General features: G+C 58.3%; 45 protein-coding genes and 3 pseudogenes. 21 read left to right on the top strand and 27 right to left on the bottom strand.

The window, feature by feature from the left end; all coding sequences use genetic code 11:
• Positions 1 to 520 precede the first annotated feature (520 nt).
• From XI03_RS10575 to XI03_RS10555, 5 genes and pseudogenes are all read right to left on the bottom strand, one after another.
• Positions 521 to 2,734 carry a hypothetical protein gene (locus XI03_RS10575; RefSeq protein ID WP_271592107.1) on the bottom strand — a complete coding sequence of 738 codons (2,214 nt, stop codon included), beginning with the start codon at positions 2,732 to 2,734 and terminating at the stop codon, positions 521 to 523.
• Positions 2,735 to 3,349: 615 nt separating this feature from the next.
• Positions 3,350 to 3,619 carry a hypothetical protein gene (locus tag XI03_RS10570; RefSeq protein WP_271592106.1) on the bottom strand — a complete coding sequence of 90 codons (270 nt, stop codon included), beginning with the start codon at positions 3,617 to 3,619 and terminating at the stop codon, positions 3,350 to 3,352.
• A 299-nt stretch (positions 3,620 to 3,918) separates the two neighbouring features.
• Positions 3,919 to 5,159, bottom strand: a pseudogene (locus XI03_RS10565) (cytochrome P450).
• 317 nt (positions 5,160 to 5,476) lie between these two features.
• Entirely contained in the window at positions 5,477 to 6,448 is a 972-nt protein-coding gene (locus XI03_RS10560; protein ID WP_271592105.1) for a pantoate--beta-alanine ligase, read from the bottom strand.
• 85 nt (positions 6,449 to 6,533) lie between these two features.
• Positions 6,534 to 8,015, bottom strand: coding sequence for a pentapeptide repeat-containing protein (locus tag XI03_RS10555; protein WP_271592104.1), 1,482 nt, complete (start codon positions 8,013 to 8,015; stop codon positions 6,534 to 6,536).
• Between the two features lie 1,461 nt (positions 8,016 to 9,476).
• On the opposite strand from XI03_RS10555, the gene XI03_RS10550 reads away from it, so the two are divergent.
• Entirely contained in the window at positions 9,477 to 9,908 is a 432-nt protein-coding gene (locus XI03_RS10550; RefSeq protein ID WP_271592103.1) for a hypothetical protein, read from the top strand.
• Between the two features lie 691 nt (positions 9,909 to 10,599).
• Here the strand turns inward: XI03_RS10550 and XI03_RS10545 are convergent.
• A pseudogene (locus tag XI03_RS10545) lies at positions 10,600 to 12,078 on the bottom strand (S10 family peptidase).
• A 947-nt stretch (positions 12,079 to 13,025) separates the two neighbouring features.
• A complete protein-coding gene (locus XI03_RS10540; RefSeq protein WP_271592102.1) occupies positions 13,026 to 13,466 on the bottom strand; it encodes a VirK family protein in 441 nt (146 codons plus the stop codon).
• Between the two features lie 546 nt (positions 13,467 to 14,012).
• Between XI03_RS10540 and XI03_RS10535 the strand changes: the two genes are divergently transcribed.
• From XI03_RS10535 to XI03_RS10515, 5 genes are all read left to right on the top strand, one after another.
• Complete coding sequence (locus tag XI03_RS10535; RefSeq protein ID WP_271592101.1) at positions 14,013 to 14,933, top strand: hypothetical protein; 921 nt, start codon at positions 14,013 to 14,015, stop codon at positions 14,931 to 14,933.
• 1,537 nt (positions 14,934 to 16,470) lie between these two features.
• A complete protein-coding gene (locus tag XI03_RS10530; protein ID WP_271592100.1) occupies positions 16,471 to 17,160 on the top strand; it encodes a response regulator in 690 nt (229 codons plus the stop codon).
• 27 nt (positions 17,161 to 17,187) lie between these two features.
• Positions 17,188 to 18,648, top strand: coding sequence for a type II and III secretion system protein family protein (locus tag XI03_RS10525; protein WP_271592099.1), 1,461 nt, complete (start codon positions 17,188 to 17,190; stop codon positions 18,646 to 18,648).
• Between the two features lie 10 nt (positions 18,649 to 18,658).
• Positions 18,659 to 19,321 (top strand): CpaD family pilus assembly lipoprotein, encoded by a 663-nt coding sequence (locus XI03_RS10520; RefSeq protein ID WP_271592098.1) that lies wholly within the window; start codon positions 18,659 to 18,661, stop codon positions 19,319 to 19,321.
• 166 nt (positions 19,322 to 19,487) lie between these two features.
• Positions 19,488 to 20,201, top strand: coding sequence for a hypothetical protein (locus XI03_RS10515; RefSeq protein WP_271592097.1), 714 nt, complete (start codon positions 19,488 to 19,490; stop codon positions 20,199 to 20,201).
• A gap of 11 nt (positions 20,202 to 20,212) precedes the next feature.
• Here XI03_RS10515 and XI03_RS10510 read toward each other — a convergent pair whose 3' ends face one another.
• Genes XI03_RS10510 through XI03_RS10460 form a run of 11 tightly spaced genes read right to left on the bottom strand, consistent with a single transcriptional unit; the run spans position 20,213 to position 28,619 of the window.
• Positions 20,213 to 21,250: an EscU/YscU/HrcU family type III secretion system export apparatus switch protein gene (locus XI03_RS10510; RefSeq protein ID WP_271592096.1), complete on the bottom strand. Its 1,038-nt coding sequence runs from the start codon at positions 21,248 to 21,250 to the stop codon at positions 20,213 to 20,215.
• Positions 21,247 to 22,068, bottom strand: coding sequence for a type III secretion system export apparatus subunit SctT (gene sctT / locus XI03_RS10505; protein WP_271592095.1), 822 nt, complete (start codon positions 22,066 to 22,068; stop codon positions 21,247 to 21,249). The genes XI03_RS10510 and sctT overlap by 4 nt, the downstream gene beginning before the upstream one ends.
• A 10-nt stretch (positions 22,069 to 22,078) precedes the next feature.
• Entirely contained in the window at positions 22,079 to 22,354 is a 276-nt protein-coding gene (locus XI03_RS10500; RefSeq protein ID WP_271592094.1) for an EscS/YscS/HrcS family type III secretion system export apparatus protein, read from the bottom strand.
• Between the two features lie 2 nt (positions 22,355 to 22,356).
• Complete coding sequence (gene sctR / locus XI03_RS10495) at positions 22,357 to 23,022, bottom strand: type III secretion system export apparatus subunit SctR (RefSeq protein ID WP_271592093.1); 666 nt, start codon at positions 23,020 to 23,022, stop codon at positions 22,357 to 22,359.
• A complete protein-coding gene (gene sctQ / locus XI03_RS10490) occupies positions 23,015 to 24,133 on the bottom strand; it encodes a type III secretion system cytoplasmic ring protein SctQ (RefSeq protein ID WP_271592092.1) in 1,119 nt (372 codons plus the stop codon). Before sctQ ends, sctR begins: the two co-directional genes overlap by 8 nt.
• Positions 24,130 to 24,660, bottom strand: a complete 531-nt coding sequence (locus XI03_RS10485; protein ID WP_271592091.1) for a hypothetical protein — start codon at positions 24,658 to 24,660, stop codon at positions 24,130 to 24,132. Before XI03_RS10485 ends, sctQ begins: the two co-directional genes overlap by 4 nt.
• A complete protein-coding gene (gene sctN / locus XI03_RS10480) occupies positions 24,636 to 25,991 on the bottom strand; it encodes a type III secretion system ATPase SctN (RefSeq protein WP_271592090.1) in 1,356 nt (451 codons plus the stop codon). The genes XI03_RS10485 and sctN overlap by 25 nt, the downstream gene beginning before the upstream one ends.
• Positions 25,988 to 26,611: a type III secretion system stator protein SctL gene (sctL, locus tag XI03_RS10475; protein ID WP_271592089.1), complete on the bottom strand. Its 624-nt coding sequence runs from the start codon at positions 26,609 to 26,611 to the stop codon at positions 25,988 to 25,990. The genes sctN and sctL overlap by 4 nt, the downstream gene beginning before the upstream one ends.
• Positions 26,608 to 27,240 (bottom strand): nodulation protein NolU, encoded by a 633-nt coding sequence (locus tag XI03_RS10470; RefSeq protein ID WP_271592088.1) that lies wholly within the window; start codon positions 27,238 to 27,240, stop codon positions 26,608 to 26,610. The genes sctL and XI03_RS10470 overlap by 4 nt, the downstream gene beginning before the upstream one ends.
• A gap of 11 nt (positions 27,241 to 27,251) precedes the next feature.
• On the bottom strand, positions 27,252 to 28,118 hold the full coding sequence (gene sctJ / locus XI03_RS10465) for a type III secretion system inner membrane ring lipoprotein SctJ (protein WP_271592087.1): 867 nt from the start codon (positions 28,116 to 28,118) through the stop codon (positions 27,252 to 27,254).
• A 9-nt stretch (positions 28,119 to 28,127) separates the two neighbouring features.
• The gene (locus XI03_RS10460; RefSeq protein ID WP_271592120.1) at positions 28,128 to 28,619 is read right to left on the bottom strand and encodes a nodulation protein NolB; all 492 of its coding nucleotides are present in this window, start codon (positions 28,617 to 28,619) and stop codon (positions 28,128 to 28,130) included.
• 272 nt (positions 28,620 to 28,891) lie between these two features.
• Here XI03_RS10460 and XI03_RS10455 point away from each other — a divergent pair, with 272 nt between their 5' ends.
• Positions 28,892 to 29,521, top strand: coding sequence for a secretin N-terminal domain-containing protein (locus tag XI03_RS10455; RefSeq protein ID WP_442869708.1), 630 nt, complete (start codon positions 28,892 to 28,894; stop codon positions 29,519 to 29,521).
• Between the two features lie 1,787 nt (positions 29,522 to 31,308).
• On the opposite strand, the gene XI03_RS10450 is transcribed toward XI03_RS10455, so the two are convergent.
• Positions 31,309 to 32,799 carry a DUF1521 domain-containing protein gene (locus tag XI03_RS10450; RefSeq protein WP_271592085.1) on the bottom strand — a complete coding sequence of 497 codons (1,491 nt, stop codon included), beginning with the start codon at positions 32,797 to 32,799 and terminating at the stop codon, positions 31,309 to 31,311.
• Positions 32,800 to 33,078: 279 nt separating this feature from the next.
• On the opposite strand from XI03_RS10450, the gene XI03_RS10445 reads away from it, so the two are divergent.
• The 10 genes from XI03_RS10445 (at position 33,079) to XI03_RS10400 (ending at position 41,079) form a co-directional block, all read left to right on the top strand.
• Positions 33,079 to 33,378: a hypothetical protein gene (locus tag XI03_RS10445; RefSeq protein WP_271592084.1), complete on the top strand. Its 300-nt coding sequence runs from the start codon at positions 33,079 to 33,081 to the stop codon at positions 33,376 to 33,378.
• A gap of 162 nt (positions 33,379 to 33,540) precedes the next feature.
• Positions 33,541 to 33,849 (top strand): hypothetical protein, encoded by a 309-nt coding sequence (locus XI03_RS10440; RefSeq protein ID WP_271592083.1) that lies wholly within the window; start codon positions 33,541 to 33,543, stop codon positions 33,847 to 33,849.
• Positions 33,850 to 33,893: 44 nt separating this feature from the next.
• Complete coding sequence (locus XI03_RS10435) at positions 33,894 to 34,085, top strand: hypothetical protein (RefSeq protein WP_271592082.1); 192 nt, start codon at positions 33,894 to 33,896, stop codon at positions 34,083 to 34,085.
• Positions 34,086 to 34,202: 117 nt separating this feature from the next.
• Positions 34,203 to 35,096 carry a SctD/MshK family protein gene (locus XI03_RS10430; protein ID WP_271592081.1) on the top strand — a complete coding sequence of 298 codons (894 nt, stop codon included), beginning with the start codon at positions 34,203 to 34,205 and terminating at the stop codon, positions 35,094 to 35,096.
• Between the two features lie 90 nt (positions 35,097 to 35,186).
• A complete protein-coding gene (locus tag XI03_RS10425; protein ID WP_271592080.1) occupies positions 35,187 to 35,660 on the top strand; it encodes a hypothetical protein in 474 nt (157 codons plus the stop codon).
• A 3-nt stretch (positions 35,661 to 35,663) separates the two neighbouring features.
• Positions 35,664 to 36,092 carry a tetratricopeptide repeat protein gene (locus tag XI03_RS10420; protein WP_271592079.1) on the top strand — a complete coding sequence of 143 codons (429 nt, stop codon included), beginning with the start codon at positions 35,664 to 35,666 and terminating at the stop codon, positions 36,090 to 36,092.
• Positions 36,093 to 36,101: 9 nt separating this feature from the next.
• Positions 36,102 to 38,207, top strand: coding sequence for a type III secretion system export apparatus subunit SctV (gene sctV / locus XI03_RS10415; RefSeq protein WP_271592078.1), 2,106 nt, complete (start codon positions 36,102 to 36,104; stop codon positions 38,205 to 38,207).
• A gap of 64 nt (positions 38,208 to 38,271) precedes the next feature.
• The gene (locus XI03_RS10410) at positions 38,272 to 38,829 is read left to right on the top strand and encodes a tetratricopeptide repeat protein (RefSeq protein ID WP_271592077.1); all 558 of its coding nucleotides are present in this window, start codon (positions 38,272 to 38,274) and stop codon (positions 38,827 to 38,829) included.
• 722 nt (positions 38,830 to 39,551) lie between these two features.
• Positions 39,552 to 40,301, top strand: a complete 750-nt coding sequence (locus XI03_RS10405; protein ID WP_271592076.1) for a hypothetical protein — start codon at positions 39,552 to 39,554, stop codon at positions 40,299 to 40,301.
• Positions 40,302 to 40,359: 58 nt separating this feature from the next.
• Entirely contained in the window at positions 40,360 to 41,079 is a 720-nt protein-coding gene (locus XI03_RS10400; protein WP_271592075.1) for a hypothetical protein, read from the top strand.
• 380 nt (positions 41,080 to 41,459) lie between these two features.
• Here XI03_RS10400 and XI03_RS10395 read toward each other — a convergent pair.
• Positions 41,460 to 41,943 (bottom strand): annotated as a pseudogene (locus XI03_RS10395) (NEL-type E3 ubiquitin ligase domain-containing protein).
• Between the two features lie 1,057 nt (positions 41,944 to 43,000).
• On the opposite strand from XI03_RS10395, the gene XI03_RS10390 reads away from it, so the two are divergent.
• The 4 genes from XI03_RS10390 (at position 43,001) to XI03_RS10375 (ending at position 48,177) form a co-directional block, all read left to right on the top strand.
• Positions 43,001 to 43,300 carry a hypothetical protein gene (locus XI03_RS10390; protein WP_271592074.1) on the top strand — a complete coding sequence of 100 codons (300 nt, stop codon included), beginning with the start codon at positions 43,001 to 43,003 and terminating at the stop codon, positions 43,298 to 43,300.
• Positions 43,301 to 45,635: 2,335 nt separating this feature from the next.
• Entirely contained in the window at positions 45,636 to 46,784 is a 1,149-nt protein-coding gene (gene modC / locus XI03_RS10385; RefSeq protein WP_271592073.1) for a molybdenum ABC transporter ATP-binding protein, read from the top strand.
• Between the two features lie 283 nt (positions 46,785 to 47,067).
• Positions 47,068 to 47,622: a peroxiredoxin gene (locus XI03_RS10380; RefSeq protein WP_271592072.1), complete on the top strand. Its 555-nt coding sequence runs from the start codon at positions 47,068 to 47,070 to the stop codon at positions 47,620 to 47,622.
• A gap of 6 nt (positions 47,623 to 47,628) precedes the next feature.
• Positions 47,629 to 48,177, top strand: a complete 549-nt coding sequence (locus XI03_RS10375) for a carboxymuconolactone decarboxylase family protein (protein WP_271592071.1) — start codon at positions 47,629 to 47,631, stop codon at positions 48,175 to 48,177.
• A 210-nt stretch (positions 48,178 to 48,387) separates the two neighbouring features.
• On the opposite strand, the gene XI03_RS10370 is transcribed toward XI03_RS10375, so the two are convergent.
• The 7 genes from XI03_RS10370 to nifH form a co-directional block, all read right to left on the bottom strand.
• Positions 48,388 to 48,684 carry a ferredoxin family protein gene (locus tag XI03_RS10370; RefSeq protein WP_271592070.1) on the bottom strand — a complete coding sequence of 99 codons (297 nt, stop codon included), beginning with the start codon at positions 48,682 to 48,684 and terminating at the stop codon, positions 48,388 to 48,390.
• A gap of 38 nt (positions 48,685 to 48,722) precedes the next feature.
• Positions 48,723 to 50,030 (bottom strand): FAD-dependent oxidoreductase, encoded by a 1,308-nt coding sequence (locus XI03_RS10365; RefSeq protein ID WP_271592119.1) that lies wholly within the window; start codon positions 50,028 to 50,030, stop codon positions 48,723 to 48,725.
• Between the two features lie 11 nt (positions 50,031 to 50,041).
• Positions 50,042 to 51,151: an electron transfer flavoprotein subunit alpha/FixB family protein gene (locus XI03_RS10360; RefSeq protein WP_271592069.1), complete on the bottom strand. Its 1,110-nt coding sequence runs from the start codon at positions 51,149 to 51,151 to the stop codon at positions 50,042 to 50,044.
• Positions 51,152 to 52,119: 968 nt separating this feature from the next.
• Positions 52,120 to 52,461, bottom strand: coding sequence for a nitrogenase stabilizing/protective protein NifW (nifW, locus tag XI03_RS10355; protein ID WP_128956174.1), 342 nt, complete (start codon positions 52,459 to 52,461; stop codon positions 52,120 to 52,122).
• Positions 52,462 to 52,686: 225 nt separating this feature from the next.
• The gene (gene nifV, locus XI03_RS10350; protein ID WP_271592068.1) at positions 52,687 to 53,877 is read right to left on the bottom strand and encodes a homocitrate synthase; all 1,191 of its coding nucleotides are present in this window, start codon (positions 53,875 to 53,877) and stop codon (positions 52,687 to 52,689) included.
• A gap of 324 nt (positions 53,878 to 54,201) precedes the next feature.
• Entirely contained in the window at positions 54,202 to 54,948 is a 747-nt protein-coding gene (locus XI03_RS10345) for a nitrogen fixation protein NifQ (protein ID WP_442869706.1), read from the bottom strand.
• Between the two features lie 148 nt (positions 54,949 to 55,096).
• On the bottom strand, positions 55,097 to 55,981 hold the full coding sequence (nifH, locus tag XI03_RS10340; protein ID WP_271592067.1) for a nitrogenase iron protein: 885 nt from the start codon (positions 55,979 to 55,981) through the stop codon (positions 55,097 to 55,099).
• Between the last annotated feature and the right edge of the window lie 1,690 nt (positions 55,982 to 57,671).

The following is a 57,671-nucleotide window of genomic DNA, read 5'->3' as shown; positions in this document are numbered from 1 at the left end:
CATCTTTTGGGGCCAAAGTGGCGTGATGCTGGGCCCGTCGTAGCCTCATGCAAGAGTAGCAAACAGGCCCCGTTGTTTCGCACCGCCCGGTTTGATTCGTCAAAGCGGCCGGGGCGCTCAGCTCCCGTACATCCGGACCATCCGCGATCCGTTGGAGCTCGCCCGAAGAGTTTGCGCGCCAGTTCGCTGCCGGCAGGCAGTTGAAAGCACTGTGACATCCGGGCGTATCGCCCCCGACATCAGGTATATCTTTCCCGCCTGCAATAGTCAGCGGCCCAGCTTCTCGCCCTGAGCGCCGATGTTCGCCACAGCAGGGAATGGCAGCTTGCTTGCGCGACGACCGACAATCCTCCGGATCGCCAGCAGATAACCCTGCCGTAACCAGTGTTCTCTCCCAGGCTCCATAGTTGTGTAAGCTGGATCGGGACGAGGCTCGGCGCAGCTTAGGCAATCCGCCGAGCCGGTCCGGAGGCATGAACTCTGCCGCCGAACGGCTCACCGCCGCAAGACAGCCAGCTCACTAGATCCCCAGTCGAGCCATCTGAGCTGAAGCGTGCTCCGGGCCGGGCAGGGGCTGCCACGGCTGGCCAGCGGCAGTGCTCAACAAGGACCTACAGAACGCAGGAGTGAGCTTTCCGCGATGGATCACGACGTTCTCGTGCCCCTCGGCGGCTCGAGCGTTCTGCCAGTGTTGATTGTAGCCGCGCTGTTCGTCAGACTTCACGTGGCAAGCGGCGAATTCGCGATCACCCAGCATTGCCAATTGCCAGGCATGTACCGGCCGCTTGGTATGGATGTGCACCCACATCGGCCTTGGCGTCGCACCACTGCTCAGCGCCCTGGGCTGCAGCTTGATTTCGAACAGCGTCCCTGGCTCTCCCTTCAAGGCGCGAGGTGGATCCACCGACGCCAGTTCCCCCGCTGCCCGTAACTGTACAAGGTATTTTTGCGATGGAAACGCATAGGTCTTCATGCAATCGCTCGTGATTGCTGCCTTTCGCGCGTTCAATGAGTTTGCCTGCCCCTGAACCTCGGACCGACTCTTTTGGAGCCGGACTATCTTTTCGTGCACTTCGGGCACCTGCGCAGCCGCGAGCATGCCGCGTCGGCGAGGCTCCTTCAGCGCGGCTACACAGGCCTTAATCTCGGAGGACTGCGTCTGCAAGCGCTCGATCACGCGATCCAGGACATGTTCGGCGTCCTCGGGCTTCATCTGGCGCGCTTGCGAGACGGCGCTTTGCTGAGCCCGCAGATCGAATTGCAGCAGCTCGTCCAATCGCTCAAGTAATCCCGGCAGTGCTTTTCTGGAGGGCGGAGCCTGCCACATGTGGAGGTGATCGGTCGCAGAGGTTGACGCGGCTGCCTCCTCCGCCGTGGCGAGTTTCTTTGTACCGAGATCCGAGAGCACGATGACCTTGCCCGTGGGGGCCGTGGCGGCATCGGGCCTGGCGAATTGCGGCGCGTGGGGGCTGGCCGTCGAACTTCCCTCGCCTGCGGCTTCTGCGCGCCTTGCTTTGCCCTTTCTGCGTACTGGAGTGCCTTCACCCACCAGAGCAGTGTTTTCTGGCAGCGTAGCCCAAGCCGGCGGTTCAATCGTCACTTCCGTCTTTGGTTGCAAGGCCAGCAGCCGCGTGACGTCATTCGCCGTCACCCACGCGCCGTCCACGATCTCGCCAAGCAACTGCAAAGGAAGGTCAGCTTCCGTTCCAGCCCCCCGCAGGGGGTCAAGCATGCCCCTCAGTTGGGATGCAAATTCCGAAAGCCGTTCCATGACTCCTTCCAGAACGGCGCGGTGCTCGGCGTCGAGCACCACTCCTCCCAGAACGGCGTCGCCCGTCGAAACAAATGCCGGAAAAACATCTCCAATAAAGGTCTTGAGCAGACGCACCCTCCCGCTCTCGTCCATGAGGGCGGCTCGCACGTCTGGTGCTAACGTGCTCGCTTGCGACTCAATCAAGACCTGCGCGAGAGCGATCCGCGATTGCAGATACATACACTTGGTATTGAGCGCCCAGCCAGCATTGAGCCTAAGTTGGGCCGCTTCGGCCTTGCGCATCTCGGGCGTGCTGCTTGGCAAGTCAGCAGTAGCCGCACAGACTAACTGCATCCGCTCGAAGCGCAGCGCCTTCTTTCCCCACCACTCCATGCAGGCAGCGTACTGGTTCGCGACGCCCGCAACGACGCGGCTCAGCTGGTCGGGGGGAGCGCTGTCTTTGACATTCTTGAGCAGGGCTCCTGCTTGCTTTCTCCTGTTCTCAAGTGGGTAAAGAATCTGGGTGGCCAATTCGTTACATTGCTTGCCCGCATCCAGCGTGTCGTCGCGGAGCCGGCGAGCCTGATCGTCGGGCAGGATACGACGCGCCAAATTGGTAGGCAGATTCGCGTAATACTCCAGAACTGTTGAGCCTGCTTCGACCACTCGATCGATCCGTTCTTGCGCCTGTTGCAAGTTGCAGGGTTGCGTGGCCGCTCGACGGCAAGTTTCAAACTTCTCAAGCAGGCTGTCCACATTTCGCTTTGCTGCCTTGATCTCGTCGCGCGTTGGCGCCGCCACATCTGAAGCCGCGGTTCTGTCTGGAGGTCCAGAGCGCATCCGCTCCATGACGGCATCGAACGATTGACCGCGTTCCCCAGGGAAGAGACCAGGCTCCTGGCTCGAACGGCTCAATTCCCCGGTGCTGTCGGCTCCCGCCGCCTCTACCTGTGATGGATCAGCTCGGCCAATACCTGTCATACTTCATCTCCGAATAGTCGAGAGTGCGCAGCCTGTCTGGATAGAGCGCCTAGCTGACGACTAGCTGACCAAGAGCATCCATCCGGATGCACAAGAAAGAAGATGTCACCTTGAGTTCCACTTCCATCGCAGCTTCTCGTGTTGCTGAACTAGCCGCATCAGTGCCGATGTGACCAGCTGAGACGTGGCCAGGGCCCGACTACCTGCCGGCGAAGTAATCCCGCTCCAATGCCGTGCCTCAGTGCACGCGAACCGGGTCAAGTCATCCCAAACGCTAGAGACCAGCCAGAGAGCGCTCGCCTCCTGAACGGCGATTTTGGCGAAGCAGAAATGGCTAGCGTATGTCGATCGGCGAACCCCCGCTCGCAACACGCGTCCCGCTATCCAGTAAGCAGACTTCGACCAAGAGCTTACCAAGTCACCAGCCATACACGGTTAGTGCGAGACGCCGGAAGGCATCAGCAACAACATTTTCTGCGTCCGAACTGAGCAGAATCGACGTTACACAGCCTTCACACTACGTCTCGCCAAAGCCGGGCCGCGCCCAGGCCGGTTAAATCACCCTCGTGGAGATATGGCGGCGAGCGTACCAATTCGCACCGAACATCAACCCTATCAGCGAACCGGCTGTCGGCACGACTCTAAACGGGTCAGTGTCGGTTCAACTACCAGAATAGCTCCGACTGATATCGCGACAATGATCCAGATATTCTTCAGATGCATGTAGCCCAGCGCGTATCCGAAAACGAGGAGCATGCCACCGAAGGATATCAGGAGAAGCATCGGCAAAAGCATTGCCAGATCATCGCCGGCCTTGCCAAACTGCCGTGAGGCAACCAACTGGGCGAATATCGAAAGCGCTTCTCCAAGGAAAATCGCTGCCACAGCTACAATCTTCCATATCAAGTTCATTGGCCTTTACGGTTCCGGCTATCCAAGGCAGGTGCGGAGACTGGGCACCGGAGTTAATGCGCCGGTTGCCTTTTCGGCGTCAGGCGCCTGAAAGCCGTGCGCGCGCTACACTATCGCTCTTCGCGGGCGCCTCAAGCATCAGCCCAATCCATGACTGGACCCGACATGCAGGAATTGTTTCACGTCGATCAGACCATTTTCATTGCTTGCAGAAGCGAAGATGGTTGACGATGGGGCCAGCCAGCCGGTTGCCACACCGGAGCGATCAGGGACTAGGCTGCAATCCGCACCGGGAGAGTGGAATAGGCATGCACGAAGTTGGACGCAATTCGCTCCGGTTCGCCGATAACTTCGACCTCCAGTCTCGCAGTCAAAATCTCTTCCCAGAGGACTCTCAACTGCAATTCCGCGAGATGTCGACCAAGACAACGATGGATCGCGAATCCGAACGAGAGGTGCTGCCGCACATTCTTGCGGTCAATGACGAAACTGTTGGCGTTCTCAATGATTTCTTCGTCCCGATTGCCGGAGATGTACCACATGATGACCTTGTCGCCCTTCCTGATCTGCTTCCCGCCTACGATGCTATCGGTCGCGGCGGTGCGGCGCATATGCGCGATTGGCGTCTGGTATCGAATAATCCGGACACGGCGCTCGAGACCAGCTTGGGATTCTCGGTTAGTTTTCGCAATTCGGAGGGGTACTGACCCGTGAACAGGAGCCCCCCGGTAATCGAGTTACGCGTGGTATCATTGCCCCCAACGACCAGCAGAATCAAATTCCCGAGAAACTCACTCGCTTCATGTGGCGTGTGGCGCTCCAGTGCGCCATCAAGGAAATCAGGTCGAGACGCGGCTCGGCATTTACGCGCTCGTTCCAAAGTCGGGTGCAATAGTCCAGGCACTCCGACAAGATTGTGCTTCGCTTGTCCCAGCTGTCGATTACATGGCCCGCCTTCGCAGCTGCAACAGCTACGTCGACCAATAGGTCAGGAGCTGCCGATCCTAAAATGGAAAGTCGAACAGCGCGGCGAGCGTTTGCGTCGTCAGCTCTATGGAGACCATGTCCACCCAATTGAAGGCATCATTGCGCGGCAAGCCTTCTAGGATCGCCTTGACCCGAGAGCGGATCAGCCTTTCGAGCCTCGTCAGGCTTTCCGGTTCGACTATCGGACTCACGGTATTGCGCTGCTCGGCGTGTTGGGGAGGCCCCATTTTGATAAAACTCTGGGTCCAGCGCTTGTCAGGGACGTCGACAATAGTGACACCCTGCTCTGACGAGAATGCTTTGTGGTTCGTGTCTACCGCGACAATATCCCGGTATTTCGTGACGGACCAATATGGGCCATAACGGCTATCTTGACAGTAGTGAACGGGATCTTCCCTTCGCAACCGCTCCAAGCAACCCCATATGCTGTCGTCTTGAAAGCATTTGCCCTCGCTTTACATCCAGATTGCTTAGCGGGATAATATACGCATCGTCATCTCTATACTCTTTCAATCGCCTTTTTCATGATCGTCTCCGCAGACCTTGCTTTCGAGAGCTTACGGATCCAAAGGTGGCGATTCACCGTTTCGAGCTGCCGGGGCGTTTGGCTGCGACGGCCGCTCGAGCAGACTATCTCAAAGAGCGGCTAGCCGACCCTACCATATCGAGCAGTAGAGATCGATCTACTCAGTGGATCGTGAGAGCTATCACTGCTGGTTGGACGACGGCTGTGCCCTGGAGGCAGCGTAGCGCCGAATGCTCAGTCATAAGGTAGCCCCTGCGTTCGGGCACGGACGGCGTGGCTATGTTTGTCGAAAATCGCGCTATGTATAATCGACCTGGCTAGGACTTTTCAGGTAGATCAATCCAGACATCCGGAGGACCATTCAGGAGTGTATCCTGATCCGGAACGTAGATACTATCGAAGATCCTGAGGCCATGAGCCATTGCCGCTCCAACAATTATGAAAGGGAGCTTGACCTGCTCCAGGTCTTCGAAACTATCAGCGCCAACGATTCGGACAAAATCGAGTTTGAACTGCCGGAACGCTATTTGGGATGTAGCCGCCGCTACCAGATCCTTGACGCTCGACGCTCCTTGGGCGATCTCCTTCCTCGAATGGTCCAATGCCGTGAAGAGACACGACAACTCATTAAGCTCGGAGCGGCTAAATCGTCGCAAGCGCGACGAAATGGGCACGCCGTTCCTGTATCTCACGGTCGGCACAAATCGTATCTCACAATCAAGAAGCAAGTCTGCGACGGCGCGCTTCACCAAGATCGCCTGACCCACATCTTTCAGGCCGAAATAGCTGCGAGTTGGTCGTGCAAAGCAGATCCAGCGGATTGCTCCGGTAACAGCTTCCTTCAAATGCTCCTGAGGCCCATCCAAACGCAGATGATAATCGTCTTGCGATATTAACGTCCGATAGCCCGGCGGGAACATCTCGGCGTCGTTAGACGAAAGTACGGCAGTGGCGCCTGCACGTAGCGCAAGCCGAATATCGTCGTCCAAATTGAACTCGTAACTAACACCTGGCTCAAATTGGCTTTTATTCGGGTAGACTGTGACAATTGCGACGTCATTCTCGATTGCGGCCCTTCTAATTAATTCTGCATGCCCAAGATGCAGGGCGCCTAGGGTGTGTACCGTCCCAATAGTCTGCCCTGTTCTCGCCACCTCCCGGATGAACGCTTTGCCTGCGGAAAGACATCCCAGATGCATTTTCTTACTCCAGTTTTTTTGGACGCCGAAAGAGTGGTCTGATGATCGGATCGCAGTAGGTCGGCCCAGGGTGTCGTATTGGCTGCGCATGCCAACGAGCCCCAAAGAGCTTTAACGCCCGCTCACAGCTCGGACGACCGCACCAACCTGCTCTAAGCTCACCGACATTGTAGAGTCAGGTTGACCCTTCTCGACCACTTCTGATCAATGATGAGAATTCGGCCAGATAGCTTGAAGGCTCGTGCGGCTGATTACCCTTCAAAGCGGCCTGCAGTCCCGGACATCGGTCGGCAAAAAAAGGTGGCTCGAATGTGGTTATCTTAGCGCCCGAAAAGTCGACTTTTACGAAGCTGGCCTGGAACGGCGATATCCCACTCAGGTTCGCCTCGCGCAACGACGATTGGTTCATGCGAACGTATGCGACGCGCGTTGCCTCCAGGTTGCTGGAGGTCATTCCTGCGGCCAGATATGCCTGAACGAGATTGGATCCTTCGAGATTTGCGTGATCCAATGCCATTGATTGCGGGGGATCACCGGTAATCATCGACCTGTAGAGGTAAGCCTGAGATAAGTTAGCATGTTTAAGATCGCAGTCGCGCACAAAGGCGCAGCGGCCACGAAAGCCCGTGAATTTGGCGGCTCGCATTGTGCTCTCTGTTATCGAAATGCTTTCGCCTGATGCCTGGGACAGGTCCGCTCCATCGAGCTGACAGGAATGAATAGATGCACCGTTCAACACAGCACCGACGAGGTTCGCGTCGGCCAAGTTGACGGTCAGAAGCCGCGCCTCGGTCAAGTCTGCCTGCTCAAGCTTCGCACTTGAAAGATTTGACAGGTGAACATCTGCGAACGGAGCGCTCAGCGCTCTCGCCGCAATGCGGCCGCTCACCTTTGAGAGTCTCAGATACGGAAGATGAGCACCTTCCAGGACAAGACCGTCGACCGAGGTGGGACGCACGATCGATAGACAGTCCCCCTTTGACTGGAGGAACGAGCACGCCGCCAGATGCGCCTTCGTGATCGTGACTTGGCTCAGCTTGGCAAAGCGGAAGGAAGCGGAAGGAAGGAAGCATTCATTGATGATTGAACCCTGTAATTCCGCGCCATCAAAAACGGCTTCGCTCGCGTCGCACTGGTAAAAGAGGAGCCCGCTTAGCATAGCGTCGTCAAAGCGTGTCCTTTTCATGCTGCAACCGTGAAACAAACTGCCGGTTGCATCGATTACACCGCGTAGACTGGCATCATCAAAATTGCAGACCTGCGCTGCAATTGCGTGCATATACGCAAAATCGAGCTTGGCCCCGCGGAAACTTGCCCTCTCTAGCCCCGGACAGATAAGGTTCGCCTCCGAGAGATCTGCCCGATCCAACTTTGCTCCGTAGAGCTGCGCACGATTGAGGGTGCAGCGTCGCATCGGGAAGTCTGACAGGTCGTGACCGCTAAAGTTTTCGGAGGATAGCTGCAACCCAATTCCAGTCCTTCTGATCGCCTCCTCGGTTCGCGTGCCGACAGCGGCCACCGCGCGCAGCCGATCGGCAGCTCGGCTCCAGTACCGAACAAAGTCGCCATCCGATAACGAGTTGTTTGCCGACTCTGGCCAGTGCGCTGCTCCCGCATTCGCGGTGCACTCGCTGTCAGCGCCGATCGTTTGCGACATGTCGAGTATTCCGTATTGCCCGGCTTCCGAGGGGCCTTAGCTCAGCATCTGTGGCGAACTCGTCGGCGAAATGGCGACGCGATGCCTCGATGAGGCACCATTGTGTCGGTTGCCTCCGTAGCCGGCACGCTTGAGCACGTCACCCAAATATTAATCATGCGCCCACACTGCCGCTCGCTGCGATCGCTCATCAAGCACGGTAACGCTGCCAGCGCAACGGTCGTTTGACAGTGCCGAAAAGTTCAGAAGGTGCGATTCGTCTCCTCGATCCCCATCGGCAACTCCACATCGCTCTCCATACCGAAGACGATAAATCCAACGTCTTGCTTCTTCTTCAGAATGTACCCACAACGTTCGGACGGAAATGTGATCTTTCATCTAGGGCTGAACCTCACTCATTACTCGGCGGCACCTCGTTTTCCGATAGCAATGACCGTGCCAGCCGCATCAGTCGAAATTGCGGGCGGAATAGGCGTCATGAAATCGAAATTGACGCCGAATGTTTTGAACCTGACAAACACGGTCTCTTTGTCAGCGACCGCACGCAATCGCAAGGATATCGTGAAAACGACGATCCCGAGCTCATTTGCAGGAGAGCAAGAGCATAGTCTGCTTGCGCACATGCAATAGACGGCTTGCAATTCAACACGCGCGGATCGTCGACATCACGGTCAGCCAGTGTTTGAACTCGACTAGCCCTGCTCCGCGCGCCCGCCGCTCCACTTAGTGGGACGCCTGTGATCCACAGACCGTCCTGGCTGAGCGATGAGCGGCGCACAATTGTGACTGAACTGGCGAGCAAGGGCGGATGCCCCGCGATCGGAGATCGACGTTTCTACGTCAAGGCGAAACGCGTCGTTGTTAGCAACGAAGCTCGCCGGAATGAATAGCAGCTGCCCAGAGATCCGCTGGCAGGCTCCACATCCAGAAGCTCCGACACGTCCTCGCCATCAGAACTTTCTGCTTCTCGGCATGCTCAGCCCAACGCATCCGTCCTGAGGACGACTTATCCGCTCCAGATAGGACGCAAAGCCTTGCGTCGGCGAAGTGCGCGGGTGCCATACGTAGGCCGGCGTCATCGCGCGCAGTCAAAGCCCCCGACGCTCGCGTGGCCGCGCGTCAGCGTGCGATCGCGAGCGGTCAGTCAGACCTCTTGTTCTCGGGCAGCCGCCCTTGTCCTGGACTCCGGCGTCCAGACTGGCGAAGCGGTCCCGCGTCTCATTCTGCGCCTTACCTTGAGCCGGTATGTCGAGCTGATCGGTGCGATGCAGTATTCTGGATTGTAGACGGCGCGCATTTTCTCTCCGTGCGCCTCTCGTTCCTGCGACCGCGGCGGTGGAATGTTTGCTGTTCCACTCCTCAAATATCTCGGGTGGCTTCTCACCTCTTGGCTGATCTGTCAGACTGTCGCGCTCTACTTGCGCTGCGACGGCCTCCGCCCGCATATTAGCCACAGGCTGCATGATCGGCATCCTTTTCTACGTCTGCGCCGGTCTTACGCACCTCGCGCCCTGGATCATGGGAGACACAGGCGAAGCCGTTGATGCCATAGGCTCTGTCTGGCAGGTCCGAGATATCCGAGAATCCACCGTCGCGATCCTGCTGCTGAGCATGGTCTTCACCGCATTGCTAGCAGGGCTGCGCCTCTTCCACCCCGACCGCGTTCAACCCGCCGATCCCGCTGCAATATCGGCTGCCTTGCTCACCGACACCGTGATCTACAGGCGGCCGCTGCGACCCGACATGTGGGCTAAATCACTTTTCGATCCCGCGAACAATATCGGGCAACCGATGATTTTCGTGCGCGCAACCGGACTGGCCGATAGCGGGCGTCACCGGCAGCTTTACTCCAGCGCGACGCCGCGCCCGACAAGAACTTGCTGCCTTTGGTGACGCTCGACCTGAAGCTGCTGAGCTCCACGGTCAACGCGCTCCCCAAGATCGAAGGCTGCACGGGTTGGTTGCTGCCCTTGACACCGGTAGCACCGATGCGAGGGTCCTACACAGTTTTCACGGCGACACGCGTTAAGCTGGTTGGATCCGATGACCCTGTGCGGAGAGCCAGTATTTTTAAGCGAGGCATGCCTTCAGCGAAGAAGTACGCTCTGCTTGGGCCAGCATCCGGACAGCTCATCCTGGATAATTCTCAGCTCCGCACAGCGTTTGACCTGCGAAATCATGCGCTAGACCACCAAAGAGATCTGGCGGTCCAGCTCGGCCTGCCCACCCGCAGCACCGGTGCAACTGGAGTTGATAAGCGTCTTAGCGGGCAGGCTTCAGAACTTGTCCGCCAAAATAGACGAGTACAGTTAATTTGATCTGGTAATGTGAGAGTCTTAACTCGTGGCTCTGCTGATCAACGCCTGGAAGCCTCCACACAGCGAGGCGGGCGTCACTTTAAACCACGCCTTGTTCGGTTTAATTTATGTCCCATCGTCGAATATTCCAGCATGTGGTCGTTCGACCATTCGGTGCGATCCAATTGAATGCCATAAATATCCGCACCCCCATACTTGAAGACCTCCGACCGAGAATGGAGTGGGAGCAGCTCCGGCGGCCACGGTACGGCTGAAGGGTGACCCAGTTACTTCGTCATCGCTTCGACCTCTGCACGAAAGGCTTGGCGCGAGGCGTCTCGTGAATAGAACATGTGACCGCCCGGAAAGGTTTCAAGCTTGACGCGTGGTGCCGAGGCAAATGGGGGCAGTTGATCGAGCACAATCTGTGATCCGAAATAGGGCGTGACGAGGTCAAACAGGCCGTGCCCGACGAGCAATTTCATATTCCGGTCCGTTGCCAGAATCTGGCGCAGCTCCGAAACGGACTCCGGCAAGCTGCGGCCGAAATCCCAAGCCTGCCTAACTGTTTCGTTGAGCAGCTCATAGGACCCGTCCGGCCGCCAATTTAGCTTGCGCGTAAGCAGATCGACAGTGGCACTGGTCAGAGGCGCCAACAGCGTATCGCCCGAGGGATCGCCGGAAGGGTGGAAATCCGACTCAGGATATGGATTGAGGCCACGCACCGAGGCGTCATAACTACCGATTGACTTCCCGTTCTTACGCTCGAATTCGCGGCGGAACTCGGCAGGTCCGAAGCGGCCAGCGAGCCTGCGACTCACCGCCTGGTCGATGCCCGTCAGCGCCGCGGCGTTGTCGGCCAGACGCGTGGTCGCCTCCTTGTCCGCGTGGCCTTTGATGAGATCGACCAGAAACTCGCTCCGTGCATAAGCTTCAACGTCCGCGAGATCAGCTCGCTTTACCGGACCCTCGGCTTCACGTACCGTCGCAACATAGCTTGGCAGCCTTGCGACGTATTGCAGCAGGCTCGTGCGGGCAAACTGGCCGTAGTCGAACAAGGGCGAGACCATGATCAGGCCGTTGACGCCTATACCCTGGCGCATCTGCAACTCCTGGACAAGTTTTGGCCCGCGAATGCCGCCATAGCTTTCACCCGCAATATATTTCGGCGACAATAGCCGGTCGTGCTTTTCGAGCCAGCGGCGGACCACCAGCGCCAGCGCGTTGACGTCGCCATCAACGGAATAAAGCCGCTTGCGCGAATCATCGCCGGTCCCCACGAAGCGGCTATAGCCGGTGCCTACGGGGTCGAGAAACACCAGGTCAGTGAAATCGAGCCAAGTTTCTGCGTTTGGCCTCACCTCCGGAAATGTCGATGGCGTGACCTTGTCCGCATTGATTGGCAGCCGCCATGGTCCGGCATTGCCGAGCTGCAGCCAGGCCGATGATGAGCCCGGTCCGCCGTTAAAGAAGAATGTGACGGGGCGCGTCCCGCGATCGGTGCCGTCAAGCTGATAGGAGGTATAGGCGATGTCCGCCTGCGCCTCGCCCTTGTCGTCGAACAGACGGATGGAGCCGGCGGTCGCGACGAAAGAGAGCGTCCGCCCAGGGAGCTCAAGCGTATGCCTGGTGCTGGAGTCCGGCGGCAGGCGATGCTGCTCGGCTGGCGATGGCATGCTCGGCGTTTACCCGGCGCCACCCTTCTGGCCGGCTGGCGTCGTGACCTGGGCAGGTGGCTGCGGATCGCCGGCTCGCGCGCTTCCCATCACCCCGCAGGCAACCAGAATCAGCGCAAGAGAGGTGCGGGGTAGCGAGGTCGAATGCATGAAGTTTTCCCTTTCCGGGCGCGCACTTTGCTGCACGACACCGATCTAGCAAAAGCGGCTCTAACTTAGTCATGAACCACTAGCCGATGCGGGGGAGCAACAAATCTACTCGATCTAGTAGCCATCGCCATGGCTGAATGCGCTATCAAGGTCGATCAAATCTGGCTGGATGCTTTGCCCCGCTTCAGCAGATGCGCCTGCAGGCGCGATGCTCGAGGGCTGCTTCTCCCGCCTGAAGCCCGGATACAGTCATTCCTGGCTTGCCACGATGTTGAGGATGTGGAGCCATTAGGTCGCGAACCGATCGTGAAGGACGGTGGCCCGCTGCTCCCTGAGGTGAGCCCTTACTCCCGATAAAGCCGGTAGATCCGGTTGGTCGAGGATGGTTGCCTCTCCGCTGCAGCATGAAAATCGTCATCGAGTCGGTGCCACCTTGTCCGCCCGATTTCCGCAATTCGCGGGTCGCGCAACAGATCCACAACAAGGCACAGGTAACCGATGCGTCATATCCTGAATGCGAAGAGGACCATTGAACGGTGTCTGCGATCTTATTGGAAGAACAAGTCCTCACAGCAGACACAAATCACAATGTGAAGACACCTTCCCGACGCTATGTACGCTGTGATTGACTGTGGGGACCTGGATCCTGGCCGTACGAGCAAAGCCGGGACGATCTTCTGATCAATACGATCCGATGAGCATGGCCGGCCCTCAACCATGCAACGAGCGATCTGACGCAAATTCGTGTAACGTGGCCATCCCCGACGAAAAGGCGGCCAGAAACGATCTGGCCGCCGTCACTATCCTGGGCTATCGTGTAATGGCTTGCGATGCCCTCCACACCGCCAAGGATCAAGACCAACGCGAATTCCCGCAGTGCTTTTCGTCTACCAGATGAATGTTGCCCCATCAGGCAGTTCGCAGATGAATTCGCCCTGGTTCACGAGCTCGGTGGTCCCGACAACAAGCTTGGAAGCCCGCACGGTAAGCTTGCCTTCGCGGCTGAGGCTGTGGCGAATGTATTCGGTCACAGCATGTCCAGAGCTATCAACCGTATGGTGCGCATTAGCGAAGCTGATGCCGTTCTGGGCCGTCACCCTGAAGGCATTGATGACCAAACCGGCCTGCGTCGCAGGCCCGGGTTTGCCACCCTCGGCGGTAGTACAGCGGTTCATATCCAGTATGAGTTTCATGCTCTTGCCCGTCTGCAGGGCCTTGAGCACCTCGGCGTATTTCGGCGAGATCTCATCGGCCCTGGTCGCCGTGCTCACGGCTGTCGCAAAAAGCACGGACAACAGGATCAACAAGGCTCTGCCAGTTAAATTCATATGCTCTTCTCCCTCCATAGGAACTACAGGTCGCGTAAGCGCAGCATCACAAGACGCATTCGTCGCAGGGCGAGTGGCGGATCACAAACATTGAGCGCCGTCGCACTTCGAACAAAGACAATCAGTCTCCATTAGACGCAAGTGGCCGTGGCGGTTATTCCGACATCACAACATCGTAGGTCAGGTTTGCTGAAGTGGCCTCCTGGCAAGAGCCATCGTGCAAAATGATTCGTCGAGTAGAGCCATTGGATACCATTAACGCCTCAGGTATCTGCCGCCTGAACAACAGGTCCGGACTTAGGCTGGCACGTTGCGCCGTGGTAACGAGTCCGTTCAGTTCAAGGCACCCGAGTTTAACCGCGCGAACTACACGCTTGGACGGCGCAATGCAGCGCCAACTCGCGGCTTTCGTTCCGGCTGAGCTCGCCTCAGTATTCCGCCTATCCTCATTTAGGACAAACAGCGTTATTTTCGCGCCCGTCAGCTTCTCGAAAGCTGTCTTTGCAAAGAATTGGACATCAAACACTACTTTGCGAGGGGAAACGGATGAACATCGATCCACCGAATGCCGCAGGGCCCACGGCCGACGGTCACGATGCCGTGCGGCAGCCGCACGAGGCAGGGCAAGTGAGCTCACCGGTGCGGCTGTCGGCCGACCAAGCAGAGTTTGAAGACCAGCTACATGGCTTGCATCCGGTTGGCCATGCACCGGATCCTGCTGCTGTATCATCGACTGCATCAAATCAGGCGGGGCCGCGAACCGCTCACTATCCAGCCGCATCATTTGTCAGCGCGCGTGCCCAGCTTGCCGCAACGCTAACAGGCGCTACCCTTGAAGCGCTCAAGAGCGAGATAGCCCTGGCCGACCAGCAATCAGCACGATGGGCGCCAGCGGGGGACCACAGTGTCAACGGGAACCGCATTTTCGACAATGTGGCGGCGTCGGCATATCTCAAACTGCATCGTTTCCAGAACCAGGACAGCGATTGCAAACCGCGCACGGAAGCCAGCACATGTGCAATATCACATGTCCGAAACACGGCACGGGATCATTCTTCCATTGGAGATCCTCTGGAGCGATATCCAATGGACCGGGCGCGCCAGGCTGGATGGCATATGCGTGGTAAGACATCTTCTCCATTCGTCTCGTTGGTCGAAGATCCTATAAAACTGACCGTTTCGAGTGACCACTGGGCGAGAGCGATCGCCCACAATGCGAACACGCTGTACACCTACGCCGTACCGAAGTCCGCCGTCTGGACGCCCGACGACGTACTGAGCAGTGTTGGCCTTGGAATGAATGTGGAGGATCAGGACAATATCAATGCGGATGTGGATCTGATGTGCTCGCTGGGCAGAACGCCAACCCGTGAGACCGAGCGCTTGTTCCTGGGCGGCGATTTGGAGAAGTACCGAATCGCCAGCGAAGACAATCCATACAAGCGGGCACCGGAGACTAACGATTAGACAGCCGGCGAACGCGCCTTGTCGCAGGCTCCTTGCAACGGTGGTCTGGCGGTGCCGCTGATAATGGCTTCGCAAACGTTGTTCAGATCAGTTCATCCCTTCACCTCCCTCTCTTCGCCAGCTGCGACCTGCCATCGACCGCGCAATCAATCAAGAGAGCTCGGGTGCAATCGCATCAAGTATCAGCTCAATAGAGACTCGCTCAGCGGCACCCCGGGCCGTCGCACAATGGCCTATTCGCCACCTGGATGCGTTCCATCAAAACAATCGATTTTGCCAAGCTTGCCTAGAAGCTCCATACTCGATCGTGATCTATGGAGGCAGCATTCAAGAATGTCGTTTGGCAAACGATTTCCTTTTCAGTCCCTTGCCGGTCAAGTCGGCCTGGGCGCTCGGGCGTCTTCGTTTCAGAAGTTAGCTCCCGCGCGTCACATAGAAGCATCACGAGGCTCGCCACGGTCTGCCTGCCAAATTGCCAAGTATGAGGTCGAACGCACGAGCGCGACTTCATGTTGTAAGGCCTAGCGAAGACGACTGTCTTCAAACAATGCCATAGGCTTTGGCTGAAGCTACGCCTTAATTTGACCGATGAAATGCTCATGACATTGGCGCCCGTGTGCAGATCGAAAGACGAAGCGCCGATCCTGTCGCAACTGAATCAAGATGCGGCGCGCGAGCAGAACGCTGGCGATCGCTATTTTGGGCACACACCAATTCCAAGCTCGAGATCCGATCATTCTGGCGCCGTGAACCACGTGAGACGAAATAGTGCTGGTGTAGCCACCGGGACCTATGCGCGAGTTCAACACTGTGGAGCTCGATTCGGCCAGCGTTCGCAGCTTTCGCTGGGTTGCGGCGGACGAGGGGACCTCGAGCCCGACGAAACTTCGGCATGGTTGACACTCTTGCCTGCGAACAATCTCCCAGCGAGAGGGTGTTCTTCGAGCCGATCGGACATTGATCGTTCGTCGTGCATCTTGGCCTGTGAAGCTATTGGCCAGATGCGTCCCGTGATGTGTCTTCGAATCCGGAAAGACTTGCATTGTCGTGACTTCACGACACGACAGGCTCAACGGCCCAGCAAGACGACCGCAGACCACGACCAATTCGGAGGGTTCCAAATGTCGGTTTCGCTCATCTGTTCAGCCACAACTCCGATCCTCTCCCGCGCCATGGTTTCGATTGCGCGGCTTGGCGCTATTCGCACCGCAGGCGTCGGCTCAGGGTCTGGAAGAACGGCTCTGATTGGCCCACAGAGGCGTCAGCGCGCCACCGCGGCCATCAGCCTTTTAGACAATATCAGATGTCTTGCTGGGCTGAGGGGCATGTTGAGCAGCGCCTACGCCGTAAGCAGTGCGCAGCGGTCCGTGGCCCATACGATGACAATGGACCCGCAGATGTTGATCACCTATCAACATATTCCGCCCTCTCGTTTCGGGCTGTTCAAATTCACCCCAAACCAACCGCCTCTCAGTTCCATCGAGCCCCATAGTCGATTGTGTCGCGCTCAGGTCTTGGTGTGAATGGACGAGAGGCGATGCGAATTCTCCTGGTTGATCATCATGCGGACTTTGCCCGCGACGTGAAGGAAGCGCTCTTAAATCGCGGCTTCGCCGTCGACGTAACACGCTCGCTGGATGAGGCGGCGGCCGCGCTCGATTGCGCGAACTACCACCTGGTCCTGCTCGAATTGGCTTTGCCCGATGGAGACGGGTTGGATTGGGTGAAGCAGTTGCGGCGCGAGGGACAGTCAATGCCGGCTATGATGATGAGCAGTCTCAACGATCTGGACCGGCGGATTGCGATCTTCAATGCGGGCGCGGATGATTTTCTGCCCAAGCCCGTGTCTATGGACGAACTCATCGCTCGCATGCGAGCTATTTTGCGACGGTCAACGCAAATGACGGCGCCGCTGGTGACATTCGGAAATCTGCATTTCGATCCGATCGCGAGACAAGTCTCCGTCGGCGGTCGAATCCTCAGAATTGCGCGCCGCGAAGTGTGCATTCTTGAACATCTGCTCAATCGGGCCGGCCGTACCGTGCCGCGCGCCTCGCTCGAGGATAGCTTGTATGCATTTGACGACGAGGTCTCGACCAATGCGCTGGAAGTCGGGATCTATCGCTTACGCACGCATTTGAGCCAGGCCGGTGCAACGCTCAGGATCAAGACCGCGCGCGGTGTCGGTTACACCCTTGAACTCATTGGCGCAGCATCGGCTGCCTAGCCGATCGAACTTGAAAGCAACACTTCCTTGAACGTCGTTAACAATGCCGCCGGCGCTGATGAGCCGTCGATGGTCGCCAGCGGCCCGCATCCGCATACAGCCGCTTTTTCCCGCCTCTGCTACGTCCTGTGCGCAGTCGCTCTGCTATTTCCGCTTGCTGCCACAGCTCAGACAAAGCGGGATGGCAAAGGAGAACCGCCACGTGCGACGCCTGGCAGCACCACTGGCACGCTCAATATTACCTCGTCACAGGGCAAGACAGTTCATCTGACCGGACCGGCTGCGAGCATCTTTATTGCCGACCCCTCGATTGCGGATTATCAGGCGCCGTCGAACACCACGATTTTCGTGTTTGGCAAAAAGTCCGGACGGACAAGCCTGTTCGCCCTTAACGACAAGGGAGAGGCTCTCGCTGAGCTACGTGTCGTCGTTACCCAACCGATCGAGGATCTGCGGGCCGCGCTGAAGGCGGAGGTCGGCGACTATCCGATCCACGTCAGCTATACCCCGCGCGGCGCGATCCTTAACGGTACGGCACCCAATGCCGATGTCGCCGAGGCGGCCCGGAAGGTCACTGAGCAGTTTCTTGGGGCGGGCGCGCTGGTTGTGAACAAGATCCAGGTCGCCGGCTCATTGCAGGTGAATCTCAGCGTGCGGGTGGCGGAAGTCTCCCGCAGCGCCGTCAAGGATCTCAATATCAACTTCACAGCCTCCGGCCCAAACGGCGCTTTCCTTATTTCTGGCAAAGGAGGCGGGTCTGGCGCGGCGGGTGGCGGCGGCACGATCGGGATCGGGTTTAATGCCGGCAATGCCAACCTGAGCGCTGTTCTCGACGCTCTCGCGAGCGAGCACCTCGCCTCGATCCTGGCTGAGCCGAATCTGACGGCGATGTCCGGTGAAGCCGCAAGCTTCCTCGCCGGCGGGGAATTTCCGATCCCTGTCATGCAGGAGAATCGACAGGTTTCGGTTCAATTCCGACAGTTCGGCGTAAGCCTGGAATTCGTCCCGACCGTGCTCAGCAACAATCAGATCAATGTCCGTGTGAAGCCCGAAGTCAGCGAACTGACCAGCGAAGGCGAAGTCAAAATCAATGGCATGGCGGTCCCTGCCCTCTCGACGCGGCGGGCAAACACCGTGGTCGAGCTCGCCAGCGGTCAGAGCTTTGCAATCGGTGGGCTCATCAGACGCAACTTCAACACTGACATCAGCGAGTTCCCCTGGCTCGGCGATGTGCCCATCCTCGGTGCGCTTTTTCGCTCCTCATCGTTTCAAAAACGTGAAACCGAGCTGGTCATTATTGTCACGCCCTACATCGTGCGGCCCGCATCGAACCCGGACAAGATGAGTGCGCCGGCCGACCGCATCTCACCGCCCTCAGACGCGGGGCGCATTTTGACGAACACGGTGGCCCGGCCGCCGCGAGATCGCGATGCTCCTCGCACCAGCGCACCAGGATTGACCGGCAGTGCCGGCTTTATCATCGAATGAGGATCGTCAAGTGACCTTGCGACCTTTGTGTCACTTAATCGTTATTGGGGCAACATTGGGCGGATGCGCAAATAGTGCCTCGCTCCATCTCGGGCCAGCTGAACAAGCAATACAGGTCGAGCAGAAGAAACGTATCTTGTTCCTGCAGAGCCTACGTGGCTCCGAAAAGCGTCAGCTGCGGAGCTTTATCGCGAACGCCAGTGGCGGCCGGCGGGATGCACTCCATGTGGATGTCACCGGCTCACCCAGGCTCATTGCCCAAGTGGCGCACGAGGCCCGAGCCATGGGCGTCGCACCTTATAACATCGGCCTGTCCGCTTCCCCCGTCGATTTACCGGCCCGTTCCGGCGTGAGGATCGAGGCGATCACCTTTGATGCCCATCCTCCGATCTGTCCGTCGCTTTTGATCGTCGGACCAGCCGTGAACGACAATTCGTTCGAACCCACGCTTGGTTGCTCGACCAAAAACAATCTGGCTGTTATGGTAAACGATCCGCTCGACTTGCTGGATAATCGGTCTGTCATCACAAGTACTGGCGGTCGCGCCGCCATTCCTTTGGCCAACTACGGTACCTTCGCCCCGCGTAACAAGAGCAACGGAGAAGATGGAGCAGGTACGGCAGCCCCGAACGCGGCGGGAACGACAGCACCGAATGTGCAGCCGCTCCGATAGCGGTTTTTGGCGAATGTCCCGAATCACAATCGCTGCCTCCATGTGGCCAGCAAGGAGAGGCGACTCGATCGTGACACACAAAGCCGCGCTATGTTTCGGGAGTGGTGACGATCAAACGCAACGTGCCGCACAGGATTTGGCTCTCATCGAGAACGGATGACGGATCTTGTTCACCCGCACCAGGTTTTGGAAAGCTAACGTGAGTAGCGCAATACCGAAACAGCGATGCAGCGGACTGACCATGGACCGATTCAACACGATCAACCCAGCCGATAGAGAGTCCACTGCTTCAGATGCCGGCGTGGAACAGCCGCAACAGCCGCATGTTGCGTTTGAGCAGCACCTGGAAGGCGCGCAAGACGCCGGCCCCGTATATCCTCACGCAGCGCTTTATGATGTCCTGACATCGTCCCGCGCGGCTCTCGATCGAGCGCAACCGAAGGGTGAGAAAACGTTCGAAATTTATGATCGTCGGCTTCCCAACTTGGCCGACGTCCTGAAGAAGTCTGGGAAATCAACTTCTGGGCTGGATGACGATACGTTGGCCGATTACGCTAAGAAGCTGCTGCCAAGCGATAAGGTCATCGCCCCCGCTTTGTCAATGGTCAGTCGGTACCGCAAGCCTGACGCCGACGCTGGCCCCATCTCAACACATTATCGTCCGTCCAGGGAAGATGAGAGGCTCATCAGGAAGGCCGCCAACGCGGGTTTTGGTCGACGGATCGGCAAGAGAACGGCCGAGAGCTATGCGAGCCATCTGCGGAAATTGGCGGTAGCGCTTCGACCCTTGTCCGTGGCCGAGCTCAGTGATGATAGACTGCTTGGCCACGCGGATAGGTTGTTTCCAAAGGACAAGACGCTCAGCCGATCGCAGCGTTAGGACAGGATGATCTAGACCAGACCAGCGGCATAGAGTGCTTTTGCGACCGACTCGAAATATTGCGAGGGAACCGGCTTGCCGAGCTTTGCTCTGCCGAGCAGCTGACGCGCCAGGACATCGTCATCCACAATGTTGAGGCGCAGTGCGCGCGCCTCACCAAGCAGCTGTGAAGCAGCTTCGCCCTCGCCACGGCAGACCAAGACCGGCACGCCGGTCTCACCGCGAACATAGCGCAGCCCAATCAACGTTGCCGACCCTCGCAATATAAAGGTGGCCCGACTAATGCCGAGCGGACCCTCGTTGGCCGACTCCTGCCGCAGACGGCGGTGCTCGCGCTTGACCTGCGGATTGCCTTGCTGTTCCTTGTTCTCCCGCTTGGCCTCCGTTTCCGTCATGCGCATGTCCTGCATAAACAACCAGCGCTGGATTAGAAGGTCAGCCAATCCCCCGACCAGAAAAGCTGCAGCAGCAATCCCGGTCAGCAGTTTAATCTCGGTGAAGACGAAGCCAAGACAGCCCATGCCGCAGACCGGGAGGTACACGAGCGCTTTCCAGCTCGCGGTCACGGCGAGAAAGAAAGTCGCACCAAGCAAGACCACTTTAGCTAGCGTCTTACCAAGCTCGATGGCCGAGCGTTTCGAGGCGATGCGTTTCAAGCCTTTGATGGGGTCCAGTTTCTCAAGCTTCGGCTTGAGCGGCTCCGAAGCAAACAAGAAGCCGCCATTGGCGAGAACATTCGCCAGAAGAGCTGCTGTCACGGCAACGGCGAGAAACGGGGCGACAGTTGCAATCGAAAGTTCCAGCAAGCCGCTGAGCGCTTGTGGCACCGCGCTTGTGAACGGCTGCTCCTGCAGTTTATCGACCAATCGGACCGTTTCCTGCCACTTGTCTTCGATCGCGCCCGCTCGCCACCACAGGCAGCCGAAACCGGCACAGGCGCTGACGCCGCTCACCAGATCGGAGCTGCGCGCGCTCTGCCCCTTCTTGCGCGCATCGCGCAGCTTTTTGGGCGTCGGAGGACGCTTTTTCTCCTCACTCGTACCACTCATTTCAACAGCTTCTTCAGATACTCAAGCATGTTGCTCGAGTTCAAGGTCTCAGCTTCCGCGTATTCCAGCAGATAGACGGTGTAGCTGACCATGATGACGCCGAAAGCGACATTCTTGATCATCGGAGAGAGATCGTTCATTTTGAACTGAGATGCGAAACGGCCGAGCATCATGACCGAGATATCGACCAGCAGCAGCAGGGCCAGCACCGGCGCGGCGACCAGCAGCGTCGTCAGCATGATATGATCGAGAAGGGCCAGACATTCCATCGCCCCTTGCGACGTCACCACAGGCAAGAACTGAAAAACGGGCCAGACCAGATAACTGTCATACAGACCTTTCACCATCGTCTGGAGGCCGCCGACCAGAACGAAGATCGTAACCGCGGTTATGCCGAGAAAAAGCCCCGTTCCGGACGCTTGGCTGTGCGTGGCGGGATCCTCGCCCGCAACCTGGCTTGAAATTCCTCGCTGGGTATCGATGATGTCGCCGACTGCCTGGATACTCCATAGCGGAATACTGAGCAGGAGGCCGAGCACAAGACCGACAAATACCTCCTTAAGCCCAAGCATGGTGACGCTGACCAGACGGGTGCCCGGGTCCAGTGCTGACAGGCCGAGCTTGACCTGTGCGAGGCATGGCAGGCCGATCGCAATCGTCAGGCTTCCCCGAATCAGGCCGCTGATGCGCGGTCGGGTAAAGACGGGAAGCACTAGCATGATGCCCAGGGCGCGGGCCGCGCTCAGACCGGCTGCGGCTACGAGCTCGATCGCGCCCTGGACGACAGCTTGCGCATCGGTGGGGGACAGGCCAGCCATTCAAGCTCTGCTAATATCTTGCGGTGAGTGCAGGAAACTCGCTGAAGATGCGCTCGGCTTGTTCGATGAGTGGCGCGCTGAGCACGGGAGAAAACCCGGCGAGCACGGCCACGACGACCAGAAGCTTGACTGTCAGAGGCAAGGTTTGATCCTGGAGCTGGGTTGCCGCTTGGATGAGGCCAATGATCAATCCTGAGATGAGAGCTGCGAGCAGCGGCGGCAGAACCCACATCATGAAAAGGACAAGCGATTGGCTTAAGTGCGTGAGGATGCTGGCTTCGTTCATCGTCAACCTCCCGCCGTCGCGTAGCTTAACACCAGCCCGTGCATGAGACGTGACCAGCCGTCGATAGTGACGAACAGAAAAAGCTTGAACGGGACGGAGATCACCGTGGGGGAGACCATCGACATGCCCATGGCCATCAAAATCGTCGTGACGATCAGATCGATGGTGATAAAGGGAAGATAGAGAAGAAAGCCGATTTCGAAGCCACGCTTGAGCTCGGAAATCAGGAACGACGGCACTAGAATCACAAAATCATCTGCCGTGGCGCTGCCGCGCATCTCCTCCGACCAGACATGTTCGGTGGACGACAGGAAGAAGCGGCGCTGCTCTTCATTGGTGAACCTCTTAAGATGGGCGCGCAACGGTTCCTGCCCCTCCTTCGCGGCCGCCATCCAGTCGTCGAAGGTTTGATAGCGAAGTTGGGGGTCGGTAAGGCGATTGTAGGTCTGCTCAAAGACCGGAGCGCTGATGAAGACGGTCAGTATCAGTGCCGCTCCGTAAAGGACGATGTTCGGCGGTATCGATTGCGTCCCCAGCGCATTACGCACGAGGAAGAGAACAACCGAGACCTTGATGAAGGCGGTAGTTGTGACGACCGCAAAGGCCAGCAGGCCAAGGCCGACGGTTATCGCAAGAAGCGCAAGGATGCTGGGTTGAATCTCAGTCATTAAGCGCCAACCTACCGCGTAACCTGACGGCCAGTTCCTCGCCGATCCGTACGATGTCGCCGCGGCCGATACGCTGTCCGTTCGCAAGGATGTCGACCGGGCCGTCAATCGGCCGGCCAATCTCGAAGACGTGGCCTTCGTTAATGGTTCGCAACGTTCCCAACGGCATCGGCCAGCGGCCACATTCGAATATCAGTGTGATCTCGAGGCTATCGATATCGGCCTCTGAGGAGGGCTGCTGGGCCTGGCTTTGTGTCATCACATCTTCACTTTTCAGGGGGTGGGATCGCAAGCGGAATGGTCCCCGGAGCACCAGCCTGTCGCCACCAATCTCTGCAGGGGCCCACAACCGGTCTGCAGTGAGAATGATCTGGCCTCGCGCGAGGGGAATTGCGTCTGGGAGCAGCGCGTCGCCTTGCCGTGCTTCTCGAACAATGCCGATCGTGACGCGCAGCGAACCGATATGGCCTGCAACGATGACCGGGAGTTCGGAAAGCAGCCTGGGCGTCTGTCGCGGCAATCGGACAAGCAGCTCGCCTAGGGTGCGGAACGCCGGAGGAACCGGACCGTCAAGAGGCGAGAATAGAAGCAGGCGAGCCTTGCTGGCGAGCTGACCATAGACGACGTCGAATTCAAGATAAGGTCTCGCACCGGGCGCTTCCTCAGTGCGAACAAGCCGCAGATTCCGTTGCGTCGTTCTCTCCAGCGGAGCAAGCAACGGCTCAAGCGCAAGTTCCAGGATCAGCGAACGCGCTGGCTCAGAAGATAAGGTCAGGCCAGCCTGCACGGTCTCAATCAGTGCTGCCGCAAGCGGACCGGGCAAGGACACGACGACGTTTTCTCCGTCTACCTCGAAGACGCAGCCAAGCATCGATGCCGAAGCCGGCTCCGGCTGCCAGACGAGCCGGCTTACACCGACCGATAGCGGCTTCTCGCCGAGACGGCTTTGCAGAGGTGTGCGCAAAGCTGCTATCTCATTGAGCCACGAGGCCACTTCATGAGAGAGCGTCAAGCGCGGTATAAAGGGCGTGGCCCCACCCGATCTGGATGTCGCAGGCGCCACTTCCACATTGCAGCACCCAGGCTCCAGCACAGGAAGATCGGCCATCATGTCGGCTCGCCTCCCATTTGCCCGGGTCGGCCTCGCCGCAGCAGGACCTCATCATCGACTTCGATTTCAGCCGCGGCCTCCAAATCCGTATTCGTGACACGCCGAACGTCGCGCTCGATCTCATGCCATTTCTGGCTCGCGGCCGAACGTTTGGTCCAAAGGATACGCGCCTCAACAGCCGCAGCCTCGGCCTGCTCTTGAGTAACACGAGCCTTAGCAAGGTTTCGCTGCGCCGCTGCGACCTCGTCTGTGAGCCGGCCGATGATGAGATGATGGCGACGTTCCAGTTCGGAGACTGACATTGCATCCGCCGATAACATCTCCGCATAAAGCTCCGCTTCAACCCTTGCGCGCCGTCCTTCGGCATTTGCAAGATGCTCGAAAGCTTGCTCGACGGCTTGAACCGCATTGCGGCGCTTGGCTTCCATGTTGGACAGCTCACGAAGGGCGCTCCGCTCCCGCATGTCCTTGACGAGCCGCAATTTCGACGCGTGAACGGGATTCAGGCGGTCAGACGTGATATCCATGCAATTGTTTCCTCAAAGCTGCATGCCTCGTCCTGACCCTGGCGCAAAAATGCTCGCAGATCCTCGATCGAGGCAATCGCCAGGTCGGTTAGCGGATCCGAGCCTTGCTTATATTCGCCGACTTTGATCAAGAACTCGGCCTCAGCGTAGCGCGAGAGCAGATCACGAAAGAAGGATGCCGCTTTGCGATGTGGCGCGGATACGATTGCATCCATCACGCGGCTTCGGCTCGACAGCACATCGATTGCCGGAAAATGTTCTCGAGAGGCCAGCGCGCGCGAGAGAATGATATGGCCATCGAGAATGCCGCGTGATTCTTCCGCTATTGGATCTCCCGTGCCATCACCCTCGACAAGCACTGTATAGAAGGCCGTAATGGAGCCATGCTCGCCCATGCCGGCGCGCTCCAACAAGCCCGGCAACAACGCAAACACGGAGGGCGGAAAGCCGCGCCGGGTCGGCGGTTCTCCTGCGGCAAGGCCGATCTCGCGCACGGCGCGACTAAATCGCGTCAAAGAATCCATCATCAGAACGACGCGCAATCCCTGGTCACGGAAATATTCGGCGAGTGCCGTCGCCATGTAGGCGCATTGAGCCCGCTCCATCGCCGAACGGTCGGAGGTCTCAACCACGACCACGGAACGGCGGAGGGCCTCGCCAAGATGACGTTCGATGAATTCACGCACTTCTCGTCCACGTTCGCCGATCAGCGCAACGACGGTGACATCGGCTGACGCGCCCTTTACGATCTGCGACATCAGCGTCGACTTGCCGCAACCGGCATCACCATAGATTCCGATGCGCTGACCTTCTCCACACGTCAGCAGGCCATCGAGGACACGGACGCCGAGCGGAAAAGGCTGTTCAATGCCGCGCCGTTTCATCGGATTAGGTGCCTTGCCCCGCAGCGGGCGGGCTTCGCCAGCCTTTATGGGACCTTTGCCATCGAGCGGACGCCCAAAGCTGTCGACCACTCGACCGAGCAAATCGGGGCCGACTGCCACTTCCTGCATTCGTCCGGTTGTGACCACCTCCGCACGGTTGGACAGCCCGACCATGTCACCGATCGGCGTGAGTAACACCCCATCGGGCAACAGGCCGATCACCTCGGCCTCAAGCGACCACCCGGTGCGGGGATCCTGCAGCAGGCATAGTTCTCCGACGCGGGCCTCCGGCAAGACGGCATGCAGGAGCGTGCCGATTGCCCGCGTAATCCGACCGCGGACGGCGCGCGTATCGATATGCTTTGCAGAAGATCTCAAGGATGAGAGCGCGGCTTGGAGAGTTCCTTCTCCGGCCGCAGCTTCATGAGCCGCTTCTTGCGTGGTCACGATTCACCTACCTGCGAAGACAAACCAAACCCGCGTCGTAGCGCGCGGAGCTGCGCGCCAAGTCCGAGATCGACATTGCCAAACTCGCTCCACAAGACGCACTGGTCCGCCGTCAGCGCCGGATCCGGCTCAATCCTGACCTTCGGCCGGCCTTCCAGCCCGTCATAGCCCCTGAACTCACTGGCCAGTAGATCGGCCTTCAGCGGGGACACGTGAAGGCAAACTTCCGTATTCTTGTATTTTTGCTCAATGGCGTGACGAACGCCCCGCACCAGCATCTCGCCCGGATCAAACGCGCCAAGCAAATCGCGGACGATCTCAAGCACCAGCTGCGGCAATTCCCGCTCCAGAACAGCCTTTCGCTGCGCCAGTTCACAAGCAGCCTGCGCTAACAGTCGCGCCATCTCTTCTGCGCCTGCCTTTGCGCCCTCGGCGCGGCCCTGCGCTCGTTCCTGCTCATAAGCCTGGCGTGCCCAACCGCGAACCCGCTGCAGATGCCGCTCGGCAGCAGCCCGTGCCTCTACGGCGTCGTGCCAGATCTTGAGCTCGGCTGCCAAGATCAACGGCCCGAGGGGCCGAATCTGTGGTGCCACGGGGAATTCTGGGGCATCGGCTGTCATGCCCTTGCGGTCTCCGTCGCCAAGTGGACCGTCACCAGGGAAAGCAGCGGGCCGGCCGCGCTACGGTGTTCAGCAGCCGGATTCTCCGCAGCGGTCCCAATCGGCAGGCGTAGAAGCACGCGGGTACGGTCAATTGATGAACCCCTTTCGAGCCAGGCGCCGAGACAAGCATGCCCGTCGCTTTCGATCTGTCGCGACAACTGCTCAGGATCGACAATGGGCGTGGTTGCGACAGCATTGGATAAATGCCGGACCCCGAGAGCATGCGCTTCAGCACCGATCCTTTCGATTAATATCGATAGATCGTGCCGGGATACCAGCTTGAGGACGGAGCGTGCATGCCAGATGCTGCCCGCGAGTAGCGCAACCCGATGGGGATCGTGGCCGAGCAGAGGGTCCTCGTTCCAGATGGCGCTGCTCAGATCCACTTCGCTGCCAAGCAGCAGCTCGGCCAGTCTTGGCTGCAGCCTGGCACTCCGCTGTAGCCTGACCAATGTGGGAGGCGATAGCAGCGGATCAAGCCGCGCAGCGAAACGGCTCGGATGGATCGAGGCCACGAGCTCGCGCTGGCGATCGGCAGTCAGCATGAACGAACGATTGAGTTCGGTTGATGATATCGATGTCGACATGAGCGTCCTCACTATGTCGCATCAGAAATCATCTTTTTGCCTGCAGCCTGCACAGCGGGCGCACTCGAACGTGTACCGAACATGGGCCATTTGCGCGACGATTGTCCGGACTGACGAAAACGGGCGCCCAGCAACAGGTAAGATACGATGCCGAATGCCGCGCCGGCACCTCCCACACCAACTGCAAGCAACGGCACTGAGCCAGATTTGGCTGTTTGAGCCGCAGCGGCCGTCGCCGCAGCCGATTGCTCGAGCGGTGCCCGCTCAACCGGCACGAAGACGACCGCGACCTTGTCGTAAGACAAACCTTCAATGCTGTTTGCGACAAGCATCTTAATCTGCGGTAGCAGCGCCGATAGTTTCGCGCTGGATCCATGTCGGATGAAAACCGACGCAGAGGACGGGGTCGCATCTTGGCGCAGCAAATCGTTCTTCGGAAGAACGACATGGACACGAGCTGAAAGGACGCCGTCTATATCGCTGATCGTGCGCGACAATTCTTCGCTTAGAGCATACACGTAACGGGCCCGCTCCTCGATCGGCGAGGCAACGAGGCCGGATCCCTTGAAAACTTCGCCAAGATTCTTGAAGGATTGGCGCGGCAGCCCCTCGATATTCAGGAGGTCAATCGAATAGGCGAGCTGCTTTTCCTCGACCTGGATTGTACTGGTTCCGTCCTTGGCGACAACACGAACGGCATCGACACCCTTTCCAAGGAGGAGCGCAAGCATCTCATTAGCCTCGCGCTCCTGAATTTTAGTGTAGAGGTCAGCCTTGCAGCCGATCAGCGCAAGGAAAAGTGGCAGAGCAAAACACGTCCGAAGGCGCCGCCACAATTGACGGCCGCCGTCGCTACCGGTTTGCATCACGCCACTCATCAGCCTCACTCAGCCTGCCGACAGCAGCTTGTTTAGCGACGAGCTGACGGCACTGGTACCTTTGGACACGAGCGAAACCTGAATGACGTCTCGATAGACGTCCCGCAGATTGACCATCATCGAATCGAAATCCGCTCCAACCGGCTTAACCGTCGCATGTGGGCCGACATTGTCCGACTGCAAGAGCGGCTGGGTCGCTGGTCCAGGCTGCAGACCGGTCACAGCAGTCGGCACGCCTCCGACAGCCGGAGGAACGGCATGGTCATGGTATATACTGGAAAAGGCGTGAAGGACGCGGTCGCCTGGCGGACTAGCCAACCTGTCCGCGCGCTGGACCTCCATTACCGGCGGAGCAACCGCCGTCCTGTCCGCGACCTGAGAGGCAGCTCCGTGACTAGAAGCTGCTCGCGCGAGAGCCTGCTCAAAGTGCACCTGCTCACCAGTAGCTGCCGGCGAGCAGGCATTGGCAAGACAGTCGACCGAATTGGGAGAGATCGGCATTGCGCCTAACATGATGGAAGGAGTCATTGTTCTCGTGTGATGAGACCAGGCGTTCTGACCGATAAGCGGATCAAGGTCATAGATTAGCGAGCTGACGAAAACCTGACAAAGATGCCGCTGATTGCGTCATCTAAAGATCACGTTTGGCTTCCAAGTCGGAATGAAACTCCAGTCCTATTCTGAGTGGAAGGCGCCTGAGAATGCTTGTAAGATGTAAGATGGTGCAAATTTTAAAGAGAGCTCTCTGTGTGGGTGGGATCATCTATCTCGGAATGATGCGAGCGTTTGGCGCATCCCTTTCACTACCCTCGACCGCTTATAGCTACACCGTTCTCGATCAGGATCTTTCTGCGGCCCTTCAGGAGTTCGGCAACAATCTCAATATCAGGGTCAATGTCAGTGCCGAGGTAAGGGGCAGGATCCGCGGACGAATGCCGGACCTTCCGCCGCGAGAGTTCCTTGATCGCTTGACAGCCCTCTACAATCTTCAATGGTACTACGACGGGCTTGTCCTTTACGTCTCCGCTGCCCACGAGGCGCAAAGCCGGCTCATTGTGTTGAACCCGCTCAGTTTCGATGCGTTCAAGACCGCGCTCGATGCGCTCAACATCTCCGATGAGCGCTATATCGTGAAACCGGCTCCGGGAGAGGGCCTCGTCCTGGCTTCTGGCCCACCGCGCTTTGTTGCATTGGTGGACCAGACCCTCAAGGGCCTTGTGGCGGAGGCGCAGGCCCGGCGGGAGCCCGCCGCGGCCGAAAGGCCACAACGCGACTCGGTTTTGATGTTGTTTCGCGGCTCCTCGAGCACGGTCATTCGGGACGGACGACCCGAAGGTCATTATTCATCCGACACCCCGCACCAGGACGGCGACATGCGCGAAGCCGGTCGAGGCCGGAAATGATACTTGATGATGTGTCTCCGCCGATTCGGTCGAACCAGCATTGGCTTCAATCCATCTGATCGTCAGCTTCTCGAAAGCTAAGGTGCCCAGACTGAGCAATGTCTAAGACGGCCAGCTCATGGAGGCAGCCGCGAATGTATGGCATTAGCCACGGGATGCTCGATCGAAAGGCGCGTTAGCGCCGTCTTTGAAGGTAGTGCGACGACTTAGAGCTCCAATGCGGCCTCCGAACACGTGCTTCATAGGTGCCGGTCGAGTCGAGGAGGCTCGCGCCTTTCTTCGCATCGTGTGACAGAGGGCGAGCCGTCTTATTGCAGGGCACGAGCAGACAAAGTGGCTCCAAAAGCGATGATCATCAGAGTCTTGGCACTTTGTGTGAGGCCGAAGGTCTATTGAACTCCGCACTGCAGCGATTGCAATCGTTACGAACTGAGCCCGCAGGCTTGCGTAGCCCCACGATCTTGATGCGCTTGCGTACACGCCGGGAGACTCGCTCTTGCAGGATTAGAAAGGTAACAAGAATCTCTGCCGCGCTGCTCTGTCTAAGTCCTTGAGAATCAGGACCGCGAAGAAAAGCCGCAAGCGCAAGGGCTGTTTTGCGTCACATCTCCTGCGTCTGCCATGACAGTTGGCTTCGGAGATTTGTCCATCGTTTGGTTGCTGGACCGCGGCGATCAGCGTGGTGACTTTTATGATGCAAGATAATTCGCCGAGCCGGAACTTCATATTCCCTCACCAAGGGCTTGCGCACACAAGCGGTCTGATCGCTGGCAGATGCCAGTCGATCCACTTTCCGTGTCGCGAGCACACCCCTTCTGCACATCCGAAAGTCCACGAAGCAAGTCACCATCAGTGACCGTAGAACTCATCGCACATGAGACGCGATCTTCGTCAGCTTCTCGCAAGCTGCCCCTGCTATCAGGAAGCAGGTCATCTCGCGGCGACGCCGCTATCTGGGTGTTACGACATGGACGCAGGCACAGCCGATATCGCAGCAACAAGGCCAGAGCCTGGCGCAGAACCCGACACCGGAGCGAGCAACAGCGACCGTTCGCCTGCAGCGTTGTTGCAGCGAGCTTTCGAGAAGGCTCTCGTTTCCGTCGCCACGCAAGTTATAAGCGACTCCCAGTCGGATATGGATGATGCCTTGAACGAGCTGGATGACGGGTGAGGCGGGATGGGGATGCATCGGACGCGGCGTTCAAAAACGAGCCCGGTTGAACGAAGCAGGCGGGACTTGGTACCTGCAGCGAGCCAAACGTGCCTTCAGCGATGCGCCAAATGGCTGGGTGAGCGGGTCCTCCAATCGGTGTGCGCCCGGATCACTCGGCCAACGCTGCTGCGTTGCGGCAGGCCTGTACAGCAAGGCCGAACGCCAGGGCAAGCTCCTCGCTATCCCGCCCCAAAACGATGACGATAGGAGCGCTCTCGCGCAGCGCTGTCAACGGCTAATCAATGATACCACGTTTAGCCGTGCATCATTCCCCTTATTCGAGAATCGATTGCGCTCGCCAGGCCGTCACTGGCCCGATCCGCGGCTGACCGCGAGCCTGTCCGCTAGAATGGGCTTTTCGCAGCATTGAGAGATGTCGCCAGTACTTAGTCCTGAGGGCGGCCCGCTTGTTGGCGCGGTTGGGCGCAAAGCTCTGGCTGACGCGATCGTCAGACGAGAGCGGCGATTCTGGATCCATAAGCGCAGCTCCTGCTATGCTCATCGTCGCTCGCCGAACATGAAAAGCGGGCGCTAGCGCCCGCCTCAACGTTTTGTTCAAAAGATGGATCCGGCCTCACGCAATCCGCTGCAACATCATTTCCCGCATCAGAGTCTTGTAATCCGGCGGCGCGTCCGGGTTCTCGTTGTGGTCGATGACCGACTGCGTCACCCTGCGTCCGGAGTTGTCAACCCATCCCTGATTTTGCTCATGAATGGTCTGAGCTCCATCAGACGTCAGCTGATCAAGGGTTCCGCCGGCATTGGATTGCGTCAGCTTCAGATTGTTCTTTCCATCCTTGTCATCCCCGAGCCCCTCGACGACAATCGCATTGTCGCCGTTGGTGATGGTCAGCTTTGAGGAAATGGTTTTGCCTTTGCCAAAATCGACCGTGTCCACGGTAATCTTTGTGCCGTCGTCGAGCTCGAAGGTCATGCCTTTCTTAAAGTCGAAGTCGTCCTTGCCGTCGCCATTCGCATCGACGTGAGGATCGCCGTGGATCTTCGTGACATGGCCGGTCTGATTGTTGCGAAGAGTCCAGGTGCCGTCCTTCTCATCAGCCGTGATGGTGTACTTATCACCAAGGTTAATCGTCGCCTTGCCGTCCTTCACCTCATGCGACCAAACTGGCGTCGGCTGAGGCGACTGCGCGGGAGCCTGAGCGACCGCAACCGGCATCATCGCAAGAGGCGGCGGCGGAGGCGGAACGAAGAAGACGGGGCTTGCAGAGCCTGACGGCTGACGCGCATACTGGTAGTTGCCTGGGCCGCATCCCTGTTCACCCGCATCGATACTCGCCTGATTTACCGCGCGTCCGGCGCCATCGGCCCAGCCTTGGCCGCTCTCGTGAATGGTCTGAGCACCATCGGCTGTCAACTCATCAAGGGTCATGCCAGCGTTGGACTGCGTCACCCTCAGGTTGTTTTTGCCATCCTTATCGTCGCCGAGGCCCTCGACAACCATCGCGTTGTGGCCGTTCGTAATGGTAAGCTTTGAAGAGATTGCCTTACCATTTCCGTAGTCGACGTTATTGACAGTAATTTTCGTGCCATCGTCGAGCTGGAACGTCATATCTTTCTTGAAATCGAAATCGGCCTTGCCGTCGCCATCGGCATCGACGTGGGGGTCGCCATGGATCTTCGTGACATGGCCGGTCTGGTTGTTGCGAACTGTCCAGGTGCCATCCTTCTCGTCCGCCGTAATCGTATACTTGTCGCCGAGATTGATTGTGGCCTTGCCATTCTTGACCTCATGCGTCCACACCGGATCCACAGGAGGCTCAGAGCTCTGATTCGACTGGCCCACCAGCATGGCGGGAGGAGGCGGCGCCATCATGCACGCCTGCGTAGTAACTGCTGGAGCCACGACGACCGGAACGGCGCTTGCAACGACCGAACCGACCAGGGCTGGCGAGGCTGCCGGTAGGTTCTGATAGCTCACCGGGGCATACTGCCCCAACAAGGCGTTGAAAGCAGGAGCGACAACAGCGCCTTCCGGCACCACTCCGTTCATCGCCGAATCGAGCGCGCCGACCACGGGAAGACCGGCCACGGGAAGATACGCCATTTAGTTCACTCCTGTTGGATAGAAGAAAGCTGTAAAACTGCAAGCGTTAAGCGCTAGTCCACCGAAACGCCATTCAGACCTGCATGAGAATGCACCATTGGCCCACCGAAGCGCATAGATGCCTGCCGTTGCCAGCACCTGCAGCTCTGATGAGATCCCTCCCTCCTCATCCAACTCCGCGGTTACGGCACGAGCATATCGCACGCGCATTCAACGTCAGAAACGCTACCCGCAATACCTGTCGAAAAGCTGACGACAACCGACGTCGCACTTGCTGCGATGACATTGATCGTAAAGCGCAGCGGCCCATGCGCTCCAGATGCGATGTATAGGCCCGACGAGCGACTACACGGTCAGCTTTCACTACATCAGGGGTTCGCCACACTTGCTCCCTTCGACATCCGCGAACTGGCAAAGCTGGAACTGAATGGCTCAAGCAGCCGCTACCACTCCATCGTCTTATCAACCGGTCGCGTCGCTGCACGCAACCGAAACGCCGCCGCTGGTTCGAAAAGAATTCTACATGAGGCGGAGAAGCCCGCATACGATCTTTTCCAGCGCGCCGACTATACGCGCTAGCTGGGCAACCAATAAGTCGAGCAAGCGCTGGCCTACGGCAACAGTCGCCTCGACGGTGTAGCTCGTCAGCTTCTGGAAAGGTAGCGCCCCTAGCATGAGCACGCTGAACTCTAGGCGAGGAGTCGCCTATTGAGCGTAACAAGACGAGCATAGGAGAAACCGATGATCGGAGAAATGATCGGAAGCGCCGCCGGCGGACGGCTCGGCGGCTCCGCCGGAGCGGCGATTGGTTCCGCAGTGGGCGGGACCGTCGACAAGTTCTTTGATAAAGTCGTCCATAACCTGGAGGTCGAGAAGAGTGGCCCTGATAAGGCCGCCGAGATCAAAGACGCCGACGAAAAATGCAGCGTGCAGACCAAGCCAGACACTCTCGGCAAGAACCCAGAGCTGAACCTTAGCAGAAGCACGCTCGGGGGCGAGCCCATGTCTCTTTCCATTCCTGTCATCGTTTCGCCCGTGCGCGCGACGTAACAGGGCACAATGTAGCAACATACGACGAAGAAAGGTGAATCGACATGGCAATTGATAATGTTGGCGGTAACGGTGGCGCGGCAGGCGCCCAGCAGACGGGAGATGCTGGCTTCCAGAATCAGATGGCTGAGTTCGAGCGTGTTAGCCAGAAGGTTCAGGCTCAGGCCGTGGAAATGCGCAGAATGACGACCGAGCTCTCGTCCCAGAAGAAGGTCGCCGACGAACGCGTCCAGTAAATCTGCAGGACGAGTGGCTCACCGCGTCGCTTATCATGGCCGCGCTGTGAATGACGAATTCTGAATGAGCCGTACGGCACTGCCGTACGGCTTCTCTCGTTGTTCAGGAGACTGTCCGTGAACCAATCGATTTCGCTCGACTTTGAGGTGCTGTCGGGGCTCTATACCGGGCTGAGGGGCAAGGCGCCGGTCGGCGACAGTCTTATCGGCAGCAGCCTCGATGCCGATATGATCTTCGTTGAGCAAGGGCTCGAACCGCATCACCTTCGCATCATTCCACAGCGCACTTCGATCGAAGTGGAGGCACTTGCTGCTGGTATCAGCGTAGACGGCCACGAGAATATCACCGCAGGCGAGCGCGTCAGTTTGTCTCTTCCTGCGATCGTTCACGTCGGAGCGATGTCAATCCGCTGGTCGACGCAGGATCTCCCGCAAGCTGACCCCAGCATTCGCTCACGTCGTTCTATCGTGGCACTCAGTCTCCTCTTGCTCAGCTCTTTCGCGATCGGCACCGTCTCAACTATCTTCGCCCCTACCGACAGCGCGGTGGCGCTGAGTACTGACTCGTTGCCGGCAGTCGAGCTTGCCGCCAAACCAGCCATCAATCATCATGACGCGAGCGCTGCCGATGAAATCGCCGAATTGCTACGGCAAGAGCTCGAACGACGGGGCCTATTTGATGTCAAAGTTGGTTCGGGCCCTGGCGTTGTGACCGCGGAAGGCACCGTCACACCTAACGTTGTCGCAAAATGGCAAGAAATTCAGCAATGGTTCGATCATCAAACCAACGGCACCCCTACCCTTGTGAATGCAGTCACAGTCAAAGAGGAGAAGACGCCGTCTTCAATTGCTGTCCAAGCCGTTTGGCGTGGAAGCGAACCTTATCTGCTTATCGGCGGGCAGAAGTATTTCGTGGGTGCGCTATTAAGCAATGGGTGGACCGTCGATCGAATTGAGGATGGGCGAGTGCTACTCAGCCGCAACGGCCGATTTGCTGCTTTGCCGTATTAGAGCCTCTACCCTGCAAGAAAGAAGGAGAAGTCGATGGCTAGGCTGCCCCAGCACGCGGTAGGGCCCGGCACCTCATCGCAGGGATTAGACGTGGGTCAGAACGCACCGGCTACCGGCTCGCCCTCCTCGCAAGTCGATATGGAAGTCGGAGTTGCTCATGCAGATGGCGGCACGAAACGGGCGTCGTGGCGAGACGCGCCCGCGCAGAATCTGCCAATTGAAGGCGCGAGCGAAGCCGCTCTCGAGGTCAATTCCATCAACGCCGTCTCGGGCGTCGCCCTGTTCGAGATGGCTGCCGGGGCAGAGATCGACCCACGCGCAGTACTGGCTTCCCTTTATGGGTCCAATCTCTCACACGGCCTACTCTCGTTCGTCATTCCACGTCTACGTCATCCGGACGTGCTGCGCGCGGATAAGCATGGTGTGCTGCTGGAGCGCTTAACCCAGACGTTGGAGGCGACGCCAGACGACAAGACGGCCCGTGAGTGTCTGGCAATCCTGCAGCAGGAGCTGCGTCGGCTGCTTCTGCTCCGGCACAATCAAAACAGCATAATCAAGGGCTAAGCGATGGTCGACCGCAATGGATTGCAGCATGTCCCCGCCACGCTGACACCGGAAGCTTCCAAATCGGGCGATATCTTGTCGATCTCCGGGCCCGAGCGCGACCTGCTCTGCGCCCTCTCTTATGTCCACCTCGCGTGCGGGCAAAGTGCACAGAGTCTGGCTCTGCTGAGAATCGCAGCGCGCGAGCATTCCCACGACGTCGATCTGCTCCGCATCCTGGCCTACACTCTTATCGCGGAGGGCCTTGGCGATGAAGCGCTCGATGTGCTGGATCGGCTGGACGCGGTCGATGTGCATCCGTCTTCACGCGTGCCTATGACGCTCTTGCGAAGTCACGCACTGCGACATGCCGGCCGTATGAACGAGGCTCGTGATGTTTTCCAGCGCTACGTGTCATTGCGCGCGAGCACAGCCTTCATCAATCAGCGATAGGAATCTTTCATGGCCAACGTCTTGCGTAACTTGGTCGTGCGCGCGCCGGCCCACCCGGATTTCATGGTCGCCTTGATGCTGCTTCTGGCGATCGGCATGATGATCATGCCGATCCCAATCATTGTGATCGACATGCTGATCGGCTTCAATCTCGGCTTTGCAGTATTGCTGCTGATGGTTGCCCTTTATCTCAGCACGCCGCTCGATTTTTCCTCCTTGCCGGGCGTCATCCTGATCTCGACGGTATTTCGTCTGGCACTGACTATTGCAACAACGCGACTGATTCTTGCCGAGGGCGACGCCGGCAGCATTATCCACACCTTCGGCGATTTTGTTATATCCGGGAATATCGCTGTCGGAATCGTCATATTCCTGATCGTTACCATGGTTCAATTCATGGTTCTCGCCAAAGGGGCCGAGCGCGTCGCAGAGGTGTCGGCCCGCTTCACACTCGACGCGCTGCCGGGCAAGCAAATGGCAATCGACGCGGAATTGCGCAACAGCCATATCGATCAACACGAAGCACGTCGTCGGCGCGCGGCGCTGGAACAAGAGAGCCAACTTCATGGCGCCATGGATGGCGCCATGAAGTTCGTGAAGGGCGACGCGATCGCCGGTCTGATCGTCATTTGCATCAATATGCTCGGCGGAATCAGCATCGGCTTGCTTTCTAAGGGTATGTCACTCGATGACGCGCTGCATCAATACACCCTCCTCACGATCGGTGATGCACTCATTTCACAGATTCCGGCGTTGCTCCTGTCAATTACGGCCGCAACCATCGTCACGCGTGTGAACGGGCCTTCCAAGCTCAAGCTCGGCGCCGATATCGTTCACCAACTTACAGCAAGCAAGCAGGCGCTTAGGTTAGCCGCCTGCGTTTTGGTATTCATGGGGGTCGTTCCAGGCTTCCCTTTGCCGCCGTTCGTCATCCTGGCTGTTCTTTTTGCTGCGGCAAGCTATGTCAAGGTCGGCGCGAAAGCCGACAAGAATTCCGCTAAGAGAGGCGCTGACGGCGCTGCTTCGGCGCCGGCTCCGAAGCAAGCCGTGCATGCGGAAGCACTTCCGATCGCGCTATTTCTCGCACCGGACCTGACGCATTCGATCGACAAAGATGAGCTGGAACAGTGCATTGCGCGTGTTTCAACATTGGTATCGGCGGATCTTGGCATCACCGTTCCGCGCATCCCGGCCCAAATCGGCCAGAACTTGTCCGCGTCGCAATTCAGGGTTGATGTCGACAGTGTGCCAGTTGAACGTGATGTGATCGATCCAACGCAACTGGCGCTCAACGACGATGTGGCGAACATCGAACTGAGCGGCATCCCTTTTCGGCAAGACCCGGAGACGAATCGGGTCTGGATTGAAGAACGGCATGCAGCCGCTCTCAAAGCAGCCGGAATAGGTTATCACCGGCCGAGCGAGATTCTGGCCTTGCGTCTCCATTCCACCTTGACACGCTATGCACAGCGCTTGGTCGGCATCCAAGAAACCCGCCAATTGCTCGCCCGGATGGAGCAGGAATACCCCGACCTGGTGAAGGAGGTGCTGCGTACGGCCACTATCCCTCGGATCGCCGAGGTCCTGCGCCGTCTGCTCGATGAAGGCATTCCCATCCGCAACACCCGCTTGCTCCTGGAGGCGCTGGCAGAATGGAGCGAACGCGAGCAAAACGCCGTCCTGCTCACTGAATATGTTCGTGCTACTCTGAAGCGACAGATCTGCTTCCGCTATGCTAATGCGCATCGTGTTGTCGCCGCCTTTATCATCGAGCGCGAGAGCGAGGAAGTTGTGCGCGGCGCGGTGCGCGAAACTGCTGTCGGCCCATACCTAGTTTTGGATGAATGGCAAAGCGAGAAGCTGCTTGAACAGTTCCGTCACATCCATTCGATCATTGCACAAAGCAAGAGCCAGCCGGTCATTCTTGGATCGATGGACATCCGACGTTTCGTGCGCGGCTTTCTCACCCGCAACGGGATCGACCTGCCTGTTCTATCCTATCAGGACCTCGCTGCCGATTTCACGGTTCAACCGATTGGATCCATTAAGCTTCCAGCTTCGAAGGACAGGGTCCCTACCCCGGAACGGGGCGGGCTCCTTCCCGTTGCGAGCTAAGAGTGTACAGCAGCTCGTCATGAGACAGCCTGTGAATTCAAATGAGATCAGGGGCCGGAGGTGCTTGTGCTCCATTCTTTCGCGGGCCTGGCCAGCTCTACTCGCACTGCTCGCCGTTGTGCCGCTCACGGGTTGCGCGAGCTGGGATAGACCTGGTGTTTCACCGCAGCAGGCGTCCACATCGGAACTCGCACGCAGCAACGAGATCGACCCTGCCGCGCGCGAGCGCATTTCGCACGCGCTCGGCCGGGACCCTGATGAAAGGGCTCTGCGCGATGCATTGAAGCAACAGCCGAACAACATCGATGCGGCGATTCCTCTTGCGCGAGCCCTGCTGGCACGCAACTGTCCGAAGGATGCGCTTGAGGTGCTCGACGGCGTCTTATTGGCAACCCCCGGCGACCTACGCGCATTGAATGCCAAAGCAGTTGTTCTCGATCACGAGGGCCGACATCAGGAGGCCCAAGAACTATATCGCCAAGCTCTCGCAGCGGAACCTGCAAACCCGATGCTGCGCAACAATTTCAAACTGTCCCTCGCCCTTGAAGGCAAGAGGGAGGCCGGCGACCCCAGCCCAGCACCGCAGGCGGACGGCCGGAAAGCATCGGCTCGTTCGAGATAGCGAGGCGGTCGAGAGCGGATCGGAATCGCGAAGATGAAATGAGAATGAGCGCGACCAATGACCCGTACGCCCGCTAAGAGCCAACGCTTCGCAGATATATTGTCTACCCTGAATTCGGCGCCATCGAGGTTCTCCTCCGATCCATCTTCGACGGCAGTCCCGCCATACGCGCTGGTTGACGAGCCGCCCTTGGTTGAGATCTCAAGATCTTCATTCGAGAACAAGGGAGGCAAATGGCAGCGAGCGCAACACATCCTCTCAATCGCACCTCTGTCGGCGATTACCGGGGTCGCGTCTTTGCCGAGACGGTCAGATTGGATCGACCGCTTCATTTTCGCGCCGCTATCCCGTTTCAGCTTGTCGCTCGCAATCTGACGCTACGTAAGATTCGGTCGCTTCATGCAACAGTAGCGGCCGCGACGGCATCATAGATAATCTACGGCAATACAACGATCACCACAGGCGGACCGTTGATTGTGACATGCGCATTCCAGCTGCCCTACAAACCTCACGTAGATCACCAGCACAAGTGATTACTCCCGTTCTCGGAGCCCGCATCATCACACGACGCACTCGCTTGATGTTGAAAACGTTCATCGGTTACAGAGCTCTCGCATCGAAGGTTCATTGCCCCTTCTTTCTGCCATGTTCACAACCAAAGCAGAGGCGCGCCGATGCGCAATTTGCGCGCGGCAATAGCGAGTGTCTCAGGAGATATTTCCATGGTGAAGCCAGTTGTAATTGTGGTAGGTGCAGACAAGGGAGGAGTTGGCAAGACGACCGTATCACGAACGCTACTGGACTACTTCAGCGTCAACAACGTGCAAACACGCGCATTCGACACGGAGTCGCCGCGGGGAACGCTAAAGCGTTTTTATCCCAAGATCACCGAGATCGTCGACATGACGACGACGGCGGACCAGATGAAGATCTTCGATACCCTGAACTCGGGGCTGTCAGTCACTGTCATCGATGCTCGCGCGGGCCTACTGTCCTCTGCGTTGGCTTCCTTGCGCGACATCGGCTTTCTGGACTCGGCACGGTCAGGCCAGATCACATTTGCCGTGTTCCACATCCTGGGATCATCCATCGCTTCGCTAGACGAGATCGCGGAAACCGCGACCTTCATGAGTGGCGCCAAGTACTACCTGGTCAAGAACTTCATCAACGACACTCAATTCTTCCAGTGGGATCAAGCGACCTATAATACCTATTTTCACCGCATCAAACATGCCGCTGAGTTGACCATCCCGAAGCTTAACGAGATGGCCTATGAACAGGTGGAAGTCGCGTCCGTCCCATTCATAGACTTCGTCGCAAACAAGGGACGGAACGATGAACCCGCGAACAACTCCTTCGTGCTGCGCGGCTATGTCCGGCACTGGCTGGCAAATGTTTGGAGCGAATTTGATCGCATCAACTTGACGGAATTGGCCGGGGCCAAGTCCGCCACTGGGGCCGGCGAGAAGTAGTCGGCAATCGGCGAGCTGAGGTCTGGCCCACGAACTGAACGAAATTGATCTGCTGGCTATGTTAGCGACGCCCATCTACATCATCTGCTCGCCTAGCCCGCAGGTCGGTAAAACCCTCATCGCTCGGGCGATGAGCGAGTTCTTGCTGCTGAAAAGCGGCACAGCGCGGTCGTTTGATGTCAATTTGAACGAGCCCTCATTGCTCGACTACCTCCCCAACATCACCGAGACCGCGGATGTGATCGACACCTACGGCAAGATGCAGCTGATGGACCCTCTTATCATTCACGATCGGGTACCCAAGGTAATCGATCTCGGCTTCCACGCCTTCGGCGAATTCTTCAAGATGTGCGAAGACATTGGTTTCATGAAGGAGACGGCGCGCTGCTATGTCGTCCCTGTCGTCCTCTTCGTCGCGGGCGCAGACCGGATCTCCTTTCGCGCCTATGAAATGCTGCAACGGCGGATTCCGCCGGCGTCGCTGGTCACCGTCCACAATGAATTCGTGCTGCGCGGCGGATTACCTGCAGCGATGGATCGCGAGCGAGTAATTCGGATTACCGCGCTTCCGCTGTTCCTCAAAAGATATATAGACCGGCTTAGCTTTTCCTTCACTGGATATCTGCGCAACGAGAAGGACTGGTCCACCGAGCTGCATCAATGGATCCGGCGGAATTACAACATGTTTCGCGATCTGGATTCGAGTGTGATGCTGCGAGGGTGCTATCGATCTCGGGGGACGGATATCGTTAGCCTACGTTGCACCAGGGCCACTTGAGAGGTCTGCTCGCCATCTATTCGTCCGGCTATGAGTGGTCGTTGTCCAATGACTTCAATGGCGTTCGCAACGCGAATGTTTGAATTGCGGTATATGACTTTTCGCTTGGATCACCCATCTTTACCGTGATCGTCCGCAGGGACCGCGCGACTAGCAATTTGATGGGGGCTGTTTCGCCGAATGGCTTATGCAGACACGCCCGTCCCGAAACGATGGATATGACCTTGTGAGCGGCTCGGCGGATCGCCCGGCCTTCCGCCGGAGGACGCTCATAGCTGAAGGCCCAGTCTCCCGAAGCACCTGTTGCATGACCGCGCCTTTGATCTCGCTGGCGATCTCGTTGCATATCTGGGCACCGAGCACCCGATCGGCATCGCCTGTCAGACCATGCTCGGCCAGTCCCATCTAAGCGGGTTCGAACCCATCGCTTCGACGAGCCGCTCCTGCATTTCAACATGGTCTTCGGGTGCGATGCGCCTCACCACGCTTTCCCATGGTTGCCAGCGCGTTGCCAGATAGTTCGGAAATTCCGCCACTTCCAGGTTCCGCACCGATGCCTCCGCCCTGGCCACATCGTCCTCCGTCACGTGAGAGACGTTCATGAAGCACATGTCGGGAGCGATGTGCCGCAGCTCCAGTGGTTCCCGCATCTGTCTGGTAGACAAGGTAAACCTCGTTTTCATCGACGTCCGCGTCCGGATCGGCACGGCGAAGCGAATTGACCCTCTCGCGCGCGATCCCGTCCACCGCTACCAAGCGAAATATGACACGGCCGTGCTGGAGCAGTTCGCCCACTCCCCCGTCATAGACACCGTCCTCGACATCAGCGTTCAGGCGTGTAGTCTGCATGCCATTCCAGGCCAAAGTAATGCGCTCTTCGCAGCTCGCGTTCGCTCCCGAAGCTAACTCGAACTACTGCTCGGGCAAGCGCGGCCCGACGGCTGCCTGCCGCAAAACTTCGGCGACCGCCTGGCGGAACGCCTCGCTTTCCTGTCGAGAAAGCGTGCATAGTTCGCGACCCCCGCTTCATGGGCAAAGCGATGCCAAGTGGCCACTGTCGCGCCTCAAGCCAGTCCGCTGCAACCTCTTGCAGGGGCCGCGACTGAACTTCCACCGGCCCATCCACGTTGGAGAGGAAAACCCGAGGGCCAGCATAGTGTCCGGCATGCATCGCTGTTGCCAGGCTCGCCTGCACCCAATCCGTGAGCGGGTTATTCTCCAAATTAACGCTTGAGTCACGGCTTAGGTGCGTCAGCTGCGTCTCGGGCACGCTGGTCAGCTGATTGTTGCTGGCGGCAAGCCATAGCAGCTGGAGCGGGACCGTCTCTGGCAGGCTGGTCATCGGTTGTAGCTGGCGCTGAGCCATTCAAGCTCAATCGGAAGAGGCTCGGGCAGGCCCGTCAGCTGATTGTACTCGACGTTCAGACGCTGGAGTCCGGCTGGAAGCCGAGGCAGCTAGGTTAGACCGTTACCGCTGGCGTCGCGAGCTGCTGGTCTAAGTCAGGTCGCGCTCAGCGGCCTGTACAGGCAACAAAGACCTCAAACGGCTCGCGTATTCCGCTGCCATCGACCATGGGCAAATGCGTTGTGCATTACCAGCTCCCGCTCGAGCCGCTTGCGTGTCGGACATGGATCTAACCGCTCTCCGGTGTTCGCGCAGCGATCAATCCTGTGGAGCGCCGGAATTGTGCAAGGCACACGAGCCGGGCGCCGTAAAAACGCAAGGATATGCCGCGATTTCTTGTCACACCCGCGGTGTCGGATGATATTGATCGGCGAGAGTTGATGCATCGAGTTGCTCGCTACCTGCGTGGAAGAACGGGCGGGAAGTCGCCAGGCCCTTGGATCAAACTCGGCAGGAGTGCGGAGCCAAGGAATGGCGATCGCCGTGCTTGAGACTCGGAAGTGAACTGAATCTGTGATGACTTCGATTGACGATACATTGAGTGAAATCAGATGGCTGCGGAACGAAATCTGGCGCTGCCGCCGATCACTTAAAACTGTCCTACCTGGCGCGGAGCGCAAGGCCGTTGAAAAGCGACTGCTTGATCAGCTTTCTGCCTTTGAACGGCTCTTGTCGACGGCGTTTCCTTTGACCTTGAGCTCTAATATGTATTCGGCCAAGAGCACCACGATCGGGCGAACCGACTCTTCTGAAGCGCGGATCGAGAACGACGCGATACCTTCAAGCGGTTCCTTCGGGAAGTCGAACAGCGGCTAACAAAAGAGGTGTCCTATCTCAAGCTCCGCCTTGAGCCCGACAGTCCAGTCGAAAGTTATCCCAAGCTGAGAAATCCAGGAAGACCGCGATGAAGCGAACCGCCACGCTAACAGTCCAGCGCTGAAGCTTCGAGCCCGATCGACTTTCGGCCACAAGTTGGCCAAACCCCGAGAACATCTCTGTCGATCGAGTTCTGAAACTACCGCTCGGACGGCTTACTCTCGATGAAGGACGACCGGAAGCCTGTTGAGACGTCGTCTCGGTCCGCCGTTTCTCTCAGCCGCGATGGGCATTATGCGTCGGCATTCGCCCCGTAAGTTTTTGAAATTGTCGCTAAGACAAAACATGACCACGTCCGCATCGCTACGCCCAGTAAAGCGGTCACAGAAGCGGATCACGTCTGGTCTGCACGAGATCAAGACTTCATCGGACCGCCGATCTCGCGCGCGAGCGTGTCCTGTGCACCACGTGGACGCGATCGCAACCGCAGCAAGGGCGGCTGCACAGCGATGCGCATTGCTAGTCCAGCCCATTTGTCGCTCTTGATTCACCAAACCTCTCTTAAGCCCCATATCCTTCGCTATTTTTTCTTTGCCCCGCGGCGTGATCTGCTTACCGAATTGGGACACCTTTCGCTGTTGCGGGCCGACACAATGATTACGGCCCCCGAATCATCGCCCCGCCACGCGCGACACCGATAACGGAGGCTGAGATACAGCAGAGATCGACCGTTTAGCTTTGTGTGGCGATGTTGGCTCCGAATTGGCGTTCTGCTTCGCAATGCCTACAACCTGACGTTACGGCCGATTCAAGCACTTTGAGAGCCCGATAAGTGCGTGCATAGGCGCGGAGACGGGCATATCCAGATTGGCGGTCGTAGGACGGACTCCCGACAACTGCACGGCTGACGGGCTGCCGCGGGGGGGGGGACGAATGTCCCCGGATGTTGGTCGATGACGCTCAGCCTTGGGGTTCAATGCGCAAAGGGCACGCGTTGTGAAGATCAGCGACGAGCCGCGTCGGCGCAGCTCGCTTTGTTCGCGTCCAACCACTGGCTCGCGGGAGTCAAAGAGTTCGTTACGATAGATTTCCGAGAAGCACACAGGTTTGGACCGACAGGCCGCCTGCTGTCTTCATAGTGGGCAATTGCTTGAAACCGGCTCGGCCTTGAGGTTGTTGATTCGACGCAGGTGACAGTTGCGACAATCACCATCCAGCCCGTATCCTGGCCTCCGCCAGCGGGGCTCAAGGTCGAAGCCGCTGAGGCGCGCCGGCTGCTACTAACATTGACCTGCGGACGGAAGCGCACCGCGCGCTACGTTCGCCGTCGGGCACCTGACGTTGCAAGGATGCGCGGCGCGCGCTGAAATGCACCCCCGACCGGTGCTGCGAGCAAGACCCTCCCCCCTAGCTCGCGGGCACTACATATCATCTCACATCAGCCCTTTTTTCCAAGCGCTCCGCTGCCGACCTTCTCCTCCGCGCAGATCGGAAGATGCGCCAAATCGGATCACATGGACTTGTGCATCATGGACGAGTTTTACGGCCGCATATTCGCCAAAGCACCGTCTCTAATGCCAGAGGTGATGGTATCATCCTCGGCTGCCATCTAGTAGCTCCTGCATGTGCGGTTGCTGACGCGAGCGTCCGAAGCCCTACAAAAGATGCGACGATTCAAGACTCGGGCGAGGCTGATACAAAGCCTCCTTGCCCCTAATCGCGCAGATGTTCCTTGAAACGGCACGCGGATTGCTGGGTAAGGATCAGCCAGTTGCCGCGAAGGAAGCGGTTGCGGCGGAGCCGGAGTTGCAATGAGGCTTATCCGATTCATCCTGACCGATCCGGCTTTGATTCTGCTTGCATCCGAGAATGCAGACGCCATGCCTATCCGACCCGCGCCAACTTCGAATCGGCTCCCAAAGCACTGGGATCCTTGATGCGAACGTCCAGACCCGAGCCAGTATTCAGCTGTGGCCTGAGCCGACATCCTTACCGCCAAACCTCTGAGGCCACGCCAATTGAGCATCAGCAGAAGCCCTCCCTCGGGCCGGCCAAGCAGGGTGAGAACCTCACGGTGATGGAAAGGTGCTTTGCCTCTCATTGGCAAGCACGCGGGACAGCGTCTGATTGCCACGATTACTGTGGCGCGGAGATGATTAACAAGTCTCGGATCTTAACACCGATCTGCAGCCCGCCGTCGCACGTTTGTCCTCACGCGAGCAGAGATGCCGTTCTGGAGCGGAACAGACTAGAGTTGTCGGAGGCATGCCATCGTCGCCATTTCCGCGATTGTGCTCGTGACTTGAATGGGGAGATGCAACACAGGCGCAGGTTTATGAGAGAAGCAAAAAAGGGGTATATTGAGGTTGCATTCAACGGCTCTCTCGCAGGCATTCCGCTAGATGCGCAATTTAGGCTGCCGGCCAAAGGCGTCACAGCGATTTTTGGTCCGCCCGGGTGTGGCAAGACCACACTCGCGCGCTGCATCGCTGGCGTGCAGTGTCTGCCGAACGGATTCTGTGCGATCGACGGAGAGATTTGGCAGGATGAGACGACGTTTCGACCACCTCTTCTGCGTCGCGCCGCATATGTATTCCAGCTCCCAATTCTTCCTTCTCATTTGTCTGTACGGCGCACCCTCTTATATTACGCGTCATCGGAGCCGACACTGATCGATTTTGATGGTGTTGTCGAATTGCTCGCCTTGGCGCCACTGCTCGAGCGTTCGCCATCACATCTTTCCGCGGCCGAGCGACAGCGACTTGCTCTTGGCACCGCGCTGATGGGCCAGCCTCGGCTGCTTCTGATGGACGATCCGCTTATTGTGCTCGACCGCTCCGCCAAATGCGAGATCCTGCCATTTCTAGAGCGCATGCGGGAAACGCTCCCGTTGCCGATGATCTACGTCAGCAATGACATCGCTGATATCGAGCGCTTTGCCGATCATCTCGTCATGATGAAAGACGGCGTAGTGATTGCGGCCGGGCCGCTCAATGACGTTCAGAGCGATCCGCTGCTTGCCCGGCGCGGCGAAGCGGCCGTATGTCTCGATGCCGTGGTCGGCGGCTATGATGGACGGTATGGGCTAATCATGCTCCGCCTCAAGACCGCGCGCCTTCTGATACCTGGAGAGCCGCTTAGACCGGGCTTGCAGCTGCGGCTGCGCATCGCAGCGGGCGATGTCAGCATTGCGAGCGAGCCCCCGCGCGCAAGCTCTATCCTCAATGTAATTCCGGCACGTATCAAAGCATCACTGCCGTACGACGAGGCTCAGGTCACCTTGGTTCTGGCTCTTGAAACTGGCTGTTCTGGCGTGCCGCTTTTGGCGCGCATCACGCGGCGCTCCTTTGATGCACTACGTCTCAGCAACGGAGCGGAGGTATTCGCGGAGGTCGCGCGCGCCGTTCCGCTTGGGACCGCCGAGCGGTTACTTGCAAGGTCCCCACATCAGCATGAGAACGTGCGACAGCCGATGCCTCGATGAAGCGGTTTGCTTTGAGGAACGCAGAACGGGTTTGGACCAGACGCTTGCAGCCGAGCACCTCAGTCCGGTCGCGCAAAGGTTGAGTGTTCTCAAAAAGGGTTTGTGTGTGCTCCAGACGATCGTCAAGTTAGTGCTGATCGAGGCACCAAGCGCGCCAGCATGCCTGTAGCCACCCGCTGGACTGGTCTTGTTCCGAAGATTCCGATGCGAAGAACGGGATGGCATATAGCTTGCTTCACCAGTGAAGTTAAGATCTACAAGCAAGCAAGATTGTGAGGACAGCATGCTCGGAATTGGGAGTCAGTTGCCGCCGTTTGAAATCACAGGCGTGAAGCCCGGCTTTCAAGCGCAGGAAGAAGAAGGACAGAGCGCATTCGAGACGCTGACTGAAATGAGCTTCCGAAGAAAGTGGAAGATCATCTTCTTCTATCCCAAGGATTTTACCTTCGTCTGCCCGACAGAGATCGCTGAGTTTGCCCGGCTTTCCAAGGACTTCGCTGACCGGGACGCAGTAGTACTGGGTGGTTCAACTGACAACGAGTTCTGCAAGCTCGCCTGGCGGCGCTCACATGTCGACCTGCACAATCTACCAATCTGGCAGTTTGCCGACACAAAGGGAACGCTCGTCGACGGCCTTGGCGTGCGCTCACCCGAGGGAGTTGCCTATCGTTACACCTATATTGTTGACCCCGAAAACACGATCCAGCACGTCTATGCGACCAACCTCAGTGTCGGGCGCAGTCCCACGGACACGCTCCGCGTTCTTGACGCGCTGCAAACCGGCGAGCTCTGTCCCTGCAACCGCGAAATTGGCGGCGAGACCCTGAAGGTTTCTTAAAGCAGCATGTCGTCGATCAAACAATTGAGCGACAGAATTCCCGATTTCGCGAAGGATGTCAGGCTTAATTTATCCACGTTGATGGCCGATGAGACGCTCTCGCCGCAACGAAAATACGGACTGCTGCTGGCGAGCGCGATCGCGACCCGCAATGCAGCCCTGATTGCCGCGGTGGAATCGGATGCGTGCGCCGTGATGACATCTACGGCGATCATAGCAGCGAAAGCCGCAGCCTCCGTAGTGACAATGAACAACGTATACTACCGCTTCGCTCACCTCGTGTCCGACCCGGAATACAAGACGATGCCGCCCCGGCTGCGTATGAACGTGATCGGCAATACCGGCGTGGACAAGTCCGATTTTGAGCTGTGGTCGCTTGCGGTCTCCGCCATAAACGGCTGCGGTGCCTGCATCGATGCCCACGAGAAGACGCTGCGAGTGGCGGGCGTCAGTTCCGAAGCGATCCAGACTGGCGTGCGCTTTGCCGCCATCATGCAGTCAGTTGCGATCGCAATCGAGGCCGGCGAGCCCAACCCCTCTCAGGCGAGGGCCTGATCCTTCCTCTGCGACGGCATTCTGGCGCCACTCAGTGGCGCCAGAGCATTCGACTCCCGAAATGGCGTGACATCCGCAATGTCATGTCTTGCGCAGCGTTCCCCATGAAAAGTGTTTTGCTCCAGGTGCCGGGCAAGTGACTCGGATGCGCCACAGAAGCGGTGAGATCCTGGCCTAACATCGGTCGCAGCACGGCCCTTCGTTCCACCATCACCCAAACTTGAATAGCACTCCATATCCGCCGCGCGGATGGCTCCATTGGATGTCGCCGGTGGGCTCGGCGATCACGCGGCAGGTACCGCACTCGATGCAGCCGTCAACTGTTATCTCGACCTGGCCGTCGTCGTTCAGCTCGTAGCATCGCGCGGGGCAGGCTTTCAAAAGTGCACGTAGCTGCGGCGATGGAGTCGTGTGCGCGCGGATCTTGACGTGAGGGTGACCGACGTCGACAACATAGCGGTTGTAATACAGCTTATCTTCGACACGCACTGGGGCTTCGACATTCATGCTTTCGCTTTCCATTGTTGAACTTCACACTGTTGCGGTCAACGCCAAGCTCGGGCAAACCGACAAGCATCACCGAACAGACCTGTCCATGACCGCGCCTTGACAAAGGATTGCAGGGTCGCCTTCTCTTTCTCAGCTTTGGGCGTACCATCGATCCGCACAAAGTTTTGCATCGCCTGCGAGATGAGCTGCGGATAGGTGAGAAAGAAGTTCTGTGAGTGGGTATGCATCAGGGGCGGCAGATCCTTGTACTTCTTTAGATCTTTGATGACGAAGGACTCGTCCAACATCTTCTTGTAGATCGACAGATTTGTCGCGCTCATCGGCTCGCCGCGGGATTTCACCAGACTTATCGCTTCGGCGGCGATGCGGCCGGAAGTCATCGCGAGATTGGAGCCCTCACGATGAATGGCATTGTTGAGTTGGGCCGCATCGCCCACCACGACCCAGCCTTCCCCATAAAGCTGCGGGATGGACTTGTAACCGCCTTCAGGAATGAGATGCGCCGAGTACTCCTTGACTTCGGACCCTGCTATCAGGGGCGACACAGAAGGATGTCTCTTGAATTGATCGAGCAGGCCGTAGGGCGTCTGGCCGGTGCGCTGGAAGTCGGCGACCAGACAACCGATGCCGAGCGAAATACACTCTTTGTTGGCGTAGATGAAACCCATTCCAGTCATGCCGCGGGAGATGGTACCGGCCGCCTCGATCACGACGCCTTCATCGCCCTTGAGATTGAACCGCGCCTCGATAGTTTCGCGAGGCAAGAAGTGCATTTCCTTCACCGCGAGCGCAACGTTATCGGGTGTCGGGCGGGCGCGCAGTCCCGCGCGCGTCCCGAGCAGGCCATTGACCCCTTCGGCCAGCACGACGACATCGGCATGTATTTCGCCGTCTCGGCGATCTGTACGAACACCGACGACCCGTTCACGGTCGTCCCGTGCGAGTTCTGTGACGGTCGTCTCGCACAGCACGGTCGCGCCAGCCTCCCGCACCTTGGAAGAGAACCATTTGTCAAACTGCGCGCGGATAATTGTGTAGCGGTTTGGCCGCTCCTCGTTGAAGTCTTCCGATCGGTAATGCATGCCGACGTGGGAGCGATCGTCCATCATCCAGAACCGCTGCTCGATAAGGTGACGTTCGAGCGGCGCCTCCTGTCGAAACTCCGGGACCAGCTTTTCCATCATGTCGGCATAGAGGATGGCGCCCTGCACATTCTTCGATCCGGGATATTCGCCCCGCTCGAGTTGCAGCACCTTCATGCCGCGTCTTGCCATGGTCAAGGCCGCCGCGTTGCCGGCCATACCGGCTCCGACCACGATCGCATCGAATCTCTCTTCAATCATCATCATCTCCTCTAGACCGCAATCCGGGCGCGCGAATTCGGTAAAAGCCGGGCGCGAAATGCGGCCGTCAGCGCCGGTAGCAATTGTATGGCATCACTGACAATCGCGAGATGGGCGAAGTCGAAGATCGGAGCGTTCTTGTCAGTATTAACGGCGACGATCAGATCCGCGCCCTCCACGCCTACCCGGTGCTGGATCGCTCCGGAAATGCCGGCAGCAATATAGAGCTTTGGCCGGATGGTTTTGCCCGTCTGGCCGATTTGCCGGTCAGACGTAACCCAGCCTTTTTGCACCAGAGGACGCGAGCAACCATATTCAGCGCCAAGCAATGTTGCGAGCTCGCGCACCAATCGAAAGTTCTCAGGCGATCCCAGTCCCAGACCGCCCGCAACCACGACATCGGCATAGGCCAGATTGGACGTTTCTGCATCGCGATCGGGCAAGAACGACAGTATTTTTGTGACAATATCGTCTTCGATAAGGCCGAGCGGATGGACGATGATACGAGCGGCATCGCGTAAGACGCGCTCAGGCATCGGCATGACCCGCGGGCGGACGGTTGCCATCTGCGGACGATAATTCAAGGTATAGATCGTGCAGAGCAGTGACCCGCCAAAGGTCGGACGCGTTGCCGCAAGCGAACCATCGGCGTCGACGTCCAGCGCGGTGCAGTCGGCAGTGAGCCCCGTCGACAGGGTGGTCGCCACGGAACCTGCGAGATCCCGACCGAGCGTCGTCGCCCCCAATAGCAGGATCTCGGGCTTGTAGGTGTTGACGAGTTCAGTTAGCGCCTTGGTGTAGGATTCGTTCCGGTAATCCGACAAAACATTGTCGCTCACAAGATAGGCCAGATCGGCGCCATAGCAAAAGGCATCAAGCGCAGCGTTACGTGTATGCTGCCCTTCCGGACCGATAACGACAGCCGCAAGGTTCACCTTTAGCCTGTCGGCAAGCCTGCGCCCCGCACCCATGAGCTCCCAGGAAACCGGATGCACCTTGCCGCGCTCCAGTTCAACGAAGACCCAAACGTGCTTGTACGCCTTAAAGTGCTCCGGCAGGTCTTTTTTCGCTGCTGCGCGGTTGGCCGCCGTCGGCATGGCCGCTCTGGTGACATTGCTCATACTCTAAATTCCCTTCAAAGATAGGCGCGCCCGCGCCACAGGTTCGCTTTCTAGCTTCGTTAACTGAAGATCACCTTTGGTCAGCAAGTGGCCGGCTGCTCTGCCCCGTCAGTTTGGTCCGATCGGCTGCACAACAAGACCCATGCTGGCGACAGACGTACCGATCCGGCCGGAGAGGTCTTCCACACTGGAACCTTGCGCGCGGGGTTGGACGAACGCGACCGCCGCCGCCAGGGCACCGCCGTGATTCTGACCGGTCGCTTCCATGCCTGAGTTGGCGAGTCCGTTCGCTGCGCAATACCTGCGCATCACTTTCGGCCCAGCGGCTCCACATAGAATGTGGCGACGAGGGCAGTCCCGGCAATGCACCTGTCAGGCATTCCATCTCAAGGCTCCAGCGCCGAAAACCCCTATGGGCCGACCTTGGCCCTCTTCCTGATGTGCTATCCGCCATGAGATCGATACAAATCTGAGCGTAATTGAGGGCCGATCTGATGCGGAAGACGATGTGCATGCCATCTCCAGCTGTAGCGCGGACCGACAACTTCGCCATTGACCACCATCTCACCGTCAATTCGCTCGCGTCAAAGACCATCTCGAACGGACCTGCGCGATTGTAGGCCACGAGATGATGCCGCAGCGCTCGCAGGCAGTAAAAGCAGCATCATGGGTCTTCCTTCAAGTTCATTTCGGACGATTACCATCTGTCGGCAGCGATGATCTGATCGTCAACAACAGCAAGTGTCGTACCAGTTGCAAAAACCAGTGAAAGTCCGGCCAGAGTATTGGTTTGGCAGACACTTTAAATGGCCGCTGATCCCCTGGACACGACCAGTCCAGACATGGGTCGGGAATACGACAGGCGCCGCTCGGGTCATGGCTGCAGAGAGTTGATCCTTATGAAGACGAAGGCCCCGCATCGGCCACGGCGCCCGTCGGGTAAACCTTGCTTGCAGTGGAGCGCGAGATCACTTCAGCTCGCTCAAGGCGACAAAGGCCACGGCCTTCTTAGGGTCTGCGACGGCATCCTTCAAAACCTTGAACACTCGCTGGTCGATCGGCGTCGATGACACGAAATCGGCATAGGCCTGCTCCAGCATCGCCTTGCATCGAGCTCTGATTTCCGGCTCTTCGGCGCCAGTAAATTGCTCTTCGGCAAAATATTGTCCCATGCGCTTTAAGATGTGAAGGCGCGCGACATTTACAATCTTGGGGTCGTAATCGACGCCAAGCAGCGAGAAAAAATCCTCTGCCGACGAGGCCTTGCTGAGCCGATCCAGGATACCGGCTGGCGTGGATGAGCTGATCATCGAAAATTCTCCTTCGGATTAGCTCTGGACGGCCAACGAGATGGGGTGGCGCCTGTTGACTTCTGCCGTCCTGGGGAACGGGAAGTAAGATCTGGACGTGAGATCGCGCCAGGGATCTGACGTGCGAAAGCTGGGCGCCGCTCGCGCCATCAGCGACATCGGACACTGTCCTTGCGGCGCGTCGGTTTGCGAAGGGTCGACGCAAACGTTGCTGGACACGGCTTTTCACGCGGGGTGGGTTGCCGAGCATCCGCACACGTCGCGCCAGATCGCCGCCACGGTTTCGCGCTCGACCGGCAGCTTGTGGTCGATGGCATATTTGCGGACTTGCGACAGGATCTGCCTGGCTTGATCGTCGCTGGCGACGAGCTGCAGTTCATCGAGTAACGCGGTGATCGCCGAAAGTCCGGAATGCTTGCCGAACACAAAGCGGTTGCAGCGGCCGAGCAAAACGGGATCAAGCGATTGATAGGTGCGTTGATCCTTCAAAAGGCCAGCGACATGAATGCCGGATTCGTGTGTAAATACATGCTGTCCGACGATCGCCTTGTTCATAGGAATTGCACGTGCGGCCGCGGCTGCTACCACGGTGGCGACGTTCTCGAGCTCCGGGAGTATGATGCCGGTCTCGCGCCCGTAGAGCTGCTTGAGTGCGACCGCGATTTCCTCGAGCGGTGCATTTCCGGCCCTCTCGCCCAGCCCGATGACGGTCACTGAGGCGTGGCTCGCGCCAGCCCTGATGGCGGAGAGCGTGTTCGCGGTTGCCAGTCCTAAATCATCGTGACCGTGAAATTCGAGTTCGAGATCGGTAGTCGCACGCAAATTTCCCACCAGCGCGTAGGTTGCCTCGGGATCGAGCACACTGAGCGTATCTGCAATACGAAAGCGTCGCGCGCCCGCGGCTTTTGCAGTCCCCATCAGCCTGATGAGAAAATCAATGTCGGCGCGGGAGGAGTCCTCACCACCGACGGCGACCTCAAGTCCGCGCTCACAGGCATAGCCTACCACGCGCTTCACCCGTTCTAGCGCCAGGTCGCGATGACCACCTAGCTTGGCCGCGATCTGGACATCGGAGGTCGGAACCGACATATTGATCATGGACACCTTTGCTTCGATCGCCGCGTCGACATCAGATTCCCGCATCCGGCACCAGCCTATGGTGGTCAGCGGAAGATCTGCTTCGACAATGGCGCGGATGGCGGCGATCTCCTCGTTGCCCATCGCCGGCGTTCCCGCCTCGATCTCCGTGACTCCGGCCCGCGCCAGCGCCTGCGCAATCGCCAGCTTTTCCTCTGTGGTGAACGCAACGCCAGGTGCCTGCTCACCGTCGCGCAATGTCGTGTCGTTGAGCACGGTGGGCTTGGCGCGCACCTGGTCGGACCAAGACGATTTGGCGGCGGTGCTGGCGGCAATCATGCGGGAGCTCCTCATTGTGACCTACCTACGCTTCAGCAACCAGCATGCCAGCCTGCCGTCCCGGCCAACACATTGACGAACCTACTGCTTCCGTCCTCGACCTTCTTGAGCAAATGAATTGTCGCAAATGCGACAGGTCATGAAGCGGACGCCTTGCCTGTTGCTACGCCGAGTTCGAAGGTTAGCAATTGCGCGCGCCAGGAAATGGTCAGGGACCACTTAAGCTCCCCGCTGCCTTGGGCACATGGCCAGTCGCTCACATCGAAACGGCGTCAGCCGCGCCCTCAACATCGCGCGCGACTTACCGGGTCCGGCGAGGCTTTCTCAGATGACGAGGCTAGTGGAACGTTGCGACAGTTCGGATGGCCAGTCGCCGGCAGCGACCGGCCGCGAGCCGCCGGCAACAAAAACATGGCGCCGGGCCTCGGTCATCCGGCTCTCACCGCTTTCTTCGCCGAAGCAGAGGTTGAAGTCGTCACATTGCTTGCACACAGGTGTTTTGCACATCACGAGGCCTTCATTCTCGCAAAGCATGCGGTAGAAGAAGCGCTTCCAGCGCATATTGTTGACGTTGCGGGTGGCGAGCGGCGCGAAATGGCGGCCCAGCAGCCGAGATAGTTCGCCACGATTGCGCAAGCCGAGAGCTTCCCACAGATGGCCTGGCTCAATGGCGCGGCGCGCGATCATCGCAGCCAGCCAGCTGCCGATATCCCCTTCCGTCGAGCGTTGCTTGAGCAAGAGATCGCGCAGCATCGCGATCTCGTCATCCTCTTCGCACTTGGGAGTCGAGAGCTGCTCGGCGAGTTTGAGCTCGACCGACGGAAAGTACTGCTTCAGCAGAGCCGCCAGTTCACGGCCGGACAGGCCGGCCTTCTCGGGAAGGGAGCGACCATCCATTGTGGCAGCCGCCAGGATACACGCCAGGATGTGGCGATCGAGATTGCTGTCAGTGGCAATATCGCCATCTGCAGGAGGCACACCGGTGAGCAGGCGGTAGGTTGCAATTCCCTTGTGCATCCGGCTGTTGGCATCAACGGCAGCCATCAACGGACGAAAGTGCGCTTCGGACATAATTTCGCGGATTCCACAGTGGTCCCGTCTTCCCCGCCGCATCCGGGTTTTCATCAGGGTCGATCGTCAGATGCCGGCCTCCCGGGATGGGCGGTGAGGGAGACCGGCATCTGTCGCGGCCCTTCGCGAGGGCCGCGCCTCGCGACCTTTACAAGGCCGCGAGTTCGGCGGCGGTCTTGCCGATGATGGATTCGTCCACCGGCTTCATAATGCCATGCTCCATCAGCATGTCCTCGAGTTCGTCCATGGAGATCGGGGTCGGGATAATGCCTTTGCCGCCATTGTTGTGAACCTTGGTCGCAAGATTGCGATAGTGATCGGCCTGCTTGGAATCAGGTGCATATTCCAGCACCGTCATGCGGCGTAACTCGGCATGCTGCACCACGTTGTCGCGCGGCACGAAGTAGATCAGCTGAGTGCCCAGCTTCTTAGCCAACGCTTCTGCCAACTCCAGCTCCTTGTCGGTCTGCCGCTCGTTGCAGATCAGCCCGCCCAGCCGCACGCCACCAGAGTTCGCGTATTTCAGGATGCCCTTTGAAATGTTGTTTGCGGCATACATCGCCATCATTTCACCAGACATCACGATGTAGATTTCCTGTGCCTTGTTCTCGCGTATTGGCATTGCAAAGCCACCGCAAACGACGTCGCCGAGCACGTCGTATGAGACATAGTCAATGTTCTCGTAGGCGCCGTTCTCCTCTAGGAAATTGATCGAGGTGATGACACCGCGGCCTGCGCAGCCGACACCCGGCTCAGGACCACCGGACTCCACGCAGCGGATGTCCTTGTAGCCGACCTTCATCACGTCCTCGAGCTCGAGGTCCTCGACGCTGCCGGCGTTCGCTGCAAGGCTCAAAATCGTGTCTTGCGCCTTGGCGTGCAGAATCAGGCGGGTCGAGTCCGCCTTCGGATCGCACCCTACAATGAGGATTTTCTGACCCAGCTCGGCCAGCGCCGCCAGGGTGTTTTGCGAAGTGGTCGACTTGCCGATGCCGCCCTTCCCGTAGAACGCGATTTGTCTCAGTGAAGACATGTTGCTCTCCATCAACCGATTTACCAAAAGTTGCGCGGGTTCTTGCGCGCGAGCTTGTTTCTCTCTCAGAAACGGGGCACACGGGTTCGAGGGAAGGAGCGCATCGCTCGTCTTACGCGTCGGCGTGCACTCAGCCCTCAGTCAGTGTTGCTGCCGCTCATCAGCAACCGCCGTGCCAACGCTTGACCTCGCTCCTTAAGCTTCTGATTACGTTTGTGGAAACCAACCAGCCGGTGAGTGAGTCCCGGCTTTTCGGGATCTGACATGATCTGCGCCACTGTCAGAAAGCGAACAACGACCATGACCATCAACGCGAAAAGCCGATTTGACGGGGACCTGTTCCGATGCCTCACGTATGGAACTTGCTGCTCGTCTCCCGAGCCAGGTGATTTGAGAAGAAGGAATATGCACGTCGGACTCGACAACCGGCGGAGCAGCGGGCACATGCGGTACGGTGCTCGTTGCGCTGACGTTAGAGATGATCGGCGATAACTTCGAATGGGCACCCGGAAGCAGCAGCGCCGTGCCAATCGCTCTGCTCAGCCCGCCTACATAGGTATGTCGTCGCGAAAATCACTTTTTTATCAAAAGCCCGGCTGCGCCACTAAACGCGCGTCAAATTCAAGCGCTGAAGTTCGCCGGCCACAACGTAATCGCAAGATATCTTGAAGGAGCCATGGGATGAGGAGGAATTGCGCAGCTTCTTCCGCAACATGCCCGTTTAATCCTGGTTTAACCGAGCCGCGCCGCGTATTAAGTTAGGCGAAGTCGATCCCGGTACTATCGACGCGGCAAGCGCACTCACATTGATGATAGGCGATCCGCTCCTAATACGAAGACCGCTGATCGACGTAGATGGGACACGATGTGCCGGGCTTGATCATGAGCTCGTTCTCTCGCTGCTTGGCAGCAAGACCCATATCGATTGATGCTTGCACGAAGCAAACCACACGGGTTATCCGTAGACGACTAAACGGCGGAACCTAACCCCGAAGGGCGGCATTCGAGCGCGATATGGGCGACGCCGCCACGAAGCAGCCACTCGCGCCGCTCGTGTCAGCCAAGCTCCCGTCGGCCGTAAACGTGAAGGAAACGCTAGTGGGAAACGGCGTTGAGATTAGGGCACGCGCTCGATGAGATTGCCTTGTCCGGGTAGACCAATGGAGACCCTTTCTGGTCCTGTTCTCGCGTCAGAACTCGCAAGTGATGCCGCCACTGGCGAGACATGGGTCGAATGACAGGCCCGGTTACAGCGATCGGATTTATTACGGTCGCGGTGTACTCCGGCCAGCTCAGGCGCCCGCGAGATTAATGGGAGGCGACGTCTCACGCAGCAGTGGGGCGCGGCGACAACCCCCTGCCCCGCGCCGATGCCAAGCGTCTTCAGCGCAACCACGAGCCCGATGGGTATCCATCGAGACCGCAACAACATATGCGGCCAAGATAGACTGCGAAAGCGTACTCAAAGCCCTCAGTGATCTGCCGGTGCAGATTTGCGGCGAACACAGCAGCGTTTCCACGGCCGGGAGCTCCGCGATGGTGATGTCGGGGTGAGACCGTGGATTGAGAAACGCATTTCTGTGCACTGTGTGCGTGCCGTCAAGCCGATGCTCTGCTAGTGTCCCGAGTCACAAGTTCGCAATCGTAGATTCGCATTAGATTCGCGTCGCTGTGCCAAAGATGGCGGCAA

The sequence above is a fragment of the Bradyrhizobium sp. CCBAU 65884 genome (genome assembly GCF_028128835.1).
Lineage (GTDB): Bacteria > Pseudomonadota > Alphaproteobacteria > Rhizobiales > Xanthobacteraceae > Bradyrhizobium > Bradyrhizobium ottawaense.
This window is presented reverse-complemented; position numbering and strand designations above follow the sequence as displayed.

Excerpts from the sequence above, each read along its gene's own strand:
- XI03_RS10575 (WP_271592107.1), bottom strand. The coding sequence starts at position 2,734 with ATGACAGGTATTGGCCGAGCTGATCCATCACAGGTAGAGGCGGCGGGA.
- XI03_RS10560 (WP_271592105.1), bottom strand. The coding sequence starts at position 6,448 with ATGCGCAGCCAATACGACACCCTGGGCCGACCTACTGCGATCCGATCA.
- XI03_RS10555 (WP_271592104.1), bottom strand. The coding sequence starts at position 8,015 with ATGTCGCAAACGATCGGCGCTGACAGCGAGTGCACCGCGAATGCGGGA.
- XI03_RS10550 (WP_271592103.1), top strand. The coding sequence starts at position 9,477 with ATGATCGGCATCCTTTTCTACGTCTGCGCCGGTCTTACGCACCTCGCG.
- XI03_RS10540 (WP_271592102.1), bottom strand. The coding sequence starts at position 13,466 with ATGAATTTAACTGGCAGAGCCTTGTTGATCCTGTTGTCCGTGCTTTTT.
- XI03_RS10535 (WP_271592101.1), top strand. The coding sequence starts at position 14,013 with ATGAACATCGATCCACCGAATGCCGCAGGGCCCACGGCCGACGGTCAC.
- XI03_RS10530 (WP_271592100.1), top strand. The coding sequence starts at position 16,471 with ATGCGAATTCTCCTGGTTGATCATCATGCGGACTTTGCCCGCGACGTG.
- XI03_RS10510 (WP_271592096.1), bottom strand. The coding sequence starts at position 21,250 with ATGAGTGGTACGAGTGAGGAGAAAAAGCGTCCTCCGACGCCCAAAAAG.
- sctT (WP_271592095.1), bottom strand. The coding sequence starts at position 22,068 with ATGGCTGGCCTGTCCCCCACCGATGCGCAAGCTGTCGTCCAGGGCGCG.
- XI03_RS10500 (WP_271592094.1), bottom strand. The coding sequence starts at position 22,354 with ATGAACGAAGCCAGCATCCTCACGCACTTAAGCCAATCGCTTGTCCTT.
- sctR (WP_271592093.1), bottom strand. The coding sequence starts at position 23,022 with ATGACTGAGATTCAACCCAGCATCCTTGCGCTTCTTGCGATAACCGTC.
- sctQ (WP_271592092.1), bottom strand. The coding sequence starts at position 24,133 with ATGATGGCCGATCTTCCTGTGCTGGAGCCTGGGTGCTGCAATGTGGAA.
- XI03_RS10485 (WP_271592091.1), bottom strand. The coding sequence starts at position 24,660 with ATGGATATCACGTCTGACCGCCTGAATCCCGTTCACGCGTCGAAATTG.
- sctL (WP_271592089.1), bottom strand. The coding sequence starts at position 26,611 with ATGACAGCCGATGCCCCAGAATTCCCCGTGGCACCACAGATTCGGCCC.
- XI03_RS10470 (WP_271592088.1), bottom strand. The coding sequence starts at position 27,240 with ATGTCGACATCGATATCATCAACCGAACTCAATCGTTCGTTCATGCTG.
- sctJ (WP_271592087.1), bottom strand. The coding sequence starts at position 28,118 with ATGAGTGGCGTGATGCAAACCGGTAGCGACGGCGGCCGTCAATTGTGG.
- XI03_RS10460 (WP_271592120.1), bottom strand. The coding sequence starts at position 28,619 with ATGCCGATCTCTCCCAATTCGGTCGACTGTCTTGCCAATGCCTGCTCG.
- XI03_RS10455 (WP_442869708.1), top strand. The coding sequence starts at position 28,892 with ATGATGCGAGCGTTTGGCGCATCCCTTTCACTACCCTCGACCGCTTAT.
- XI03_RS10450 (WP_271592085.1), bottom strand. The coding sequence starts at position 32,799 with ATGGCGTATCTTCCCGTGGCCGGTCTTCCCGTGGTCGGCGCGCTCGAT.
- XI03_RS10445 (WP_271592084.1), top strand. The coding sequence starts at position 33,079 with ATGACATTGATCGTAAAGCGCAGCGGCCCATGCGCTCCAGATGCGATG.
- XI03_RS10440 (WP_271592083.1), top strand. The coding sequence starts at position 33,541 with ATGATCGGAGAAATGATCGGAAGCGCCGCCGGCGGACGGCTCGGCGGC.
- XI03_RS10435 (WP_271592082.1), top strand. The coding sequence starts at position 33,894 with ATGGCAATTGATAATGTTGGCGGTAACGGTGGCGCGGCAGGCGCCCAG.
- XI03_RS10420 (WP_271592079.1), top strand. The coding sequence starts at position 35,664 with ATGGTCGACCGCAATGGATTGCAGCATGTCCCCGCCACGCTGACACCG.
- sctV (WP_271592078.1), top strand. The coding sequence starts at position 36,102 with ATGGCCAACGTCTTGCGTAACTTGGTCGTGCGCGCGCCGGCCCACCCG.
- XI03_RS10405 (WP_271592076.1), top strand. The coding sequence starts at position 39,552 with ATGGTGAAGCCAGTTGTAATTGTGGTAGGTGCAGACAAGGGAGGAGTT.
- XI03_RS10400 (WP_271592075.1), top strand. The coding sequence starts at position 40,360 with ATGTTAGCGACGCCCATCTACATCATCTGCTCGCCTAGCCCGCAGGTC.
- XI03_RS10390 (WP_271592074.1), top strand. The coding sequence starts at position 43,001 with ATGACTTCGATTGACGATACATTGAGTGAAATCAGATGGCTGCGGAAC.
- modC (WP_271592073.1), top strand. The coding sequence starts at position 45,636 with ATGAGAGAAGCAAAAAAGGGGTATATTGAGGTTGCATTCAACGGCTCT.
- XI03_RS10380 (WP_271592072.1), top strand. The coding sequence starts at position 47,068 with ATGCTCGGAATTGGGAGTCAGTTGCCGCCGTTTGAAATCACAGGCGTG.
- XI03_RS10375 (WP_271592071.1), top strand. The coding sequence starts at position 47,629 with ATGTCGTCGATCAAACAATTGAGCGACAGAATTCCCGATTTCGCGAAG.
- XI03_RS10370 (WP_271592070.1), bottom strand. The coding sequence starts at position 48,684 with ATGAATGTCGAAGCCCCAGTGCGTGTCGAAGATAAGCTGTATTACAAC.
- XI03_RS10365 (WP_271592119.1), bottom strand. The coding sequence starts at position 50,030 with ATGATTGAAGAGAGATTCGATGCGATCGTGGTCGGAGCCGGTATGGCC.
- XI03_RS10360 (WP_271592069.1), bottom strand. The coding sequence starts at position 51,151 with ATGAGCAATGTCACCAGAGCGGCCATGCCGACGGCGGCCAACCGCGCA.
- nifW (WP_128956174.1), bottom strand. The coding sequence starts at position 52,461 with ATGATCAGCTCATCCACGCCAGCCGGTATCCTGGATCGGCTCAGCAAG.
- nifV (WP_271592068.1), bottom strand. The coding sequence starts at position 53,877 with ATGATTGCCGCCAGCACCGCCGCCAAATCGTCTTGGTCCGACCAGGTG.
- XI03_RS10345 (WP_442869706.1), bottom strand. The coding sequence starts at position 54,948 with ATGTCCGAAGCGCACTTTCGTCCGTTGATGGCTGCCGTTGATGCCAAC.
- nifH (WP_271592067.1), bottom strand. The coding sequence starts at position 55,981 with ATGTCTTCACTGAGACAAATCGCGTTCTACGGGAAGGGCGGCATCGGC.